Raw genomic sequence first — 45,218 nt, 5'->3', positions numbered from 1 at the left:
CCCGCCTGGCCCGGACGCGAACGGCCGGCGCTCCTCTCGGGGCGCCGGCCGTCGATGCGCGGATCCCGGCGGGCCGGGCGCAGCGGTCAGGGGAACATGGGCGCGAGCTCGAGGCCCGCCGTCTCGGGCTGGCCGAGCATCAGGTTGGCGCATTGCACCGCCTGCCCCGACGCGCCCTTCACCAGGTTGTCGATCGCCGAGACGATCACCGCCCGCCCCTTCCGCCGATCCTTCGTCACCCCGATCCGGCAGAGGTTCGAGCCGGTCACATGCTGGGTCAGCGGCGCCGAGCCCATCGGCAGGACCTGCACGAAGGGCTCATCGGCATAGCGCGCCTCGAGCGCCGCCTGGATCGCGTCCGCATCGCCCTTCACGTAGATCGTGCCCAGGATGCCGCGGTTCATCGGCAGCAGGTGGGGCGTGAAGCTGACCGTCACCTCGCGGCCGGCGGCGCGGGTCAGTTCCTGGTCGAACTCGGAGGTGTGGCGGTGCGTGCCGCCCAGACCATAGGCCTTGGCGCCCGCCGTGACCTCGGAAAACAGCTTCCACTCGGCCGAGCTGCGCCCCGCCCCGGTGATCCCGGTCTTGGAGTCGATCACGATCTCCTCGAGGTCGATCAGCCCCTTCTCGACCAGCGGCACCAGCGGCAGCAGGCCGTTGACCACGAAACAGCCGGTGCCGGCGCACAGGCGCGTGGCGCGGATCTCATCGCGGTAGAACTCGGGCAGGCCGTAGACGGCCTCGGCCTGCAGGTCGAGCGCATGGTGCTCGTGCCCATACCACTGCTCATAGACCTTGGGGTCGCGCAGCCGGAAGTCGGCCGAGAGGTCCACCACCTTCAGGTCCCGCGGCAGACCGCCGATCACCGCCTGGGCGGTGGCGTGGGGCAGACCGCAGAAGGCGAGGTCGATCTGGCTGAAGTCGATCTCCTCGGTCTTCACCACCGTCGGCAGGTCGAGATGGGACAGGTGCGGATAGATCTCGGCCAGCGGCTTCCCGGCGTTCCGGTCGGCGGCCAGCGCGGCGATTCGCATGCCCGGATGCGTCGTGACGAGGCGCACGAGCTCGGCGCCCGTGTAGCCGCTGGCCCCGATGATCGCGATGCGCGCCTTGTCCATGGTCCCGTCTCCGTCGCAGGAATTGCCGGGCGGGCCTTACACCCGGCAGGCCCTGCACGCAACGCGGCGCTCAGCTCCGCGGGGCGTCGAAGTCGAACCCGTAGCCGATATCGGCAAGCCTCACGGGCGCCAGCGCATAGGTGGCGCGGCGCAGGTGATCCATCAACGCCGCGGCGTCGTTGCGGCGGCTGGCGATCTCCTCGGGGGGGACCGGCTCGCCGATGCGCACGCGCACCACGCCCCCGACCTGGCGGCGGAACTCGTTGATCAGCAGGCCCAGCCGCAGGGTGGCGTGCAGGTGAGAGGCGAGCTGGAACAGGCGCGAGTTCGCCCCCTCGAAATAGACCGGCGCCACCGCCGCCCCGCTGCGCGAGACGAGCCGCGCGGTGAAGGTGCGCCAGGCCGGATCCATCGGCCGCCCGAACGGCGCGCGCGAGGTCGAGATCGCGCCCCCGGGAAACACGCCCACCGCGCCCCCGTCCTCGAGATGCGCAAGCGCGCGGCGCCGCGTCTCCAGGTTCAGGCGCTGCGCCTCGCGGTCGCCGTCGAACGAGATCGGCAGGATCACCTCGTCCAGCTCTCGCGCCTTGCGGAACACATGGTTGGCCACGATCCGGAACCCGGGGCGGCGGGCCGACAGCACCCGGCCCATGATCAGCCCGTCGAGGATGCCGAACGGGTGGTTGGCGACCAGCACCAGCGGGCCCGTGGCGGGGATCCGCTCCAGCCCCGCCTCGCCCAGGTCGAGCGTCAGTCCGTAGCGGCGGACCATCACCTCCCAGAAGTCGGCCCCGGCGGCGACCTCGCGCTCGTAGTCGCGGGCCCGGCGGATCAGCGAGGGGCGGCCGGTGAGGTTTTCAAGGCTGCGGACCATCAGGCGGCCCGCCGGGGTGCGGACCCCGTGGGCATAGCTGATTTCGCGAACGACGGCGCCTTGCATGGCCGCATCTCCTGTCGCCGGCTCCCGCGGGGGCTTCTGCCGCTGCGGGCGCCGGGCGGCAAGGCGAAATCGCGCGCAAATGAAAACGCCCCGCGCCTGGGGCGCGGAGCGTGAGGTTCCGGCGATCGGTCCCGCGCGGCAGGCGCGCGGGAGGCCGTATCAGCGCTTGGAGAACTGGAAGGAGCGGCGGGCCTTGCGGCGGCCGTACTTCTTGCGCTCGACCACGCGGCTGTCGCGGGTCAGGAAGCCGGCGGCCTTCAGGGCCGGACGCAGGGACGGATCCCACAGCGTCAGGGCCTTGGAGATGCCGTGCTTCACGGCGCCCGCCTGGCCCGAAAGGCCGCCGCCCTTGACGGTGCACATCACGTCGAACTGGCCGTCCACTCCGGCCACGCCGAAGGGCTGCGCGATCACCATCTGCAGCACGGGGCGGGCGAAGTAGGCCGCAGCCTCCTTGCCGTTGACCGTGATCTTGCCGGTGCCGGGCTTCACCCACACGCGGGACACGGCGTCCTTGCGCTTGCCGGTCGCGTAGGAGCGGTTGAGCGCGTCGCGGATCGGCTCGCGCGGGATCGCGGGCTCGGCCGCGGGGGCGTCGCCCTCCAGGCTCAGCTCGGAGAGGTCGTCGAGGGTCTTCACGTCGTCGTCGGCCATCGTCAGGCGCTCCGGGTGTTCTTGGAGTTCAGGGCGGCCACGTCGATCGCCTCGGGGGTCTGGGCCTCATGCGGGTGCTCGGCGCCCGCATAGACGCGCAGGTTCGACAGCTGCTTGCGGGTCAGCGGACCGCCCGGCATCATGCGCTGCACGGCCTTCTCGACCACGCGCTCGGGGAACTTGCCCTCGAGGATCTGGCCGGCGGTGCGGGACTTGATGCCGCCCGGGTAGCCGGTGTGCCAGTAGTAGGTCTTGTCAGCGCGCTTGCGGCCGGTCAGCTGGATCTTCTCGGCGTTGACCACGATCACGTTGTCGCCCATGTCCATGTGCGGCGTGAACGAGGGCTTGTGCTTGCCACGCAGGCGCATGGCGATCAGGGCGGCGAGGCGGCCCAGCACCAGCCCCTCGGCGTCGATCACGACCCACTTCTTGTCGATGTCGGCCGGCTTGGCGGAAAAGGTCTTCATCGGTTCGTCGTCTCTTTCATCTCCGGGCCCAGACGCTCCCGGAGGAACGGGGCGGCCGGCGGCGTCAGGGGCGAAGCTCGGAGCGTTCGCCGGACGGATGCGCGCCTTCTAAGCGATCCCGTGGCCGAGTCAACTGGCTTTGATCCGGACAGGCCGGAAATAGACCCATGTTTTCAAACTCTTCGCAATAAGGTATCCAGATACCCCATATTTCTGCACCCCCGCGCCCCGAAACCGCGACGCCGCGGAACGCCGACGCGTCCCGCCCGACGAGACACGGGGCCCCGAAGAGGCGAGCGAACAGCGCGAGACAGAGGGGCGAGGGGCGCGGGAGAAGGGCGCGATCGTCGAGCGACCGCGCGCGCCTTCTCCCGCTCGACCGCCGCACGAGCCGCCCGCCCCAGACAGGCGCCCGCGAGGGTCGAGGACGGCGCTTCCTGCGCGGCGTCGCCTCCCTGGCGAACGCCGGCGGCCGGCTCCCGTCCGCGCCGCGGCAGGACCAGGGGCCCGGCGACGACGCGCTGCGATGTGGACTCCGCGGTCTCCTCGCGGCAATCTGCGTTTCGCAAACCGCCCCGCCAATTCGCGAATGACGGTCCTTCCATGAGTGTTTTCAGTACGCTGCATCTTGCGCTTCGTGAACTGCAGGACCGGCTGCGATGCCGTCGGCTGTGGCTCGCCTTCGTCTCGGTGGTCGCGGTGTTCTGCATCGTGGCGCCGTTCGGGACGGCCGAGCGACTCTCTCCCCTCGGCCTGACGGCGTTCTGGATCCTGCTGCACACGGCCTGCTGGGGGCTGGGTATCCTCGGCGCGGCCCTGATCTCGGCGCTGCGGCCGCAGGCGGGACCCGCGGCGCTGCTGGCCGCGACTGTCGGCGCGACAGCCCTGCCGATCGCCGCGACCGTCGCGGGGCTGCGCGCGGTGTTCCTCGATTCGCCCTTCACGATGACGGCGGTGCTGGCGATCCTTCCGATCTCGGCGGCGCTGACGCTGATCCTGGCGATCAACGCCCGGGCGATGGCCATCCCGCTGGGCGACGCCGGCGGCCTGGGCCCGCGCGAGACGCCGCGCCCGACGCCCCCCGCCCCGCCCCGGCCTCCCGTCGAACCGCGCGTCGCCCGCCCCCCCGTCGCCCCGCCCGCCCTCACCCTGCCCGCCGGCGCCCTGCCCGCGCCCGCGGGGGCCCCGTCGCCACGCCTGCTGGAGCGGCTGTCGCCCGAGCGCCGCGGCGCCCTTCGGCGCCTGTCGATGCAGGACCACTATGTCGAGGTCGTCACCGACCGCGGGGCCGAACTGGTGCTCCTGCGACTGGGCGACGCCATCGCCGAATGCGCGCCGGTCGAGGGGATGCAGGTGCACCGCTCGCACTGGGTGGCGCGCAGGGCCGTGGCCGCCGTCTGGCGCGACGGCGACCGGGCGATGCTGCAGCTGACGGGCGGCGAGCGGATTCCGGTCAGCCGCGGACGGGTCCCGGCGCTGCGCGAGGCCGGCTGGCTGCCCGCCCCCCGCGACGCCCGGCCCGATCAGCCCGCGGGCGGGATCGAGTAGGTCAGCGTGGCGTGCGCCACCGGCCCCGAGACGCCGGGCGAGAAGATCGTGCAGTCCCCCACCACCAACGCCCGGCCCAGCTTCAGGATCCGCGCCTCGCAGACCAGGTCGCGCGGCTCGGGCTTGCGCATGAAGTTGATGCTGCACGAGGTGGTCACCGCCAGCGCCTGACGCCCGATCATCGCCAGCGTCACCGCGTAGAAGGCGCAGTCGGCCAGGCCGAACATCGTGGGCCCCGAGACGGTGCCGCCAGGCCGCAGGTCCTCGGGCGTGACCTTGCGGCGCACGCGGGCGAACATCGACGCGACCTCCTCGATGACGAACTTGCCCTCCATCTCCGGGAACACCTCGTCGAGATAGACGGCGAGCTCGGTCTCGGTCATCAGCGGCTGCATGCGGTTCCTCCCCTTCGGCGCTGAACGCTCTCGGGCGGGATTGATCGCGGGCGCGGGGGCCGGGGTCAAGCGCGGGGCTTGGGCGAGGCCCCTCGCGGCGCTATGGTCGCCCCGACCCAGACCAGCCCCGGGAGGCCCGCCATGACCGCGAACACCCAGAGCGTCGCCGACGCCCCGGCCGCCGAGGACCTCCTGCTGCGCGAGGACCTCGGCCCCGTGGCGCGCCTGACGCTGAACCAGCCCCGGAAGATCAACGCCCTCTCCGAGGCGATGCTGACCCGCCTGCAGACCGAGCTCGACCGGCTGGCGGGCGAGCCGCAGGTGAAGGCGGTGATCCTGCGCGGCGCCGGCAAGGCCTTCTGCGCGGGCCACGACCTGCGCGAGATGCAGGCCGCGCGGCAATCGCCCGACGGGGGCCGGGCCTGCTACACCGCCCTGTTCGCGCAGTGCGGGCGGATGATGACCGCGATCACCCGCCTGCCCCAGCCGGTGATCGCCGAGGTGCACGGCGTGGCCACGGCCGCGGGCTGCCAGCTGGTGGCGACCTGCGACATGGCGGTGGCCGCCGACACGACGCGCTTCGGGGTGAACGGCGTGAACATCGGCCTGTTCTGCTCGACGCCGATGGTGGCGCTGACGCGCAATGCGCCCGCCAAGCACGCCTTCGAGATGCTGACCACGGGCGAGTTCATCGACGCCGCCCGCGCTCGCGAGATCGGCCTCGTCAACCGCGTGGTCCCCGAGGGGTCGCAGTCCGACGCCGCGCTCGATCTGGCCCGCACGGTGGCCGCCAAGCTGGGCGTGGCGGTGCGCATCGGCAAGGAGGCGTTCTACGCCCAGGCCGGCATGAGCCTGGAGGCCGCCTACGCCTACACCGGCCGGGTGATGGCCGAGAACATGCTCCACCGCGACACGGCCGAGGGCGTGCAGGCGTTTCTCGAGAAGCGCGACCCCGACTGGAAGGCCTGAGGCGGAGCACGGGCGCAGCCGGCCAGCGGACGCTGAACCTGGGTTCCCTCAGCCGCCGGCATGGGCCTCGTCGACCGGAGACCGACGCGCGCCGCGTGCCGGGCCCCGGTCGCCTTCTGGCTCAGGGATACGGGCAGCCCTCGCGGGAATTCGAAGCGTCCTCTCCCACTGTTCAGGCCTATGCCGCGGGCGTTCCCCCGCGTGCGCGTCGCAGTCGGGATTCTGCGGCCTGGCCCGCCCATGCCGGCGCGCGGGGCAGCGGCGCCCGGCTCCTGAACGAGCGACGGCTGCCCGTTCGGCGCGGGCTCCAGATGAGATGCGAGGAGATCGCGCGCGGACCCTGCGGCGCACGCTCGGCCCGCCCTTCCGGGCTCGACCCATCGGTCGCGCCTTCCCGCGACGCCCTTGCGGCGCGCTTCCGGGCGGCGAGTGCCCGGTCGCTCGGTCGTTGGAGGGGAAGAACCAGGGAGACGGTCAATGGACACCGACGCTCGTCAAACGAGCGCGCGTTTCGCCGTCACGTCCTGGATGGCGAGGATCCGCGGCGCCGGGAGCGCCTGCGACCGCAGAGTGCGGTCGGCCGAGACGTTTTCCGGCGCATGGGTTGGATCTATGGACCCCGCGGCAGCTCGTCAGCGCCTCTCCCGAGCCCATATGCGCGCGGCCGGATCACCCGGCAGCGCGCATTCGGGCCCGGGGGGGGGCGTCCGGGAACGCCGTCTCGCGGTCCGCGGCGGCGTGGGAGCGCGTCGCTCCCTCGGCGGTCTGGACGCGGGGCGCGTCGGCCAGATCGAGGGCCCGGGCGCGCTTGCTTCGCAGATGGTCGGCGAAGGCGAGCATGTCGTTGAGGTCGGAGGTCTTGCGGAACACTGCGACGATGTTGGTGGACATCCCGAAGAGTTCCCCGTGAGGATAATCGGCCTGGCCGGTGACCACGATCACCGCCGCGCCGGGGGCGCGGATCGCCGCGCTCTGCGCCACGGTCAGGCCGGAGCCGTCCGGCAGGCCCAGGTCCGCGATCACCAGATCAAAGGGAATCAGGAGCATTTGCGCGAACGCAGCCTCGGCTGAGTTCACCGCCACGGCCTCGAATCCCAGGTCGGCAAGTTCAAGCCGCCAGAGTTCGGCCAGCTCGACATAGTCTTCGACGATCAGACACCGCATCGTTGTTCCCATCGGCCCGCTCTTCGCCTCGCACTCAGATTAGGTCCGCCTTGGTTGAGGAAAGGTTTCCTTGACGGCCAGGCCGGGCGCCCGCGGCGCCCGGTCGGTTCGGATTTTCGGAGAAACGTCCCGGTCAGACGCCCAGGGCGTCGTCCAGGATCGGCCCCGGGCGCAAGTTCGCCTGGGTCCAGTATCGCCGAACCTCAGCCAGCAAATCTTCGAGAGCGGCGAAATCCGCAGTCTTGCAGACATAGGAGTTGGCATGTCCGTCGAGCGCCCGGGCGACGTCCTGCCGGGCGCGAGAGGTGGTCAGGATCACCACGGGGATCCGTCGCGTCCGCGGGTCGGCTTTCAGCGCCGCCAGCGTCTGGAACCCGTCCATGCGCGGCATGTCGAGGTCGAGCAGCACCAGGTCCGGAAGGTGGACCGAGGGGTCGTCGCGCGACCGGGACAGACAGGCGAGCGCCATCTCCCCGTCAACGCAGCGCCGCACGTCGACGGGCGCGGTGGCGTCCTCGAGGATCTCCATGATCAGTTCGGCATGGTCCTCGTTGTCCTCCACGAGCAGGATGCGGAACGGGTCCTGGGAGGTCACGCGACGCTCCTTTCATGGGCGCCCCGCCCGCCAGCGGTCGTGGGGGACGGCTCATGCGGATCGGGGGAGGCGGGCGGCGACGGCTCGGCATGGTCGGCGCCGGCCGGCGCGGCGAAGGGGGGCGCGTCAAGCGCGACCGGCTCGCCCACGGGGGCGGCGACCGGATCGTCCTGGGGGGCGGCGAAGGCGAAGGGACGCGCCTCGAAGCTGCGGCCGGCGGCGGCGGCGCTGTCCTCGGCGTGCTCGGCAAGGGCCACATCGGGGCCGACCGGGAAGCCGATCCAGAAGGTCGCGCCGTGGCCGGGGCGGGAGTCGACGCCTACACGCCCCCCGTGCCGCTCGGCGATCTTGCGCACGGTCGCGAGTCCCAGGCCGGCGCCCTCCTCGGTCGAGCCCGCGCCAAGACCGCGGCGATAGAGGTCGAAGATCCGCTCGCGGTCCTTCGCGGCCACGCCCGGACCCTGGTCGCGCACGCCGATCTCGACCAGGCCGCCGCGGCTGCGCGAGATCACCTCGACCGTCATTCCCGGTTCGGGACAGCCGTAGCGCACGGCGTTCTCGACCAGATTCTGCAGGGCCTGGCGCAACAGCACCTCGTCGGCGCGGACCACCGGCAGGGGGCGCATCACGATCAGGCGCGCGCGCGCGCGCTCCAGCCGGCTGGAGAGCGCCTCGGCCACCGCGTCGGCGACGCGGTCGACCTCCACCCAGGCGAGACGCGCATCCCCCGCCCCGGCGCGGCCAAGGCGCAGGATCCCCTCGATCAGCTCGGACATCGCGTGGACGTTGCGCGAGATCCGCTCGGACGCGGAGCGCGCCTTCTCGGCGTCGCCCTGGTCGAGATGGCGGTCGAGACGGCGCGCAAAGCCGCCGATCGAGACCAGCGGGCTCTTGAGATCGTGGGAGACGACGTAAAGCAGCCGCTCCATGTCGCGGGAGCGGGATTCGAGCTCGGAGTTCTTGAAGGCCAGCGCCTCGGCAAGGCGCGCCTGTTCGGCGCCGAAGCGACGCGCCTCGGCCAGGCGGCCCGCGCGCTCGCGTTCGCGCACCTGCCAGAGCAGCGCGCCGCCCAGGAACATCGCCCCGCCCAGCACCGCGACCGAGCCAAACGCGATGCGCTCGCGGGTCCACCACGAGGGCGGGGGGCCGAACCAGCGGTCCTCGAGCTCGGCGAATCGGCCGCCGGCCTGCATCGCCTCGATCGCCTGGTCGAGGCGCTTCGCGAGGCCCGGCAGACGGCGGTCGACGGCGATCGCGACCGGCGTCACGCGCAGCCACGGCCCGACGCGCGCGAATCGACCCTGCTGGTCGAGCGCGAAGACCCCGCGGTCGAACGTCTCCTCGAGCAGCACCACCGCGTCGACCCCGCCGTCGGCGAGCGTCTCCATCAGGTAGCTGAAGCCGACGATCGAGAGCGGCGTGGCGCCCGGCAAAGCCTCGGCCAGTCTGCGGCCAAGACCGCCGGCCTGGTAGCCGACCCGGGCGCCCTCGAGGTCGCCCGCCTCTCGCGCCCCGGCCAGCCGTTCGGCGTTGCGGGCCGAGGCGAAGAGGCCGCTTCGCACCTCGACCAGCGGACGGGTGAAATCGATCATCTCGCGGCGCTCGTCGGAGACGCCCAACACCGCGAGCGCCTGCACCCGGCCGTCGCGCAGCGCCTGCAACGCGTCCCCCGGGCTGTCGAAGGCGCGGAACACCGGGCGCAGGCCGGCGTCGCGGGCGGCCTCGACAAACACCTCGGCGCCAAAGCCGCCGGGCACGTTGCCAGGGCTCGAGATCAGGTAGGGCGGCAGGGGAAACCAGCCCACCGCCACTTCGGCCACCAAGGGTTCGGCCTCGCTCTCGGGCCCGGACTGCCCGCTCGCCGGGCCGGACCAGGCCAGCGCGGCCAGCAGGACGAGCGCCAGCGCCCCAAGAAGGTCGCCGACGCAGGGCGCCCGGGGCCGGGCGGCGACCGCGCGGACCGAGCTCGCGCGCCCGGGACGGCCGTCCGCGGACCGGCAGTGAGGGGCGCGGGACATGACGGCTCCTTCCGGTTCGCCGGCGAGATCAGTCCGCCGACGGCGCAGGGTGGCGCCGGCGCCGTTAACAGCTGGTAAACGCCGCGCCAGACGGCGAGGCGCGGCCGCCTGCCGCGCCCGCGAGGCGGCCGAACACGCGCCCCCGGCAAAGCGACACATTCGATTGGACTTTCGCCGGGCGCCATTCTAAGCCATCCTTATGGCAACCGTGACGACCGACACACCCTCCCGGACCCGCAAGTGGTTCGACCGGCGGACGCCGCCGACGCTGTTCACGCTGGTGGCCATGGCCGGCATGGGCGCGCTGAGCATGAACATCTTCCTGCCCTCGATGCCGGGCATGGCGAAGGGGTTCGGGGTCGACTACTCGGTCATGCAGCTGGCGGTGTCGCTTTATCTGCTGGCGATGGCCGTGCTGCAGCTGGTGATCGGGCCGCTGTCGGACCGGCTGGGCCGGCGCCCGGTGCTGCTGGGCGGCCTCGCGATCTTCGCGCTCGCCACGATCGGCTGCCTGACGGCGGAAACGATCGAGGGCTTCATGGCCTACCGGATGCTGCAGACCACCTCCTCGGCCGGGCTGGTGCTGTCGCGGGCCATGGTGCGCGACATGTCCACCCAGGAGACCGCGGCCCAGATGATGGGCTATGTCGCCATGTGCATGGCGGTGGTGCCCATGGTCGGCCCGCTGATCGGGGGCCTGCTGGATCAGGCTTTCGGCTGGCACGCCAACTTCGTGGTGCTGCTGGTCGCCTCGCTGTCGGTCCTGGCCGTGTGCTGGGCGGATGCGGGCGAGACCAACATGAACCCCACCGCCTCCTTCGCCGAGCAGTTCCGGGCCTATCCCGAGCTGGTGCGCTCGCACCGCTTCTGGGGCTATGCGCTGGCCTGCGCCTGCGCCTCGGGGGCGTTCTTCGCGTTCCTGGGCGGCGCGCCCTACGTGGCGAGCGAGGTGCTGGGGCTGAGCCCGTCGAAACTGGGCGTCTACTTCATGTTCATGGCCGGGGGCTACATGGTCGGGAACTTCCTGACCACGCGGCTGGCCGCGCGGCTGGGCATCGACCGGATGATCGTGATCGGGGCGGTGCTGAACATCGTGGCGATGTCGGCCTCGGCGCTGATGTTCCTGGGCGGGGCGACGGACCCGCTGGCGCTGTTCGGGCCGACCTTCTTCGTGGGCATCGGCAGCGGCATGGCGATGCCCAACGCCATGGCCGGCCAGCTCTCGGTCCGCCCGCACCTGGCGGGCAGCGCCTCGGGCCTGGGCTCGACGCTGATGCTGGGCGGGGGGGCGCTGCTCTCGGCGGTGACCGGCTGGCTGCTCGAGGTGTTCGGCGGCGCGCTGCCGCTGCCGCTGGTGCTGGTGGCCACCGGCTTTGCGATGCTCGGCTCGATGGCCTTCGTCTATTCGGCGAACCGGCGGCGCGGGCCCCTGCCCGCGGGCGATCCGGCGGGCGGCGAGAGGCCGGGCGGACCGCTCTGAGCCGCGCCGGCGCGCGCGCGGGCCGCCCCCTGCGGCGAAGCGCGTGACTGCGATCGGACCGCGCGATATTGCGCCGCGGCGGGCGCGTGACTAGCTTCCTGCGGTCCCGCGCCACTTGGCGGCGGGACGCCCGTCCCGACCGCCCGCGCCGATCCGCGGCCCAGTTTCCGGGCCCGATCCCAGACCCAGAGGCGCGCCCACCCGACCGCAGCGGCCGCCCGACCGGCGCGCTCCGCCTCTCGCCCCCAGGAACTCCCGCACGATGGCCGTCTCGCCGCGACGCTCCCAATCCCGTTCGAGCCGCCGCGGGGTGTTCCAGCGCTGGCGCGCGAACTTCCTGACCGGGCTGGTGATCGTCGCGCCGGTGACGCTGACGCTTTACCTGGTGTGGACGGTGATCACCTTCGTGGACGACAAGATCGTCCCGCTGGTCCCCGCCCTCTACAACCCCTCGACCTGGATCGGGGTGGATGTGCCCGGCTTCGGACTGGTGGTGTTCCTGGTGTTCACCGCGGTGGTCGGCGCGCTGACCAAGAACCTGTTCGGCCGCCAGCTGGTGCTGCTGGCCGAGCGCTGGGTCGACCGGATGCCGATCGTGCGCTCGGTCTACAACGGCGTGAAGCAGATCATCGAGACGGTGCTGACCCAGAGCTCGGGCGCCTCGTTCAAGCAGGCCTGCCTGGTGGAGTATCCGCGCCGCGGCCTGTGGGCCATCGCCTTCATCTCGACCGAGACCCGCGGCGAGGTCCCCGAGCGGGTGGCCGCCTTCAACGGCCTCGCGGGCCCGGAGCCGGGGAGCATGGTCTCGGTGTTCCTGCCGACCACGCCGAACCCGACCTCGGGCTTCCTGCTGTTCGCGATGCGCGAGGACGTGGTGCTGCTCGACATGACCGTCGAGGAGGCCGCCAAGCTGGTGATCTCGGCGGGGCTGGTGGTGCCGCCCACGGCCGAGGAGCGGGCCGCGGGCCTCGCCCGACGCCAGCCCAACGGCAAGCCCCGCGCCGGGGCGCCGCGCACGGGCGCGACGGCCCGCCCCCCCGCCTCGGCCCGGCGCGACTGACGCCAGCCCCCCCGCTTCCCGACGCTGCGCGTCTCTCTGCTCCTTCGAAAGGATCCCGCCATGTTCGCCGCCGGCGCCTGGGCGGCCGGCGCGACCGGCTTCGCCACGGGCTTCTCGCTGATCCTCGCCATCGGAGCGCAGAACGCCTTCGTGCTCCGCCAGGGGCTGCGGGGGCGGCATGTGGGCTGGGTGTGCCTGACCTGCGCGGTCTCGGACGCGCTGCTGATTGCGACCGGCGTCGCGGGGTTTGGCGCGGCGGCGCAGCGGTGGCCGTGGCTCGGCCCGGCGATGGCGCTGGCGGGGGCGGCGTTCCTGGCGGTCTACGGCGCCCTGCGTCTGCGCGCGGCGCTGGGGCCGGCCGAGGCGCTGGCCGCCGGCGCGGGCGCCGATCTGGGCCTGCGCGCGGTGCTGCTGCAGACGCTGGCCTTCACCTGGCTGAACCCGCATGTCTACCTCGACACGCTGGCGCTGGTGGGCGCGGTGGGGGCGCCGTTCGCGGGGGCCGAGAAGCTCGCCTACGGGATCGGGGCGGGGGGCGCCTCGTTCGTGTTCTTCTTCGGGCTCGGCTACGGGGCGCGGCTGCTGGCGCCGGTGTTCGCGCGGCCCGCCGCCTGGCGGGCGCTCGACGCCGGCATCGCCGTGGTGATGTGGGCGATCGCGGCGCGGCTGACCCTGCACGCGCTGGGCTGAGGGGCTCAGTCCCCGGCCGGCCTGACCACCAGTCGCGCGACCAGCCTGCGGGTCAGCGGCGCCACGACCAGCACCGCGGGAAAGGCCACCGCCCAGGAGGTCAGCCACGCCCCCAGCCACAGGGCGGGAAAGCCCGCGTCCAGCGTCTCGGCGGCGCGCAGGGTGGCGATGCCCGAGACCATCAACGACATCAGTCCGCTGAGGATCAGGCCGAACAGGACGGAGGCGTAGCGGGCCGGGATCATCGAGGGCTCCTGCATGGGGGAGCGGCCACGCTACCGGCCCGCGGCGGCGGCGCCAGTGCGACCCGGCGCCCCTCTGCCACGGCGTCAGCGGGGCGCGAGGGCGTCCAGCAGCGCGTCATGGCCCGGCAGCTCGGCGGCCAGGCGCCGGGCCTGCGCCACCAGCTCGGGGTCGGGGCGCGGCGGCGGCCCGGCGGCCGGACCCAGCGTCCGGGGCCGCCAGCCCAGGCCGTGCAGGATGAACTCCCAGTTGCGATGATTGAACGCCTGCAGGGAATTGGGGAAGTCCGCGGCGACGGGAGGGCGGGATTCCCACAGCTCCAGCAGGTGGGCCACGCGATCGGTGCGCCGCGCGGGATCGGCCGCGTCGCGCCAGAACGGCGTGTCGCGCCGGGGCGAGGCGGCGTAGTGCACGGACACGAAATCCACGACCTCATCGTGGGCCGCGACAAGGTGGGCGGAGTAGGCGCGCGCCAGCGCCGGGTTGGGGCCCGCGAGCGGGGCGTTCTCGGCCAGCAGCCCCGCGGCGAGGTCGGCGAGATGCAGGCCGGTCGACTCCAGCGGCTCGACGAAGCCCGCGGCGAGGCCCACGGCCACGACATTGGCCTGCCAGGGCTGCGCGAGGCGCCCGACCTGGAAGACGAGGCGCCGGGCCTCGCCGGCCCCGGGGCTCTCGGCGCGCAGGACGTCCTCGGCGGCGGCGGGGGAGAGATGGGCGCTGGAATGCACATAGCCCCGGCCGCGGCGGGCGCGGAGCGGGATGTCCCAGGTCCAGCCGGCTTCGCGCGCGGCGGCGAGCGTGAAGGGCCGCGTGGGACCGGGCGCGCAGGGCGCGCGCAGGGCCACGGCGGCGTCGCAGATCAGGTGGCGCGACTGGTCGACAAAGCCCCCCTGCCCGATCAGCAGCCGCCGAAAGCCGGTCGCGTCGACGAAGAGGTCCGCGGCGAAGCGGCGCCCGTCCGCGGCCCGGACCTCGCCCAGCGGCTGGCCCATGGCGCGCGCGGGCGCCTCGAGATGGGCCGCGACGCGCACCACGCCGCGGGCGGTGGCGCGCGCGGCCAGCAGCTCGGCGAAGGCCTCGGCGTCCATGTGATAGGCGTAGGGAAGGGGGCCGGCGTAGTCGGGATCCTCCGCCCGCCGCGGCCCGCGAAAGGCGGCGGCAAGCGCGGGCTGCGGGGTCACCAGATCGGCGAAGGGCGTTCGCCCGTCCGAGCGCAGGAAGCGCGCGCCAGCCTGCTCGGCCGCGTCGCCGGGGCGGGTGTGGAACGGGTGGGCGAAGCCGGAGCCGGGGCCGCCCCAGCCGGCGAAGACGATCGCCTGCTTGAAGGTCGCCTCGGTCGCGGCGAGGAACTCGGCCTCCGAAATCCGCAGGCGGCGCAGGGCCTTGCGGATCGTGGGCAGCGTCGCCTCGCCGACCCCGATGCGGGGCGTGTCGGGGGATTCGACCACCGTGATCGCCGCCGCGCGCGCGCCTTCGCGATTCAGCGCCGCGTCGAGCGTCGCCGCCGCCAGCCACCCCGCAGAGCCGCCCCCCGCCACCAGGACGCGGAGCGGCGCCCCCGGGCCCGGGCCCGGGCCCGCGCTCACCACGGGGGCCCGGACGCTGGCATGCTCAAGCCCCCCGCTCAGCCCTCTGCGGGGGCCGGCTCCTCGACCGGGGCGGTCGCGGGCGCGGCAGGCGCCGCGGCAAGACGCTGGGCCATCGGGGTGATGTTGGCCAGCGAGTGCAGATGCGCGTGGATCAGCTCCAGCTCGTCGGACCGCGCGAGCTGCAGCAGCGTCTCGTCGGGCAGCTTCCTGAGCCGCTCGCGGTCCACCGTCATGAACCCCGAGAGCGAGGGCGTCTGCCCGTCGGCCAGGCGGAACTGGGCGGTGGCCGGCTGCAGAAGCTCGAGGTCGCGCAGCTTGGCGCAGAAGCGGCCGGTGGCGGTGAACTGCGTCTGGTACTGGGTCGCGAAGTCCAGGATCGTCGAGAGATACTGGGTCCTGGCGCCCTCGGAGTCGAAGAGACGCTCGCCCCGCCCCTCCTGGTTGAGGCCCTCGAACTCCTCGTCGATGCACAGCGAGAAGGTCTTGCCGTCCTCCGAGCGCGAGAACACGAACGGGTAGCGGCGCAGGAAGGCGGGGATGTAGCGCCCCCCCCAGGCGCCGTCGGCGCCCACGAAGCTGTTCTCCTCTCCGCGCACGCCCAGCAGGGCCGAGGGCATGATCGCGTCGCCCTCGCCCGCGAAGACGATGGCGTATTCCAGGCTGGCGGGCAGGAACTCGGCCGCCACAAGGGGGGCCGCGTTGATCCCGCGGGCGAAGGCGTAGGACCGCCCCGCCGCCACCGACCAGTCGCGGTGACGCTGCGCCGAGACGCTGACCGCCCGTTCGTAGATGAGAAGCTGCTTGGCCATGAGGTCCGGCCTTTCGTTCATGTTTCGTTTACGCGTTCGCCGGAGCCCCCCCGGCGTCTGACCGTCCCACGCTACGGGGTCGGTTTCCCTAGTGGCAAGAGCCAATCCCCCTCCCAGCCGAAGCGCTCGACATAGGCGGCGTTCAGGCCAAGGCATTGATCCGACGCGCAGGTCGCGCGGTGGACGCACTGGTGGAAGCCGTTGCGCTCGAACTCCGTCCAGAAGGCGGGATCGATCAGCAGCAGCGGCTGGTCGTTGACCAACGCGTCCCCCAGCCCCTCGGCGACGAGCAGGCAGTGCGGGAAGTTTTTCACCTCGACAAAGCGGCCCAGCGCGCGGGCCCGGCGGATCGCGGGGGCGAGGTCGGGCAGGATCGCCGCGTGCGGGGCGCACAGGCCCTTCTCGTCGGTCTCCGACATCGGCCAGTAGACCCAGAACTCCATCTGGATCAGGCGCTTGAGGTGCGCCAGCGCCTCCACCAGGTCGCCCAGCAGCGGGTGTGACAGGCGGGTGACCACGGTGTTGGTGAACAGCCGCGCGCGGGGGTCGGCGTCGAGGATCTCGAGCCCGCGCAACATCTTGTCCCAGGCGCCGGGGACGGCGGTGATCCGGTCGTGGCTCTCGGCGTCGGCGCCCGCGACCGAGACGAAGAACTCGTCCACGCCCGCGTCCAGCAGGCGGGCGCCGAAGTCGGGCCGCGCGAGCGCCATGCCGTGGGTCTGGATGCGCACATGCGCGAACCCCGCGGCGCGGGCGCGACGGGCAAGATCGGGGAGATCGCGCCGCAGCGTGATCTCGGAGCCGGTCAGGATCAGCCCCTTCCAGCGGCGGTTGCGGCGCTGCTCGTCGAGCACCGCCTGGAACTCGCTGTCGGGCTGGGGGGTCAGGCGGTCCATCGTCCCCTCGATCATGCAGTGAACGCACGCGAGGTTGCAGCGGAACTCCATGGTCAGCGAGACGTAGTCGGCGTGATCGCGCAGCGACAGGCGCGGCTGGGCCGGGGCGTCAGAGAAGGCCATAGACGCTCCCCTTGGCGACGTGGACGGCGCCCTCCGCGACGCGGTGGTCGTAGCCGGCATCGAACAGGTGGTGCGAAAGGGCGGGCAGATGCGCCTGCGTCCACTCGATCAGCGGCGCGGGGAAGCCTGCGCGGCGCAGGAAGATCAGCATCGCGCCCGCCTCGATGCGCGAGAAATAGATCCCGTCGAACAGCCGCTTCTGGGCGACGACGAGGACGGCGGCGTTCATCTCGGGCCAGAACAGCGCCTCGGGCGCCACGCGGCGGGCGTCGAACCGGGGGCTGGCGAAGGCTTTCGCCCGCGCGTCCTCGGCCTGGGTGGCGGCGTCGTGGAACCAGTAGAGGTTGCGCAGCTCCAGCCCCTCCGGCCCCAGCCCGTGGCAGATCCCGGCCGAGAGACCGTCCGAGGGCAGCCCGGTGTAGAGGTCGAGCCGGTCGAGCGGGGCCCGGCGGCGGGCGATCGCCTCGTCGATCTCGAAGGAGAACATGAACCAAGGCGCGTCGTCGGCGGTGGGGGCGGTGACCTCGAGATGCGGACGCAGCGCGTCGAGGACCTGAGCCGAGGCGCACGCCCGCTCCCGCCGCGCGTAGTCATAGACGTAGAACTCCCACGACAGGCGCCCGTCCATGTGCTTGAGGCCCCAGACGGTGGCGAAGCGCCCCAGCCGCGCGCGGATCGCCTCGACGATGGGGGGCATCACGTCGCCGACCCCTGCGAGCGCAAAGGAGGCCGCGAGCAGCGCCTCGCTGCGCAGGGCCCCGGGGACGGGCGGGCGCGGGCGCGCATAGGGCCACAGGCAGAAATCGAGCGCCGGATCGCTGGGCTTGGCCCTGAGGGCCGGGGCGAGGGGGGCGTGCAGGGTCATCCCGGCCCGCCCCCGAAATAGATCGTGGCGAAGGGCGCGCCGGCGCGCGAGCGTCCGGCGGCGACATGGCCCAGCGGCTCGGCGCCGTGGGCGTCCAGCAACGCCTGCCCCCCCGGCGCGTCGAGGGCGCGATGCAGGGCAAGAAGCTCCGCCGCGGCGTCGGCCAGCGTCAGGCCGGCATCGTAGAGGTTGAGGTCCAGCGACAGGCGCGGCGAGGGCGGCTCGGCCACCTCCAGCGCGCGCGGGCCGCGGGCGGCGCGCGCGGCGAGGGCGCGGAGCGGGGCGTGGAGGGGCGCGGGCGCGAGGCGGTCCAGCAGGTCCTCCAGCCCCTCGTCGCGGCGGCAATAGGTGGCGAGCGCGGGCGGGGCGGCCCCATCCAGGCGCCACTTGGCGGCGAGGAACACCAGGTCGGCGCGCCGCGGCGGCGGGACCGCGAACTCGAGGTAGAGCTTCGCGGTGGCCGGCGGCTCGGCGCCGAAATGCAGGTGGGCGGCGGCGCCCGCGTAGGGGAGCAGGGGGGCGACGGCGGTCTCGGGCGCCCCCATGGCGTGCGCGGCGGCGAGGAGATCGGCGCGCGGATCCGCCCCCAGCGCGACGGAGAACAGCGCGCGGCCGCCCCGCGCCTCGCCCGCCTCCAGCTTCACGGAGCGTTCGGCCCCGAACGAAACGCCCAGCCCCGTCACGACCCCGCGCAGCCGCGCCGCGAGGTCGGGTCCGGGGGCGAGCGTATGGGCGGCGGTCAGCATGGCGCTCAGTTCGACGGCGGGCGGGCGAAGACCACCTTGCAGCGGTGTCCGCCGGGCAAGGCGCCCTCGGGGTTCGGCAGCTCCAGCCGCACGCCGAAGGTGCCCGAGGCCGCGTCGAACACCCGGTCGATCACCCTTACGGTGGCGGCATGGGCGCCCTCGACCGGGGGCGCGGGCAGGACCGTCGCCTCGTCGCCGACGGCGATCGAGCCATAAAGCTCGACCGGCAGGAACGCCTCGACATGGAGGGGGTCGAGCTTGACCACCACCGCCACGTGGCTCTCCTGGTGCATGTATTCGCCGGGGGAGAGGGTGCGCTCCTGCACGATGCCCTCGATGGGGCTGCGGATCTCGCGCAGCTTCACGGCGGCCTCGGCGCGGGCCAGCTCCTGGGCGGCGATGGCCTGTTCGGTCTCGACCTCGCGCAGGATCGAGCGGGCCTCGATGGCCGCGCTCTCGATCTCGTCCAGGGTCTCCTGGGTGGCGACGCCGCGGGCGAACAGCTCGCGCACGCGCTGCTGACGGCTTTCGATGAAGTCGACCCGCGCGGTCTGGGCCTCGATCGCGGCGGTCGAGGCGACGCGGGTGCGCAGCAGGTCGCGGGTCGCCCGCTCGAGCGTGGCGTCGAGGCGGGCGACGAGCTGGCCGGCGGCGACCTGATCGCCGCGCGCGACGGTGACCTCGGCCAGCAGTCCCGGCACGGCGGAGGCGAGCGCGATGACCACCGGCGGGTCGATGACGCAGTCGTGCCGCTCGCCCTCCTGCGCCGCGCCGGGCGCGGCGAGGAGGCAGGCCAGAACCGCTGCGAGACCCTGTTTCATACGCGCAAATCCTATTCCATCTGGCCCGACAGCGCGAGCATGTCGGCCAGCCGCTTGTCGGTTTCGAGCAGGTCGCGGCGCATCACGGCGTGGGCGTGCTCGACCGCCTTCTGGCGGGCGCGCAGCAGGCGCGCCGCCGCCCGCTCGCCCACGGCGCCCGGCAGCAGGGCCAGCGCCAGGCTGGCGAGCGCCCGGGCGGGGGCGGCCGCCCTGCCCTGCAGCAGCTCGTCGTCGAGACTGAGGAACGTCTGCACCCGGCCCGGATCGCCCTGGCGTCCGCAGCGGCCAGCCAGCTGCAGGTCGACGCGGCGGCTGTCGTGACGCTCGGCCACGATCACGTGCAGGCCGCCGGTCTCGGGCACGCCGGGCCCGAGGCGGATGTCGGTGCCGCGCCCGGCCATGGCGGTCGCGACCGTCACCGCGCCGGGCACGCCGGCGCGGGCGATCTTCTCGGCCTCGTCGGCGTCCTGCGCGGCCGACAGCACCTGGTGGGGCGCCCCCAGCGCCGCGAGGCGGGCCGACACCGCCTCGGCCGCGGCGACCGAGCGGACCCCGAGCAGGACCGCGCGCCCCTCGGCCTGAAGGCGGGCGATCTCGCCGGCCAGCGCCCGGTCGCGCGCCTCGCCCGAGCGCCAGACCCGGGGTCGGTCGACGCGGCGGGCGTCGGGACGATGGGTGGGGATGCGGTCCACCGGCAGGCGGTAGACCGACCAGAACTCCCAGGCGGAATCCCGCGCGGTGCCGGTCATCCCGCACAGGCGGTCATAGCGGCGGAAGAAGCGCTGGAAGGTGATGCGCGCCTCGGTGCGGTGGGGGGGCGAGGGCTCGAGCCCCTCCTTGAGCTCGATCATCTGGTGCAGGCCGTCCGACCAGGTGCGATCGGGCTGGGGGCGACCGGTGAACTCGTCCACGATGGCGATCTTGTCCTCGCGCACGATGTAATGCGCGTCGCGGCGGAACACGTGGTCGGCGGCCAGCGCCTGGACCACGGCATGCTCGCGGATCACCGGCACGCGGAAGGCGCGGGGCGCGTCCTCGTCCGTCTCGGCGAGATCGTCGAGCAGGTCGCGCCCCCTGTCGGTCAGCTCCACCCGGTCGCGGCGGGGCGAGAGGCGATAGTCGCGCCGCTCCTCCAACGCGGCCGCGACGGCGCGGGCGTGGCGGAAGAGCGCGAGGTCGGCGGGATCGGCGCCCTTGCCCGAGATGATCAGCGGGGTGCGGGCCTCGTCGATCATCACGCTGTCGGCCTCGTCCACCACCGCCACATGCAGGCCCCGCATGCGCAGATCGTCCGGCGCCTCGCGCCCGATCAGCCGCTCGGCCTTGCGGCGCAGGTTTCCGGGGCGCCGGCGCAGGTGGATGCGGTCGCGCAGGTAGTCGAAGGCCAGATCCTTGCCCGAGGCGTGGACCACGTCGGCGGCATAGGCGCGCCGCCGCGCCTCGGGCGGCTCGTCCGGGCGGATCGTGCCCACGCTCAGGCCCATGCGGGCGTAGAGGGGGGCCAGCTCCTCGCCGTCGCGCGCGGCGAGGTATTCGTTGGCGGTCACCACATGGACCGGCCGACCGGCGAGCGCATGGACCACGGCGGTCAGCGCCGCGACCAGGGTCTTGCCCTCGCCGGTGCGCATCTCGGCCACGAAGCCGCGCAGGAGGGCGCGCGCCCCCTGCATCTGCACGTCGTAGGGCCGCCGCCCGAGGCTGCGCCAGGCGGCCTCGCGCACATGGGCGAGGGCGGGGGCCAGGATCTCGTCGGCGGGATGGGTCCGGGCGCGCAGGCTCTCGCGCAGGGCGGGGAGGCGGGCGTCGAGTTCGGCGTCGCTCAGCGCCTCGAACCCGGGCGCAAGCGCCGAGGCGCGGGCGAGGAACCGCGCGGGACCCGCCGCGCGCAGGCGGGCGAGGCGCGCGGTGACCGGCGCCGCCGCGCGCCGGCCCCAGCGGTCGAGCGCGGCGTCGATCTCGTCGCCGCGCTCGGCATAGGCGACCGGGTGCGGCAGGCGCAGGGGGAGGGCCGCGTCAGACATTGAAGCGCGCCAGGAACAGCTGCCGGGCGGCGCGCCAGATGCGCGGGGCCAGCGGCTCAAGGCCATGGTCGAAGCGCAAAAGCGCGCGCTCTCCCACCATCTCGACCGGCAGCGGGTCGAGCGGGGCCACGTCGAAGCGGAAGGCGACGTCGAGCGTCGCGAGCCCATCGGGGTCGGAGGGCAGCGTCGGGAACGGGCCCCCGGCGGCGGTCGACAGGGCGCGCGAGGGCAGCCGCGCCTCGCCCTCGGGGGCCGCGCGCAGGATCGCGGCGGGGATCTCGCGGTCCAGCTGACGCTCGAACCGCAGGGCGACGGCGCGGGTGTCGCCGCGCACCAGCTCCGCCTCGGTCTCGGGCACGGCGATCGAGAGCACCACGGGCTCATCCGACAGCAGCCAGCCCACGGTCTCGCCCTTGGCGAGCCACTTGCCCAGCAGCCGGTCGGCGTCGCGGATCACCACCCGGCCCGCGGCGGGGGCGAACAGCTCGAGCGCGGCGGCGCGCTGACGGATATCGGCGACGCGGGCCTCGAGATGCTCGACCTGCACGCGGAACAGCTCGGCCTGCACCCGGTCGAGCATCAGGACCGAGCGCAGGCGCAGGCGCATCTCGGCCAGGCGCGACTCGAGCAGGCGGGTCTCGGCCGCGAGCGCGGGATCCTCGAGCGTCAGGATCGGCGCCCCGGCCGCGACCTTGCCCGAGGGGGCGTGCACGGCGGCGACAAAGCCCCCCGCGCCCGCGCGCAGGATCCGGTCCTCTTCGATCCGCACCACGCCCTGGGCGATCGAGGCGTGGGGCAGCGGCACGGCGAAAAGCCCCGCCGCGATCGCCCCCAGGACAACCCCGACCGCCGAAACCGCGCGCACCCGGCGGCCGCGAAGCGCGGGCGAGGCGACGACATGCCAGGCGCCCTTCATCAGCGGCCACAGGAAGGCGTTCGACAGCGACCACACCGCCAGCGCCGCGCCGATGAAGAAGAACTTGGTGGCCACGAACAGGCTGATCGCGACCGCGATGAACAGGCGATAGACGAAGGCCGCAACGGCGTAGAGGACGAACCAGGCCGCCTCGCCCCGCGCCGTGACCACGCTGTCGATGTCCTTGCGGCCGAAGGCACAGCGCTGCACGAGATTGAGGACATGCCGGTTCGCCCGGGTGCCGAGGTTGGGGATCTCGACCAGGTCGCACATCACGAAGTAGCCGTCGAAGCGCAGCAGCGGGTTGCCGTTGAAAAACAGCGTCGAGACGCCCCCGATCAGCATCACGTTGAAGCAGAAGGCGCGCAGCAGCCCCGGCTCGAGCTCGACCCACGTCAGCGCCGCGAGGGCCGCGAGCGCCAGCTCGACCATGATCCCCGCCCCGCCCACCACCGCGCGCCGCCACTTCGAGGCGAAGGCCGAGGAGGCCGAGGCGTCCACATAGGGCACCGGGATGAACACCAGGAACATCACGCCGACCTCATGCACCTCGCCCCCCCAGACCTTGGAGGCGTAGGCGTGGCCCAGCTCATGGATCGTCTTGACCAGCGGGTAGGCGATGGCGACGAGGGCGAGGTTCTCGACCGTCAGCACCCGGTCGGCGAGGCCCGAGGTCAGCGGCGCCCAGTTCAGCGCCGCGACGACCCCGCCCCAGACCAGCAGCGCCACCCACGCCAGGAATCCCCAGACCGTGAAGATCGGCCGCGCCAGCCAGGCGGTCGCCGCGAGGAACCGGTCGGGATCGAGCAGCGGCAGCCGCATCGCCATCGGATTGCGGATGCGCATCAACAGGTTGCGGCGGGCCTGCGTCTCGGCCCGCCGGGCGAGCTCATCGAGGTCGGGCGTCGCCCCGCCCGCCACCAGGTCCGAGCTGTGGAGCTGCGAGAGCAGGCGGATCACCTCGTCCTGGGTGGGGGGATCGTCCTCGAACCGCTCGCAGGCGGTCTCCCAGATCTCGGCCACGGAGCGCCGGCCGTTCATCAGGTTGAGCATCAGGTTCCCGGCCGGCCCAACGCGGTGATAGCGGCCGTTGTGGCGGTCCTGGACGATGTGCCAGACGCCGCCGCGGAACACCTGGCGGTGGATCTCGACATGGGCCGCGAGGCGCGGCTTGAGGTCGGCCACCCGGTACCAGTCCGACGAGAGGAAACCCCTGGGCATGGCCTCAGAACGCCCAGGGCGCCCAGCGCCACGCGGTCAGGCGGGCCCAGTCGACCAGCGGACGCATCCAGATGGCGATCAGGCGACGCTCGTCGACGGAGATGCGCCCGGCGCCCTCCATGCCGGGCGCAAGGCGATGGGCGTCGCCCAGCACGCGGGCCTCGACCTCGAAGGTGGTGGCGCCCTCGGCGTAGCGGGCGACGGGAGTGACGGCGACGACCTCGATGTCGAACGGGCGGTCGGGCAGCGCGGCCACCAGCAGCGAGCCCCCCTGCCCCGGCGCGATGTCGGCGATGCGGCGTTCGTCGACCTGCATCACCACCCGCCAGCTGTCGAGCGGGGCGACGTTCAGCAGGCTCTCGCCCCGGGTCACCGCGCCGCCGATGGACTGGGAAAGATCGCCAGAGACGATCACCCCGTCGAAGGGCGCGCGCAGCTCGGAGCGGGCGATGCGGGCGTCGACCAGCTCGATCTGCGCCTCGGCCTGGTCGATCTGGGTGGACTTGATGCGCGCCTCGGCCCGGTCGCGGCGGGCCAGCGCCTGTTCGTACTCGCGCACCCGTCGCTGGCGCTCGGTCACCAGGCGCAGGCGTTCGAGCGCGAGGTCGCCGGCGTCGAGCCGGGCCAGCAGATCGCCCGCCGCCACCCGGTCGCCGGCCCGCGCCGGGGCCTCGGCGAGGAACCCGTCGAAGGGGGCGACGACGGCGCGCTGCACCTCGCCCTCGACCACCGCGTCGGCCGAGACGCGGTAGGGCGCTTGCGCCAGCCAGAAGAAGGCGACAACGGCGAGGACCGCCAGCACGCTCAGCTTGCGCGCCAGCCGGCCGGGCCCCAGCAGCCGCCCGAGATGGGCCGCCACCGCGTCGCCCGCGCGCTGGATCAGCCACCGGTCGTTGGCGCGCTTCTCCTCCAGCACGGGGGCGAGGACGGTGACAGAGGCCTCGAGCGTCTCCGCCTCGGTCTGCGTGAACGCCCGCTCGGCCGGGCGCTCGAAAGTCACGGCGCCGACATAGCGGTCGACGGCGTAGAGGGGGACGACGAGGACGTGCCCCGCGCCATGCGCGCGGGCCAGCGCCGCGGCGGCGCGGGTGGCGAGCGGCGCCTCGGCGGTGGCCTCGGGGTGCAGGGTGACGGCGCGCTGGTCGATCGCCTCGTCCATCGCCGCGGCGATCAGGCGGACAAGATCCATGCGCCGGCCGAACTGGGCGGCGTGGGAGATCGCGCGCACCCGGGTCGTGCGCCCGCGGCGCAGGCCGATGGCGACGCGGTCGCACTGGAAGCGGGCGGCGAGGTCGGTGGCCGCGGCCCGGGCTGCGGTCTCGAACCCCTCGCGCTCGGCGGCGGCGACGACAACGTGCAGGGCGTGGCCGACCTGGGCGTAGCGGGTGCGCTCGGCCTCCGCGCGCTCGGCGCGGGCCGCGTCGCGCAGCCAGGCGCAGGCCCATTGCAACGAGCGCATGGCCCGGCGCAGCGCGTCGGGGCTCTGCGGCGCCAGTTCCAGCACTCCGGCGCCGCGGGCCTCGCCGTCGATCAGGATCGGGACGGCCACGGCCACGGGCGCGCCCGATGCCGCGTCCGGCCCCCCGGCCCCCCCGCGCACCACGCCGCGGCCCTGCGCGATGGCGCCCTCGGCCGCGGCCAGCGCCTCGGAGGACGGCAGGCGGGTCGGGGGGTCGGAGGCGAGCACCCGCAACGGGCGGCCGTGGCCGGGGTCGACCATCACCGCGGCCGCCTGCGCGCCGCGGATCCGGGCGACGGCCATCGGCGCCCAGGCCTCCGCCGTGGCCTGCAGCCCCTGGGCCGCCGAGAGGCGCGACCACAGCGCCGCCTCCGAGCGCTCGGGCGCGGCCTCCTGTGCCGCCCGGGCGGCGGAGGGGGGGTCGGCGGGACCGTCCATCGCGGCTCGCCTCAGCCGCCGTCGACCTTGAGGGCGCCGTGGCGCTGCTCGTACTCGCGCAGCACCCGGGTGAGGATCGCGTGCAGCCGCTTGGCGGCGAGCGGCGTCAGGATCATGCGGTTGGTGAGCTCGACCTTCAGCGCCGCGTCATCCTTGATGTTCCAGGTGCGGTTGGTGCCGAAGAACAGCTCGATCTGTTCCCGCGTGCCCTGGATGTTCACGACATTGGCGAAGTTCGTCGCCATGCCCGCGTCGTCCCACTCGATCGAGGAGTCGCGGCGGGCGGCTTCGCCCTGCGGCCCCGTCGAGGCGTCCGCGTCGCCGTTCTTCATCTTTGCCCCCTGCCCGCCTTGCCGGCGGTTGATATCGGTGTTGGTGGGTGGCCGCGCGGCCTAGTCATCGTACCAGCGATGGCCCTTTCCGTCTTGACTGTGCTGGTCCGAGGGCGGCGGCGGGGCCACGCCCTCATAGATCCAGGCGTCGTCGGCCTCGTCCGCCCAGCCGCCCGGCGGGCGCTGCTCGAGGTCGTCGATCACCCAGATCCCGCCCAGCCTGTCGACATAGGCAAAGACCGACCCGTCGGCGTCGAGCAGCGTGTAGAGCGCATCCTCCCGCGGCGGCGCGGTCGGCGCGGCGGCGCTTTCCACGAAGCTGTCGGTGGTCTCGTCGTAGACGTAGGTCCCCCCGCTCGGCGGCGTGCAGGTCTTCTTCCAGCCGTGGCCGGAGATCGTGCCCTCGAGGTTGATGACAATCTCGCTCGACTCGATCGCCGCGATGATCTCGCCGACCGAGGCGCGCTCGGCCGTGGTGGCCGAGATCGGCGGCTCGAGCCGGTCGTCGCGGGTCTCGGGCGGCGAGGCGCGGCCGGCCTCGCGGCGCATCTCCTCGACCCAGGCGGCGGGATCGAGATCGCGATTCGTCCCCGCCGGGTCGACGATGCGCGACCCGGCGCGGTCGAGATCCCCGCCCCAGGCGCTGAACCACGGCCCCAGGTTGAAGTCGGGCGGCGGGCCGTCCCAGTCCTCGTGATCGTGGTGGGAGCCCTTGATCCGGTCCTGCCCCGGGCCGCCGAACAGCGAGTCGTCGCCGCTGTCGCCGTCGAGGTCGTCGTCCCCAAGCCCCCCCATCAGGATGTCGTCGTCGTTGCCGCCGTCGAGTTCGTCGTCGCCCTCGCCGCCGACCAGCAGGTCCTCGCCCTTGCCGCCCTCGAGCTCGTCGTCGCCGAGCCCCCCCAGCAGCAGGTCGCGCCCGTCGTCGCCGTCGACACAATCGTCGCCCTCACCGCCGTCGAGCAGGTCGTCGCCCCGGCCGCCCTCGAGGTGGTCGCGCCCGGCCTCGCCCAGCAGCACGTCGTCGCCGTCCGCACCCTCGATCCGGTCGTCGCCGCCCCGGCCCGCCAGCGCGTTTGCCCGGTCGTTGCCCTCGATCCTGTCGTCGAACGCGGAGCCGGCGACATCCTCGAAGCCCTCGTCGGTGAAGAGCTGCACGGCGAGGTTCAGGTCGCCGTTGGTGCGGTGGCCGTTGACCTCCTGCTCGCCGCCGTCGTCGAGATCGATCTCCACCTCCGCGCCGAACTCCGAGAAGTCGAGGCGGTCGTGGGGGTCGTTGACGCCGGGGTCGTGGTCGCCGGATTCGATCAGGCGGTTCGTGCCCAGGCCCAGCCCCTCGAACCCGAAGGTATCGTTGCCGAACTGGCCGTAGATCACGTCCTCATCGGCGTCGCCCAGCAGGCGGTCGTTGTCGCCGACGCCTTCGTTGCGCAGCTCCAGCCCGAACAGCTCCCACGGGTTGAAGTGGCTGTGGCCGTAGCCGTAGCCGTTGCCGTGGCTGTAGTGGCACTCGCCGATCTTCTTGACGTGGCCGAGGCCGTTGCCCTTGCCCTCCTGCCAGTCGGCGCCGATCAGGCCGGTGGGTTCGATCCCCGTCAGCAGCACCCGCGCGCCGTCGGCGAGGATCAGGTCGCGGCCCTCCCCGCCCCGGATCACGTCGCCCAGCACGTCGTCGAGGTCCGAGCCGCCGTCGCTCGCGCGTCCGGTGGTCCCGCCGATCAGCAGGTCCCGGTCGCCGCCGCCGCGGATCACGTCGTCGCCGCCCTGGCCGGGATCGGTGGCGAACACCTCGTAGGTCTCGCCCTCGAACCGGCGGCCGACGCCGTCGTCGCCCAGCACCACGTCGCGGTCCCAGTCGCCGCCGAGCGTCCCGGCCGAGCGGTCCACGGCCGCGTCCTTGTCCGCCCCGCCGACCACCTGGATGCCCGCGATCGAGGGGGTGGCGTCGTGCTTGCGGCCCGGATCCTCGACCCGCACCGAGAAGGCGTCGCCCGTCACGTTGCGGAACACCACGTAGTTGCCCGCGGCGGGCGCGTGGGGATCGGTCGAGCCGCCCTCGACGAATGTCCCCGCGAAGGTCGCCCCCTCGGGATCGTCGAGGTAGTAGGACACCCCCCCGCCGGTGATCCGGCGCACCGAGTCGTCGTGATGCGAGGCCTTGCGGTCGTCCGCGTCGAGATAGACGTAGACGTCGTAAACCCCCGGGAACACCTCCGACAGGCCGGTCAGATGGGCCTCGAGCGTGTCGCGGCCCGAGCCGTGGGCGTAGCCCTCGAACAGGCGGGCGTTCTGGGTGTCGGGGTCCACGATCTCGTCGTGGCTGTCGACGTCGGCGGCGTCGGGGCGATGGTCGTCGAGGTCGATCCCCCACTGCAGCGTCACCCCGCCCGCGTCCGCGCCGTCGTTCAGAACGAAGCCGGTGGCCGTCTGCGAGTCGGCGTGTCTGGAGCCGTGGCTTTCCCCGAACAGCCAGTCGAACAGGCCCCAGTCGGCATAGCCGTCGCGCTTGCCGTGGCCGGGCTGCTCGGAGTGCAGGTTGTTCCAGTTGTCGGCCTGCACCACGCCGGCCACCCCGGTGACCATGCCCTTGTCGACGTCGGCCCCGAAGTTGAAGCTCAGCACCTGCACGTCGCCGAGGTCGTAGGCCTGCTCGACCCCCGCCCCGATCTCGTCGTCCGCGGCGCCGCCGATCACCAGGTCATTGCCGTTGCCGGTCAGGATCAGGTCGTCGCCGCCGATGGTGGGGAACAGCGAGCGGATCTCGCGCAGCTCGCCGCCCTGGATCGTGCCGCGGCCGTGGTCGCCCACTACCACGTCGTCATCGAGCGCGCCGCGGCTGGGGTCGCCGAAGGCCTCGATGCGGTCGTCGCCGAGCCCGCCGATGACCACGTCGCCGCCGCCTCCGGTCAGGATCACGTCGTCGCCGCCGAACAGGGGATCGGTGCTCTCGATCCGGTCGATCGGCAGGGCCTGGCCCACCACCTGGATGCCGCTGATCGCGGCCTGCGTGTAGCGAGAGCCGTCGGCCGTCGCGATGCGCAGGTCGAAGACGTCGCCCGTCACATTGCGGAACACCACATAGGAGCCGGTCTGCGCCGCGTCGGGGTCGGTCGAGGAGACCTCGACGAAGGTCCCCGCGAACGTGTTCCCGTCCGGATCGTCGAGATGGAACGTCGTCGTCCCGTCCGAGAGGCTGCGCACCGAGGACCCGCTGCGCGAGTCATGGTCGTCGGCGTCCAGATAGACGTAGACGTCGCTGCTCGAGAAATGCGCCCCCAGCCCGCTGATGGTGACCGCGATCTCCTCATGGTCGTCGGCGGCGAGGTAACCCTCGAACAGGCGCTCGTCCTCGGTGCCGGGGTGGCGGATCTCGGAGTGGGTCTCGTCGTCGAGATCATCCTCGTCGCCGTTGGCGCGCACCCCGCGCCAGGCGATCGCCACGCCCGCGGCGATGGCGCCGTCGTCGAACTCGATCAGTTCGGTGGGCGCGTCGCCGAAGACCGCCGGGCCGTCGCCCTCGAGGTTGTTCCAGTTGCCGGCGGGAACGGCCCCGGCCACGCCGGTCACGTTGCGGTCGGGATGGCCGGCGCCGAAGTTGAACGACACGATCCGCTCGCTCTCGCCCGCGTCGAACGCGCCGGTCCCCAGGAAGGTGACAAAGCCGTTGTCGCCCAGCACCGTGTCCTCGGCGTCGTCGTCGGCCGCGGTGGTCAGCGAGGCGACCAGGATGTCGTCGCCCGTGCCGCCGAGCACGATGTCGGGGCCCGAGCCGGCGATGGCGACGTCGTTGCCGCCATGCGCGGCGAAGGTCGTCTCGATCCGGTTCAGCTCTCCGGCCTCGGTGAAGGTGGCCCGCCCGTTGTCGCCGACGGCCACGTCGGCGGCGGAGTCGCCCGGGTCGATGGCGTTGTAGTCGCCCGCCGCCACCAGGGCGACGATGACCGCCACATCAGCCGAGCCCCCTGCCGATGCCGCGAGGATCAGGTCCGCCTCCGCCCCGCCGATGACGATGTCCGCGCCCAGCCCGGTGGTGATCACGTCGTTCCCGCCGTGGCCGGGATCGATGCTCTCGATCAGGGTCAGCACGCCGGCGGCGTTGAAGATCGCCTCGCCATTGTCGCCGACCACGATGTCGACGGCCGCATCCTCGCCGCCCGCCAGCACCAGGTCGTCGCCAGAGCCGGCAAGCACGAGGTCCGCCCCGTTCCCGGTCAGGATCAGGTCGTCGCCGCCGTGCAGCGGATCGGTGGTGGCGACCCGGCGCAGCAGGCTCTCGGGGGAGGCGGGGTCGAAGATCGCCACGCCGTTGTCGCCCAGGACCACGTCGTTGTCGGCGCCCCCGGCCGCCGCGATGATGTCGTCGCCGACGCCGCCCAGCACGATGTCGGGCCCGTCGCCGGTGACGATGATGTCGTCGCCGCCCTCGGCGGGGGCGGTCGTCTCGATGCGCGCCAGCTCGCGCGCGTCGGTGAAGATCGCCTGACCATTGTCGCCCACCACCACGTCGGCGGCGTCGTCGCCGGGGTCGATCGCCTCGAGCTCTCCGGCCCGGGCGAGGGCCACGATCGCGTCCACGTCGGCCTGCTCGCCGGCGGTGGCGGCCAGGATCACGTCCGCCCCCGCGCCGCCGATGACCACGTCCGCGCCGGGGCCCGTGGTGATGACGTCGTCGCCGCCCGAGGCGGGGACCGTGCTTTCGATGAAGGTCAGGATGCCCGCGGCGTTGAACACCGCGCGACCCTGGTCGCCGACCGCCACGTCGGCGGCGGCGTCCGCGCCGCCCGCCAGGATCAGGTCGGCGCCGAGCCCCCCGATCACCACGTCCGCGCCGCCGCCCGTCAGGATCACGTCGTCGCCGCCATGCTCGGCCTCGCCCGGGACCCCGGGGTCGGTGGAGCGGACTTCGCGCAGCACGCTCTGCGGGCTGGCGGGGTCGAAGATCGCCTCGCCGTTGTCGCCCAGAACCACGTCCGCGTCGGCGCCGCCGCCGGCCACGATCACGTCCGCGCCCGAGCCGCCCAGCACCACGTCCGCGCCGTCGCCCGTCACGATCAGGTCGTCCGCGCCGTATTCGGGCGAGGTCGTGCGCACCAGCACGATCTCGCCGTCCTGCGTGAAGAACGCCTCGCCGTCGTCGCCCACCGCCACGTCGGCGGCCGCGTCGCCCACGTCGACGCCCGCGTAGTCGCCGGCCTCGATCCGGGCGACGATGGCCTCCACGTCGGCGGTCTCGCCGGCGGTGGCGGCCAGGATCACGTCCTCGCCCGCGCCGCCGAGCACCACGTCCGCGCCCCCGCCCGCGGTGATGGTGTCGCCCGCGCCCTGGTCGGGGTCGGTGGTGCGGATCTCGACCAGCGTGCCCGAGGCGGAGAAGATCGCCTCGCCGTCGTCGCCCACAACCACGTCGATGGCGTCGTCCGAGCCGCCGGCCAGGATCCGGTCCGCCCCGCCGCCGCCGAAGGCCACGTCGCGCCCGTCGCCGCCGCGCAGGTCGTCCTCGCCCGAGCGGGTCGGGGCGAGCGTGGCCACCCGGTCGACCCGGGAGATGTCGCCGTCGAGCGTCCCGAACTGCGCCAGTCCGTGGTCGCCGATCAGGATGTCGGCGCCCTCGCCCGCGTCGGCCGTGTCGTCGCCCAGCCCCAGGATCACGATGTCGTCGCCCGCGCCCGCGTCGACGCGGTCGTTGGCGCCGTCGTCGAAGCTTGTGCTCTCGACCTGGGTGACCTGGCCGGTGTCGGAGAGCCTCAGCGTGCCCGGAACCTGGGCGATCAGGCCGAAGTCGCCCAGGATGATGTCGCGGCCCTCGCCGCCCTCGATGCTGTCCTCGCCCGGCGCGCGGGCGTCGGCGCTGGCAAGGCTGGGGGTGGGGTCGGCGAAGTCGACGACCATCAGCTCTCGGGTGACGAGATCGACGATGAAGCCGTCGTCGCCGTAGATGTGATCGTCGCCGCCCAGCCCGCGGATCAGGTCGTCGCCGCCCCCGCCCGCCAGCTGATCCGCCGCGGCCGAGCCGACGAGGGTGTCGTCGCCCGCCCCGCCGTAGGCCGCGAAGCCCACCGCCGCGTCGGGGTCGATCGCAAGGCCCGAGGCGTCGATCGTGTCATTCCCCCCGCCGTCGAACACATACCCCCCGCCGGTCGGCGCGCCGCCCGCGAAGTCGTAGCCGGTCCCGTCGGCGTCGGTGTCGCCATGCACCACCAGCAGGCTGTCGGGTCCCGCGCCGCCGGTGACAGTGATGGAGTCGTCCCCGCCGCCGCCGCGGATCACCGTGATCGGCGCCACCGCCTCGCCGGTCCCGTTCGGGCCGGTGGTGCGGTCCGAGCCCTCGGTCGTGGTCTGCACGAAGAACGTGTCGTCGCCCGAGCCCAGCAGCACGTCGACCGTCTCGAGGCCGGAGAAGGCGATGCCCTCGGCGAAGGTGGTCAGCTCGGACCCGTCCTGCGCCTCGGAGACGTCGAAGGTCCGCACCCCGGTCCCCATGCCGAGCCCGTTGACCAGGGTGAAATCGGCCCCGCTGGGGTTCTGGCCCGCCGTCACGCCCTGCGCGTCGAAGACCGCGCCCGCGGTCGTCATCCAGCCGGTGTCATCGGTGTCGGAGCTGTCGTTGAAGATCTCGAGGCTGTCGATCTGCTCGCTTTCGTCCAGCGAGATCTCGAGGTCGACCGGCGCCTCGGGCGTCTCGGTCGGCAGCATGATCGCGACCTCGAGGCTGCGGTCGGCCTCGGTCGCGCCGCCCTCGATCACCAGCGGGCCGCTCAGCTTCGAGAGAAGATGCGGCTCGGTCGGGAAGGGCTTGGTCGCATAGCTGCGCTCGCCGGCCACGAAGTCCGGGTCGGCCTCGAGGCTCACGACGACGTCCTGGTCCCAGGTGTCGGCGTCGAACGCGATCACGCCGACCTCGGCGAAGAGGCGGCCCGCGGTCATCGTTCCCGCGCTCAGCTCCACCCCGCCCGCGAAGGTCAGGGTCAGCCCGTCCGAGGAAATGGCGACGATCTGATAGCGGCCGTCGTTGGCGCCAGCCCCCTCGATCTCGATCACCAGCCCGACCGTGAAGCCGTCGGCCCGCCAGTCGCCCGAGGCGCGCGAGACGGTGGGGGTCTCTGCGTCGGGGGCGAAGGTCAGCGTGGCGGCGGCGGCGTCGGTCGCCGCGATCTCTTCGAGCGTGACGCGCCCGTCCTCGATGAAGCGGGTCTGGCCGTCGGCGAAAAGGCGCACCGTGACCGGCTCATCCGGCTCGGCGGCGAGGCGCACGAGGTAGGTGTCGGACTTGCCGCCCGTCCCGTCGACAGGGGCGTAAACCACCGTGTCGCCGTCGGTTTCGCGGATCACCACGCCCGGGCCGTCGCCGTCGATCACCTCGACGCGCAGCGTCTCCTCGGAGACCGAGGCGAAGGCGGCGCCGTCGGAGGTCACGACGTGAACCAGCGTCAGACGCTCGGGGTTTTCGCGCGTGTCGTCGGCGTCGGCGGCGACGATCACGGTCTGGGCCACGTCCCAGTTGCCGTCGTCAAAGGTCAGCGCCAGCCCGTCGCCCGAGGCCGCGCCCGCGCTCAGCGTCAGCTCGTCGGCCTGCGCCTCGAGGCCAGACGCGTCGAGATCGATGGTCACCGTGACCGTCTCGTCCGCGTCGGGGGTGCGGCTGAGGCGGACCGTGTAGGCGTCGTCGAAGCCCTCGGCGCCCTCCAGCACCTCGGTGGCGCCGTCGCTTTCCTCAAGGATCAGGTAGGCGCGGTCGTTGTCGTCCACCGTCACCTCGACGTTGGCCACCGCGACCCCGTCGAAGGTCGCGTCGTCCGAGGCGACCGAGTGGCTGACGAAGACCGTGCGGCGGCCCTCGTCGGCGGCGTCGTCCACGGCGCGGATCTCGACCGTCTGCTCGAGGTTCCAGTTCGCGGCGTCGAACTCCAGCACCAGCGCGTCGGTCCAGGCGCCGCCGTTGGCGCGCACCAGGATCGTGTCGGCGGGCAGAGCCTCGATCGTGACCCCGCTCAGGCCCGCCGCCGCGCTCAGCGCCACGTCGTCGGCGCCCGAGGCCAGCGTCAGCGCCCCCGCGGTCACGCCGGTCACCTTGTAGACGCCGTCCTGCCCGTCCGTGCCGGTCAGGCGCACCGACATGAAGCGGTCGAACCCGTCGTCGAGGAAGCTGCCGCCGTCGCCCCGCGCGATCCCGTAGGCCGAGAGGCTGACCGAGGCTGGCGAGACCGAGGGCAGGACCTGGTCGCGATCCTCGGAAGACGACCGCGCGGCCGAGACGGTCACGAAGACCGGCGCCGCCACCGGCGCCACGGCGAGCGAGACGGTGTAGTCGTCGATGGTCCGCCCCTCCTCGGAGACCGCGGCGAAGCCGTCGGAATTCTCCTGGCTGATCTGGACCACGCCGAGCGTCGCGTCCGCGACCGTGGTCCCCAGCCCGTCCACCGGCACGCCGTCCCAGTCCGCGTCCTCGCTGTGCGTGGCGTGGTTGATCAGGCCGGCGCGTCCGTCGACCTCGGCCGAGACGATCTCGCCGGTGACGTCGCCCGCGACCTTGAAGCTGTCCGAGCCCAGGCCCCCGATGATCCTGGTCACCGCCTGCTCTGCGGTCGAGAGGATGTAGAAGGTGTCGTCGCCCTCGAGCCCGTCGATCTCGATCGACTCCTCGGCGCCCGAGATGGTGACGTTGAGGCCCGCGCCGAAGACGCCGTCTTCGGTGATCACGAACTCGTCCCCGAACTCCGAGCCGAGCGCGACGACGGTGTCGAAGCCCGCGCCGCCGTCGATGTCGACGGGGGCGTTGATGTTGTACTCGATCTGGTCGTCGCCCGCGCCCGCGGCGATCTGGGAGCGGATCTCGGCCGTGGTCTGGCCGTCGGCGAGCTTGACGAAGGCGCGCACCACGAAGGTGTCGTTGCCGGCCTCGCCCTCCATCCGCAGCACGGCCTGATTGGAGTAGACGTTGAAGATGTCGGCGCCCGAGCCGCCGTAGATCACGGTGGCGTAGGAGATGCCCCTCGACAGCCACCCGCGGGTGATCCGGGTCGAGGCGATGTCATCGCCCGCCGCGACGCCCATGTTCCCCGCGATCGGCTCGACCCCGAAGATCTGGCCGATCTGGAAGTCGTCGCTCCCGGCCCCGCCGTCGAGCGTCATGATCGCCGAGTTGTCGTCGGAGACGAACAGGTCGTCCGCGCCCAGCCCCTCGAGCGTCAGGCGGCCGTCGATCGAACGGTCGTAGTTGATCCGCTCGACCGTCGCGGGCCGCGCGCCGGCCCCTTCGAGCCCGCGGGCCTGGTCGGGCGTGCCGTGCATCAGCGCCACGAAGTTGGCGCGCGAGAGGAAGATGTCGCTCTCGCCCGTGCCGCGGACCACCATCGCGTCGGCCCCGTCGCCGCGCCCGCCGCTGTCGGAAACGTCGATGGCGTAGTCCACGCCCGCGTCGCGCCCGGTGATCGAGCCGTGGGTCTGGATCAGGATGTCGTCGGCCCCGGCCCCGCCGTCGAGCCGCAGGCTGTCGTCGGCGTCCTGGGTCGACAGGCGATCGATGAAGATCAGGTCGTCGCCCGCCCCGCCCAAGACGGTCGCCGCCCCGTCGATGTCGCGCATCTCGTCGAGCTCGATCAGGTCCTCGCCGCCCTCGCCCGCGATATGGATTCCGGGCGCCGAGAGCGTGGCCTGCGTGAAGCTCAGACGGTCCTCGCCGGCGCCGCCGTGGATCGTGATCGCCTCGCCCGCGGAGATCTCTCCGGTGACGTCCAGCGTGTCGTCGGCATCGCCCAGCGACATCAAAACGTCGCCCGTCTCCGCCTCGAGCGCGCCCACGATGCGCACCGCGTCCTCGCCCCCCCGGGTGGAGAGCGAGACGTCGCGCGAGGCGGTGATCGAGGCGGCCGCGGCCACCACCACCAGGTCGGAGGCCGAGCCGGTCAGCAGCGTCACATCGCCGGTGGAGGCGACGATGTCGCCGAAGATCCTCAGCGCGTCGCCCGTGGCGGGGTCCGCGTCGCCCGCGTCCGTCTCGATCGCGACGTCGTCGCGCGCCAGGATCCGCGCCCCGGCCGAGAGGGTGACGTCGTCGCCCGCCTCGATCAGGACCGAGCCGCTGTCGGCCTCGACCGTCACGCCGGGCGCAATCAGCACGAAGTCGGCCTCCGCATCGGCGGAATCGCTGGCGGTGATGACAATGTCCCCGCCCGAGGTGGCGACGCCGGCGGCCGGCGCCGAGGTCGAGGTCTGATCGGCGCTGATCGTGATCGGCGAGGCGGCCGAGATCACGATGTCGCCGCCCGCGATCTGGCCGACCGCGGTGGGGTCGGCGAAGGCGCCGGCGGTCAGTCCGCCCAGCGCCCAGTCGTCGACCTCGAGCGCCTGGTCGTTCGCGACATGGGTCGAGCCCTGCACAGAGCGGGTCTGCAGCAGGTCGATGCGCGCCAGGATCGGGGCGCCCTGCGCGCCGATGTCCTGGGCCGCCACCAGATAGAAGGCGTCGCCGAGGATGTTGCGCCCGCTCCAGGTCGGGTCGCCGGCGTTGATCGAGCCGGTGGTCGCGACGATGAAGGCGCCGAGGTCCCCCGTGCCGGTCAGTTCGACCGAGCCCAGCGTCAGGTCGCCGTTGGTCTCGATCAGGTAGAGATTCTCGTCCGAGCGCACGTCGAGCACGCCGCCCGCCCCCGCCCGCGTATCGACATCCAGCGGATTGCCCGCCGCCCCGATCTGGCCGCTGAGCGAGGTCAGGAAGATCGAGCCGCCCGTCACGTCCGCCCGCGGCAGGGTCGAGGGACTGTAGAGCTCGGCGCTGTCGGGATCGCTCGGGTCGCTCAGATCGACCGCGTCGAGGATCGAGCCCCAGGCCAGCAGGCTGACGTCGCCGCCCGAGGAATGGACGGTGCGGATGTTCATCGCGCTCTCGGTCTCGGCGAGCACGATGTCGCCGCCGGCGATCGCGGTCAGCAGCCCGATGGTCGAGGGGGTCGCGTCGCCCCGGGTCTCGATCTCGAGCGGGTTGAGGAACGTGCCGATGGAGCCGCCGGCCCGCAGGTCGAGATGGGTGGCCTTGATGTTGATCAGCTCGTTGCCGATGCCGTCCAGGATCGAGCCCTGCGCCACCAGCGAGATGTCGTCCTCGAGCGAGAAGGCGGTGAACAGGTTGATGTCGCCGTCCAGCTCCTCGACGAAGATGTCGTCCTGGGCGCGCAGGGTCAGGGTCGCGTCGGACTGCAGGTCGAGCAGGACCGGCGCCTCCCGCGTGCCGATGCCGCCCGAGCCGGACTCGAGCACCAGGTCGCCGGAGTTGACGTTCCAGGTCCCGTCGTCGCTGCCGTTGGTCAGGTCGCCCGAGGCCTTCACCCGCGCGCTCTCGCCTGCCGAGAGGGCGCCGAGGTCGATGCCGCTCTGCGAGCCGATGTAGAACTCGCCGCCCGCCGAACCCGAGATCTGCCCCGAGACGGTGACGTCGAGGTCCTCGCGCTGCTGGATCTGCAGGTAGGTCAGCTCGACGAACTGGTCGACGACGAAGGTCTGCGCGGCGCCGAAGTTGCTCAGCGGCGCGCCCTTGAGGACCAGCGAGGCGCCGTCGGCCGAGACGGACTCCACCTCATGGAGGGACTCCGAGTCGTTCTCGTTGGCCGCCGGGCCGCCGACGATCAGCACCTTCATGCCCGCCTTGAAGGCGTTGAAATCGCCCGCGGATCCCTCTATCGTGTCGCCGCCCGAGACGGTCGCCGAGACCTCGGCCGAGACCCCGCGCGGATCGAGCGCGATGCCCGAAAGCGTGACCTCGACGATGTCGAAACCGGCGATGCGGGTGCGGGTCTCGTCCAGCGTGATCACGTCGCCGGAGACGGACTTGATCGTGTAGAACGGCCCTTCCTCGGTGGCGTTGGCGGTGGCGCCCTCGATCTGGATCACCATGCCCTCGGTCAGGTCGGAGGCCCAGGCGGCGCCGTCGTTGCGCTCGATCTGGTCCTCGCCGTTGGGGCCGGCTGAGGCGCGGAAGGTGACCTCGGTCGTGTAGCGCCCGGTGGTCCCGTAGAACAGGTCGTTGCGCTCGGCCGAGCCCAGCAGCACCCGCTGCGCCTCGCTCAGCGAGGCGCCGCCCGAGATGTCGATGATCTCCGAGCCCGAGGTGCGGCCGATGTCGCCGCCCGCCTCGATCCACACGTTCACGCCGACGATGTTGGCGTCCTCGATGGTGGTGACGGTGTCGGAAACCTCGGCCAGCAGACCCGCGCCGATGGCGTTGATCAGCTCGTCCTCGGTCCACAGACGGATTCCGCCTTCCAGCTCGGCAAGCTCCTGCGCGGTCAGCGTGTAGGCGTAATCGGGATCGTAGGCGGCGGTCTCCCCGCCACAGGTCTCGAGCAGCACCCGGTAGCGCTGGGTGCGGGACTCGCGCAGCGTCTCGATGGCCGCGGCGACATAGGCCTCGACGTCCGCGGGATCAAGGATGGGCTCGTCGAGGTCGGCGGCCTGCTCGGCATAGAACGCTTGCAGCGAGGCGAGCTCGGTCGGCTCGATCTCCAGCCGCGCGCCCGCGTCGTAGGAGGGGTGCGTGGGGTCGAAGATGTTGGGATCCGCCTGCTCGCCCCGCCACTTCCAGTAGGTGTTGTACTCGTCGGTCTTCGCGGCCTGCCTGGCGGCGATGGCCTCGTCGACCTTGTCGTTGCGCCCGTCGCCGTCGGCGTCGCCGGTCAGGTCCAACGCCCCCCACACGGTGGAGCGCAGGGTCGAGACGGCGCGGTCGTCCGTCTCGACCGAGTTGTCGCCGTCGAAGATCGAGGCCGGGGCGATCAGCTCGATGTCGCCGCCCGCGATCAGGTTCTCGATCGTCAGGTCGCCCGAGACTTCCTCGAGATAGGCGCCCGCGGCCGCGTCCACGTTCAGCTTCGAGGACTCGGAGGTCCCCGCGTCGATCTCCAGCCGGTTGCCTGCGCCCGAGGCGCCGATGCCGCCGGTTTCGGTCGCCAGCGTGATCGCCTGGCCCGTCACCCGGCCGCCGTTCGCGGCCTGGATGTCGCCCTGCGAGACCAGGACCGCGTCGCCGGCCGCCGTGATCTCGGCCACCCGCGCGCCGCCCACGACGCCGCCCACGGAATTGGCGAGCTCGTAGATCGCCACGTCGCCGTGGGTCGAGACGGCGGTCAGGCTGCCCGGCCCGCCGTCGGTGACGTCGGTGCGCAGCAGCGGGACGATGGCCGCCGCCGCCTTGGGAGACTCGATCCCCAGCGCCTGCAGCAGGGCCCGGTCGGGGGCGACGCCCACGCCCAGGTCGCCGCGAAGCTCGACGTTCTCGCCGCCCACGCGGGCCGCTTCGCCCTGCGAGGTGATGGTGCGGTCGGACGAGATGTAGGTGTCGCCGGTAGCGTTGGCGATCGGGCCGCGCACGATCACGTCGGCCTCGTTGCCCAAGATCGTCACCCGGCCGCGGTCATTGCCGATGAAGTCGATGTCGATCGGGTAGTCGGCCTTGATCGAGTGCGTGTCCACGGTCGAGGTGAACTTGGTCTCGGTCTGCTCGGTGTAGTAGGTCTTCTTCCCGTACCAGGTCGAGGTCGTCCACCGCCGCTCGGTCGTCACCGGATCGGAGAGGTTCGATTCCGTCTCCGAGTGGATGTAGGGGTCGGCGACCTGATCCGGCTTGAAGGCGAAGTAATTGGAGTCCGGCACCAGCGTCGCCGGCCCCAGCGGCGTCACCGAGGGCCCCGAGACGATGTCGTCGGGATCGGGAACCAGGAAGTCGATGTCGAGCCAGGTGGCGGTGGCGTAGGTGGTCACCGTGCGCTCGCGCGCCTCGAGCGCCACCGACCAGCCATAGCGCCAGCCCTCCAGCGGATCGTAGTCGGGGATCGCGCCGCGCGCGTAGCTGTCGGTGCCCGGGGTCTGGGTCTCGTTGACCTGGATCGTGCCGTCGTCCTGCAGCTGGTAGATCGTGGTGAAGGGAACCGTGGCCTCTTGGGTCTGCACGACGCCGTCGTCGTCGATGTATTCGACCTGGCCGGTGATCTCGCCCTTGGCCTTGTCCTTGATGATCAGCGTGCCCTGGCCGCCCTTCTCGATGTCGAGCCGCTGGATCACGAGATCCACGTCGGGCTCGTCGCCGAACTCCATGTCGTTGGTGATCAGGACGTCGGCGTAGCCGCCGAACACCCGGATCTCGCCGCGGTGGGTGTTGAGGATGTGGCCCGTCAGGTCGATGAAGCCGCCCGAGGGGGTCAGCTCCTCGATCAGCACCTCTTGGGTGGCGGTGTCGTAGCGGACGAGGAAATCGTCGCTGTCGACGTCGAGGACCTTGATGCCGGTCGCGCCGTCCTCGCGATAGTCGAGGATCTGCTGCTTCACGTCCGCGGTCAGGGTCAGGGCGTAGTCCGCCTTGCCCGACTGCATGATGCCGTTGATGTTGATGTATTCGGCGTCGATCGAGATGCGGTCGGCCAGCAGGTCCGGCTCGGCGTCCTCGGCGTAGCCCGCGCCGTTGATCGTGTCGATGTAGTCGTTGAACGCCGCCAGCTGCTGCGCGATGAACGCCGCCTTCTGGGCCGGGGTCGCTCCGGTGTTCGCGGCCGGGGTCGCAGGCGTGCCCAGCACGAACAGCAGGAACTCCTCGTAGTCGTAGGCGTATTCCTGGCCGAAGGACGCGAGCAGGGTGACGACCGAGTCGTAGATCGCCCGGTTCTGCGCCGTGTCCTCGGCCGGGCTCGCCGGCGAGCCGGTGAAGGCGAGGTATTCGTCCGTGCTCAGCCCCTGCCCGTCGGCGGGGATCGTGCCCGCCAGCGTGGTTGCGAACAGCCCGTCGGGCGAGGTCAGCGGCAGCCAGTTCGACGACGGCTCCCCCTCGACCGAGAACGAGGTCACCCCCTCGAGGAAGAAGCTGCCGCCCGCCGCGATCGACAGGTTGGCCGCCACGATCGGCGCGGTGACCACGATGTCGCCGTTGCCGCCGGGCACGGCGGTCGACAGGATCACGTCGCCGCGCAGGTTGCGGATGCCCTCGATCTGGGTCAGCCCGTCCTCGTCGGTGACCTCGAGCCCGGCGACGGTGATGTCGGGCCAGGGCGGCAGCGTCTCGGGCTGCGGGTCCAGCGTGGCGAGGTTGAGCGTGTTGCGCACCGAGATCACCGGCGCGCCGGAGTCCGCGGTCGGCGCGTTGAGCGAGGCGAAGTCCGCGTCCTCCCGCACCTGGTTGGCCTCGCCGGCGAGGTTCAGGCGGTTGTCCTCGTCGACCGCGGCCTGGTTGATCGCGTCGATGGCGCTGTTCATCGCCGCAAGGCCGCCCGCGCGGCTGACCTCGGCGCCCATGAAGAACACGCCGCCGTTCACCTCGGGGATCTCGAGCGTGGTGATCTTGAGGAAGGCGGAGGTGTCGTTGACGATCTCGATCGAGGCGTCGCCGGGCGTGTCGAAGGACCCCGCGCCAAAGAGCTGGTCGCCGAAGATCTGCACCGTGCCGGCCTGGGCGACGGTGGGGTCGACGACGATGGTCAGCGCATACTGCTCGATGGGCTGGATCACCGTGCCGGCGCCGGTGGTCACCTCCTCGGCGACCCCTTCCGAGAGCATCTGCGCCTCGAGGCGGGCGATCTCGGCCTCGTAGAAGTCGACCAGGTCCTGGTCGACATAGTCGTTCGGGTCGGCGGTGTTGGTGTCGGGGATCTTGTAGCGGTTGAGGTTCTCGATCGCGTCGCGCCAGGACTTCTCGAGGCTCGACTGAACCGCCTCGACCTCGACGGTGAAGCCGATCTCGGTCTCGCCCTGGCCGGGCGCCTCGGTGACCACGGTGACGTTGGCCGCGGCGGCCTCGGCCGAGGCCGCATCCTCGCTGAACGAGCCCGAAGGCCCACTCGCGCCGTTGTCCACGATGTCGACCAGCTTGAGGAACTTGGCGCGCTGCGCGCCGGTCTTCAGCTCGCCGTCGTTGCGGACCTTGCCGTAGGCCTCGTAGGTGGCGGCGCCCGAGAACAGCTCCTCGGTCCCCGAGAGGCTGTTGATCCCGTCGGCGATCGAGGAGGCCCAGTTCACCCCCTTGGCCCGCGCGATCAGGTTGGCGATGCCGGTGTCCTCGGCGACGATGCGGATGTTCTGGTAGCTTTCGAGCGTCGAGTCTGCGCCGATGTCGACGGTGTTGTCGGTCAGCAGGAAGGCGTTGGCGGTCAGGTTGTTGATCGGGATCGCCGAGCCCGCGAAGTTGTCGGTGCGCACCTCCATGGTGTGGGAGTCCGCGCGCAGGTCCTCGTCCCCGCCGGTCGAGACGGTCAGGTCGCCGCCCGCGATCAGATCCACGTCGTCGCCGAACACCACCTCGTTCGAGGGGCGGATGTCGGCCTGCGCCACGCCCACCGCCACGGTGGCCGCGCCATAGGTCTCGGAGTTCGACTTGATGTAGATCTCGCTCGAGGCGTTGGCCGTCAGGTCGACGTCGCCCTCGACCTCCACGTCGGCGCCCTCTGCGATCTTGACCCGCGCCTGGAAGGACTTCGTCTCGAGCAGCGAGGTCGCGCCCGCGCCCGACAGCGCGCCCGCGGTCCACAGGTTGACGGTGTCGTGGTGCACGATCTCGTTGTAGGCCGACATCGTCAGCGTGCCGGGATCGAAGGCGCTGTTGGCGACGTCGACCTCGGCGTCGGTCCCGATGATCGACTTGGTCACGAAGGTCAGGTCGGTGTCGCTGTCGGCAGAGGCGCCGGCGGCCAGGCCCCCGGTGTCGCCTTCGATGTTGTCGCCCACGTCGGGCTTGTCGGCGGTGTTGGCCGAGGTGATCTCGATCGACTTCGCGTCCACGTCGGCGTTGGCGCCGATCCTGGCGATGACGGTCGAGACGACGTCGTGCTCCACCTCCGCGCCCGCGCCCGCCAGGATCCCGCCCGAGACCGCGTCGATCTCGGCCGAGAAGTGGGACCCATGCGCGGCGCCGATGATCAGGCTGCCGGCGCCCTCGCCGGTCAGGTCGATGTCGGCGTCCCCGATCTCGGCCCGGGTCTCGCCCAGCGTGTCGGTCTCGGCAGAGCCGGCCGCGCCCGCGACAAGCCCGCCCGAGCCGGTGGTCACGTCGAGAACCTGGGACTCGTCGCCCGTGGCGGTGATCTCCAGCGTCTGCGCGGTGACGGTCGAGCCGTCCGCGATCCGCGCGATCGTGTCGACCTCGACCCGGGTCTTGGCGATGGCCGAGCCTGCGCCGATCAGCCCGCCCGCAGAGGCGGAGGCGTCCGCGCCCAGCGACAGGTCGCTCTTGGCAATGATGCGCACATCGGCAGCCGTCATCGTGCCGCCGGCGTAGCTCGCGTGCGCGTCGCCGGTGACGCGGGCGTCCGCCTCGGTCGAGCTCGCCCCCAGCAGCAGCCCGCCCGCAGAAGCGGTCGAGACGGCCGAGGCGTTGTCGCCGTGGTGGGAGGTCAGCAGCCGCGCCCGCACCGTGGCCTCGCCCCCGGCGACCGTCCCGCCCAGGGTGGCGGTGGCGTTCGACGCGATGTCCACGTCCGCCTCGGAGCCCGCCATCGACAGGCCGCTCGAGACCGAGAAGCCCCGCGCCTCGGCCGCGCCCCCGGCACGACTGTCGGCGTGGACTTTCAGGGTGTCGTCGACCTCGAACGTGGCGTCGATGGCCTCGGCCGTCACGTCGCCCAGCACGTCGACAAACACCTCCGAGCCGCTCGCGGCCGCCGAGACCAGCCCCAGCGAGACCGAGGCGACGCCGGTGTAGCCCTCGCCCCAGGCCTGGCTCTCGGCCTCGACCCGCATGTCGCGCGAGACGTCGATGAGCTTGCCGTCCCCGTCCACCGAGGCGGTGACGTCGGTGTCGGAGGTGGCGGTGATCCGCGCGCCGCCCCCCGCGATGGCAAAGCCCAGACCAATGGCGACCGCAACGGCCGCCGCCTCGCCCGCGCCGCGGATCTCGCCCTCGTCGAGCGCGGTCACGGTCAGGTCGCGCGCCTCGATCTCGACGTTCTTGACGGTCGCGTCGACCGAGTTCGCGACGGTGTTCGCGGCCTCGGCGACCGCAATCGAGATCGAGCCCGCGAAGGCGCCCGCCGAGCCTGCGATGGAGGCGGCGCCGACGTAGGAGTCGATCTGCGCGTCGTCCATCGCCTCGACCGTCACGTCGCGCGCCGCTATGCCCTCGCCGAGCTGATCCTCGATCGAGGCCTCGACCGCGTAGGCGATGGCGTTGGCGGCGAGCGTGACCTGGGTGGCCGAGGCGGCCCCCACGAAGCCGCCGGCGATGGCGACCGAGAAGCCCGCCACGTCCGCGTCGATGGCGGCGTCCGCCTCGGCCCGCACGGTCAGGTCGTTGTCCGCGTCGATCCGGCTGCCCGAGACCCGCGCGAAGACGCCCGACGTGGTCCCGTCGCCGATGCTGTTGGTCGCGAGCGACGAGCCGATCGAGACGCCCACCCCCGCCAGCCCCACGCCCAGCGACACGGCCGCCGAGACCACCAGCGCCTCGATGCTCGCCTCGCTCGTCGCCTCGACCCGGATGTCGCCCCCGCCCAGCGAGCCGCCCTCGGCGGTGAGGCTGGCGTCGGTCACGTCCGCGCTGACGGTCGTGGCGATGGTGTTGACCGCCGAGGCCCCTGCCCCGGCCACCGCGATCCCTGCGCCCAGCGAGAACCCGGCCGCGAAGGAGGCCGCCGCGGTGAAGGCCCGCACGGTCGAACGGTCGTCGGCCTCGACAACGATGCCGCCGTCGTGCGCGATCACGCTCGCGCTGCGGATCTCGGCATGGGCGCCGCCGGAGATCTCGTTCTCGGCCAGCGCCACGGAGATCGAGATCGAGACGCCCGCCGAGTAGCCGAGGGTCGCGGCGACCGCCACCGCGGCCGTGGCGGCCTCGATGCGCGAGACCTCCTCGGCCGAGACCTCGACCGAGCCCGCGCTCACGCCCTCCTCGAAGCCGTAGGCGCCCGCGCCGTCGCCCTCGATCCAGGCGTCGACGTTGCTCGAGACCTGGTTGAGCCCGCTGACGCCCGCGCCCGCGCCGCCGACCCCGAAGCCCCCGACCGCAGCCGCGGCCGCGCCTGCGAAGAGGACCGAGCGGATGGTTCGCTCCGCCTCCGCCTGCACCGACAGGGCGCCGTCGGCCTGAAGGCTGGTGTCGGCGACATAGGCGGTCACGTCGCCCGCGCCCGCCGCCAGATTGCCGTCGATGTCGCGCCCCAGGAAGTTGCGCGCCACGCCCACGCCGATCGAGACGCCCACCGCGCCCCCGCCCGCCGCGACCGAGACCGCCGCGGCCAGCACCGCGGCGTTGATCCCGGTGGCGCTCTGCGCCGTCACCTCGACCCCGCCGTCGCTGTCAACGCGGCCCACGTCGGCGATATGCGCGTCCACGCTCGAGAGGACCGAGTTGATCGACACCGCCCCGGCGCCGGCCACCGACACCCCCAGCCCGCCGGCCGAGATCGCCAGCGCCGCGGCCGCCGAAATGGCGTTGATCGAGGCGCGCTCGGCCGTGAAGGCCGACCCGTCGCGAGACAGATTCCAGGCGCGCCCCCGCTCGTCCACGACGACCCAGGCCTCGCCCGCCTCGATCACCGCGAGGCGGACCGAACCCTCTATCTCCGCGCCCGCGGCCGCCAGCAGGTCGCGCACCGCGCCCAGCACGATGGCGTCGCGGGCGGCGTCGGCGGCGGTCTGCTCGCCCTCGACCGCGCCGGCGATGGTGGCGCCGGAGCCGTC

At 72.6% G+C, this 45,218-nt stretch carries 25 protein-coding genes (1 of these 25 only partly in view); 5 read left to right on the top strand and 20 right to left on the bottom strand.

Features of this window, described 5'->3' with window-relative positions:
* Positions 1–86: 86 nt before the first annotated feature.
* The 4 genes from argC to rplM all read right to left on the bottom strand — a co-directional run bounded on the left by argC (position 87) and on the right by rplM (position 3,179).
* Positions 87–1,118, bottom strand: a complete 1,032-nt coding sequence (gene argC, locus AAC134_RS08155) for an N-acetyl-gamma-glutamyl-phosphate reductase (protein WP_339948579.1) — start codon at positions 1,116–1,118, stop codon at positions 87–89.
* 70 nt (positions 1,119–1,188) lie between these two features.
* Positions 1,189–2,058, bottom strand: coding sequence for a lysophospholipid acyltransferase family protein (locus AAC134_RS08150; RefSeq protein ID WP_339948578.1), 870 nt, complete (start codon positions 2,056–2,058; stop codon positions 1,189–1,191).
* Between the two features lie 159 nt (positions 2,059–2,217).
* Positions 2,218–2,712 carry a 30S ribosomal protein S9 gene (gene rpsI, locus AAC134_RS08145; protein ID WP_339948577.1) on the bottom strand — a complete coding sequence of 165 codons (495 nt, stop codon included), beginning with the start codon at positions 2,710–2,712 and terminating at the stop codon, positions 2,218–2,220.
* Positions 2,713–2,714: 2 nt separating this feature from the next.
* Positions 2,715–3,179, bottom strand: a complete 465-nt coding sequence (gene rplM / locus AAC134_RS08140; RefSeq protein WP_339948576.1) for a 50S ribosomal protein L13 — start codon at positions 3,177–3,179, stop codon at positions 2,715–2,717.
* Positions 3,180–3,782: 603 nt separating this feature from the next.
* Here rplM and AAC134_RS08135 point away from each other — a divergent pair.
* Entirely contained in the window at positions 3,783–4,727 is a 945-nt protein-coding gene (locus AAC134_RS08135; RefSeq protein WP_339948575.1) for a LytTR family DNA-binding domain-containing protein, read from the top strand.
* On the opposite strand, the gene AAC134_RS08130 is transcribed toward AAC134_RS08135, so the two are convergent.
* Positions 4,703–5,122 (bottom strand): PaaI family thioesterase, encoded by a 420-nt coding sequence (locus tag AAC134_RS08130; protein ID WP_339948574.1) that lies wholly within the window; start codon positions 5,120–5,122, stop codon positions 4,703–4,705. The genes AAC134_RS08135 and AAC134_RS08130 overlap by 25 nt on opposite strands.
* Positions 5,123–5,263: 141 nt before the next feature.
* Here AAC134_RS08130 and AAC134_RS08125 point away from each other — a divergent pair, with 141 nt between their 5' ends.
* On the top strand, positions 5,264–6,091 hold the full coding sequence (locus tag AAC134_RS08125; RefSeq protein WP_339948573.1) for an enoyl-CoA hydratase: 828 nt from the start codon (positions 5,264–5,266) through the stop codon (positions 6,089–6,091).
* A gap of 669 nt (positions 6,092–6,760) precedes the next feature.
* On the opposite strand, the gene AAC134_RS08120 is transcribed toward AAC134_RS08125, so the two are convergent.
* From AAC134_RS08120 to AAC134_RS08110, 3 genes are all read right to left on the bottom strand, one after another.
* On the bottom strand, positions 6,761–7,255 hold the full coding sequence (locus tag AAC134_RS08120; RefSeq protein ID WP_339948572.1) for a response regulator: 495 nt from the start codon (positions 7,253–7,255) through the stop codon (positions 6,761–6,763).
* 133 nt (positions 7,256–7,388) lie between these two features.
* Positions 7,389–7,850 (bottom strand): response regulator, encoded by a 462-nt coding sequence (locus AAC134_RS08115; RefSeq protein WP_339948571.1) that lies wholly within the window; start codon positions 7,848–7,850, stop codon positions 7,389–7,391.
* Entirely contained in the window at positions 7,847–9,868 is a 2,022-nt protein-coding gene (locus tag AAC134_RS08110) for an ATP-binding protein (RefSeq protein ID WP_339948570.1), read from the bottom strand. The genes AAC134_RS08115 and AAC134_RS08110 overlap by 4 nt, the downstream gene beginning before the upstream one ends.
* A 199-nt stretch (positions 9,869–10,067) precedes the next feature.
* Between AAC134_RS08110 and AAC134_RS08105 the strand changes: the two genes are divergently transcribed.
* The 3 genes from AAC134_RS08105 to AAC134_RS08095 all read left to right on the top strand — a co-directional run bounded on the left by AAC134_RS08105 (position 10,068) and on the right by AAC134_RS08095 (position 13,098).
* Positions 10,068–11,348, top strand: a complete 1,281-nt coding sequence (locus tag AAC134_RS08105; protein WP_339948569.1) for a multidrug effflux MFS transporter — start codon at positions 10,068–10,070, stop codon at positions 11,346–11,348.
* A gap of 262 nt (positions 11,349–11,610) precedes the next feature.
* Entirely contained in the window at positions 11,611–12,408 is a 798-nt protein-coding gene (locus AAC134_RS08100) for a DUF502 domain-containing protein (RefSeq protein WP_339948568.1), read from the top strand.
* 60 nt (positions 12,409–12,468) lie between these two features.
* On the top strand, positions 12,469–13,098 hold the full coding sequence (locus AAC134_RS08095; protein WP_339948567.1) for a LysE/ArgO family amino acid transporter: 630 nt from the start codon (positions 12,469–12,471) through the stop codon (positions 13,096–13,098).
* Positions 13,099–13,103: 5 nt separating this feature from the next.
* Here AAC134_RS08095 and AAC134_RS08090 read toward each other — a convergent pair whose 3' ends face one another.
* The 12 genes from AAC134_RS08090 to AAC134_RS08035 all read right to left on the bottom strand — a co-directional run.
* A complete protein-coding gene (locus AAC134_RS08090; protein WP_339948566.1) occupies positions 13,104–13,343 on the bottom strand; it encodes a DUF2798 domain-containing protein in 240 nt (79 codons plus the stop codon).
* Between the two features lie 84 nt (positions 13,344–13,427).
* Positions 13,428–14,927, bottom strand: coding sequence for a tryptophan halogenase family protein (locus AAC134_RS08085; protein ID WP_339948565.1), 1,500 nt, complete (start codon positions 14,925–14,927; stop codon positions 13,428–13,430).
* A gap of 38 nt (positions 14,928–14,965) precedes the next feature.
* The gene (locus AAC134_RS08080; protein WP_339948564.1) at positions 14,966–15,760 is read right to left on the bottom strand and encodes a SapC family protein; all 795 of its coding nucleotides are present in this window, start codon (positions 15,758–15,760) and stop codon (positions 14,966–14,968) included.
* Positions 15,761–15,810: 50 nt separating this feature from the next.
* A complete protein-coding gene (locus tag AAC134_RS08075) occupies positions 15,811–16,758 on the bottom strand; it encodes a radical SAM protein (protein WP_339948563.1) in 948 nt (315 codons plus the stop codon).
* Complete coding sequence (locus tag AAC134_RS08070; protein ID WP_339948562.1) at positions 16,745–17,623, bottom strand: hypothetical protein; 879 nt, start codon at positions 17,621–17,623, stop codon at positions 16,745–16,747. The genes AAC134_RS08075 and AAC134_RS08070 overlap by 14 nt, the downstream gene beginning before the upstream one ends.
* On the bottom strand, positions 17,620–18,369 hold the full coding sequence (locus tag AAC134_RS08065) for a hypothetical protein (protein WP_339948561.1): 750 nt from the start codon (positions 18,367–18,369) through the stop codon (positions 17,620–17,622). The genes AAC134_RS08070 and AAC134_RS08065 overlap by 4 nt, the downstream gene beginning before the upstream one ends.
* 5 nt (positions 18,370–18,374) lie before the next feature.
* Positions 18,375–19,190 carry an efflux RND transporter periplasmic adaptor subunit gene (locus tag AAC134_RS08060; RefSeq protein ID WP_339948560.1) on the bottom strand — a complete coding sequence of 272 codons (816 nt, stop codon included), beginning with the start codon at positions 19,188–19,190 and terminating at the stop codon, positions 18,375–18,377.
* An 11-nt stretch (positions 19,191–19,201) separates the two neighbouring features.
* Complete coding sequence (locus tag AAC134_RS08055; RefSeq protein WP_339948559.1) at positions 19,202–21,211, bottom strand: translocase; 2,010 nt, start codon at positions 21,209–21,211, stop codon at positions 19,202–19,204.
* Positions 21,204–23,348 carry a PqqD family peptide modification chaperone gene (locus AAC134_RS08050; protein WP_339948558.1) on the bottom strand — a complete coding sequence of 715 codons (2,145 nt, stop codon included), beginning with the start codon at positions 23,346–23,348 and terminating at the stop codon, positions 21,204–21,206. The genes AAC134_RS08055 and AAC134_RS08050 overlap by 8 nt, the downstream gene beginning before the upstream one ends.
* A 4-nt stretch (positions 23,349–23,352) precedes the next feature.
* Positions 23,353–25,245: an efflux RND transporter periplasmic adaptor subunit gene (locus tag AAC134_RS08045; RefSeq protein WP_339948557.1), complete on the bottom strand. Its 1,893-nt coding sequence runs from the start codon at positions 25,243–25,245 to the stop codon at positions 23,353–23,355.
* 11 nt (positions 25,246–25,256) lie between these two features.
* On the bottom strand, positions 25,257–25,577 hold the full coding sequence (locus tag AAC134_RS08040; RefSeq protein ID WP_339948556.1) for a DUF3467 domain-containing protein: 321 nt from the start codon (positions 25,575–25,577) through the stop codon (positions 25,257–25,259).
* Between the two features lie 60 nt (positions 25,578–25,637).
* Positions 25,638–45,218, bottom strand: the 3' portion of a protein-coding gene (locus AAC134_RS08035; protein WP_339948555.1) for a calcium-binding protein. 13,095 nt of this gene lie beyond the right edge of the window; 19,581 of the gene's 32,676 nt are visible here — the last part of the coding sequence; its start codon lies off the right edge, out of view; it ends in the stop codon at positions 25,638–25,640.

Origin of the sequence: uncultured Albimonas sp. (assembly GCF_963977235.1) — a bacterium.
Taxonomy (GTDB): domain Bacteria; phylum Pseudomonadota; class Alphaproteobacteria; order Rhodobacterales; family Rhodobacteraceae; genus Albimonas.
This window is presented reverse-complemented; position numbering and strand designations above follow the sequence as displayed.

Coding starts and splice junctions, on each gene's coding strand:
- AAC134_RS08110 (WP_339948570.1), bottom strand. CDS start 9,868: ATGTCCCGCGCCCCTCACTGCCGGTCCGCGGACGGCCGTCCCGGGCGC.
- AAC134_RS08095 (WP_339948567.1), top strand. CDS start 12,469: ATGTTCGCCGCCGGCGCCTGGGCGGCCGGCGCGACCGGCTTCGCCACG.
- AAC134_RS08130 (WP_339948574.1), bottom strand. CDS start 5,122: ATGCAGCCGCTGATGACCGAGACCGAGCTCGCCGTCTATCTCGACGAG.
- AAC134_RS08075 (WP_339948563.1), bottom strand. CDS start 16,758: ATGGCCTTCTCTGACGCCCCGGCCCAGCCGCGCCTGTCGCTGCGCGAT.
- AAC134_RS08040 (WP_339948556.1), bottom strand. CDS start 25,577: ATGAAGAACGGCGACGCGGACGCCTCGACGGGGCCGCAGGGCGAAGCC.
- AAC134_RS08150 (WP_339948578.1), bottom strand. CDS start 2,058: ATGCAAGGCGCCGTCGTTCGCGAAATCAGCTATGCCCACGGGGTCCGC.
- AAC134_RS08120 (WP_339948572.1), bottom strand. CDS start 7,255: ATGCGGTGTCTGATCGTCGAAGACTATGTCGAGCTGGCCGAACTCTGG.
- argC (WP_339948579.1), bottom strand. CDS start 1,118: ATGGACAAGGCGCGCATCGCGATCATCGGGGCCAGCGGCTACACGGGC.
- rplM (WP_339948576.1), bottom strand. CDS start 3,179: ATGAAGACCTTTTCCGCCAAGCCGGCCGACATCGACAAGAAGTGGGTC.
- AAC134_RS08050 (WP_339948558.1), bottom strand. CDS start 23,348: ATGCCCAGGGGTTTCCTCTCGTCGGACTGGTACCGGGTGGCCGACCTC.
- AAC134_RS08125 (WP_339948573.1), top strand. CDS start 5,264: ATGACCGCGAACACCCAGAGCGTCGCCGACGCCCCGGCCGCCGAGGAC.
- AAC134_RS08070 (WP_339948562.1), bottom strand. CDS start 17,623: ATGACCCTGCACGCCCCCCTCGCCCCGGCCCTCAGGGCCAAGCCCAGC.
- AAC134_RS08060 (WP_339948560.1), bottom strand. CDS start 19,190: ATGAAACAGGGTCTCGCAGCGGTTCTGGCCTGCCTCCTCGCCGCGCCC.
- AAC134_RS08100 (WP_339948568.1), top strand. CDS start 11,611: ATGGCCGTCTCGCCGCGACGCTCCCAATCCCGTTCGAGCCGCCGCGGG.
- AAC134_RS08080 (WP_339948564.1), bottom strand. CDS start 15,760: ATGAACGAAAGGCCGGACCTCATGGCCAAGCAGCTTCTCATCTACGAA.
- rpsI (WP_339948577.1), bottom strand. CDS start 2,712: ATGGCCGACGACGACGTGAAGACCCTCGACGACCTCTCCGAGCTGAGC.
- AAC134_RS08065 (WP_339948561.1), bottom strand. CDS start 18,369: ATGCTGACCGCCGCCCATACGCTCGCCCCCGGACCCGACCTCGCGGCG.
- AAC134_RS08090 (WP_339948566.1), bottom strand. CDS start 13,343: ATGATCCCGGCCCGCTACGCCTCCGTCCTGTTCGGCCTGATCCTCAGC.
- AAC134_RS08055 (WP_339948559.1), bottom strand. CDS start 21,211: ATGTCTGACGCGGCCCTCCCCCTGCGCCTGCCGCACCCGGTCGCCTAT.
- AAC134_RS08045 (WP_339948557.1), bottom strand. CDS start 25,245: ATGGACGGTCCCGCCGACCCCCCCTCCGCCGCCCGGGCGGCACAGGAG.
- AAC134_RS08135 (WP_339948575.1), top strand. CDS start 3,783: ATGAGTGTTTTCAGTACGCTGCATCTTGCGCTTCGTGAACTGCAGGAC.
- AAC134_RS08105 (WP_339948569.1), top strand. CDS start 10,068: ATGGCAACCGTGACGACCGACACACCCTCCCGGACCCGCAAGTGGTTC.